The sequence below is a fragment of the Streptomyces sp. NPDC101118 genome (genome assembly GCF_044759445.1).
Taxonomy (GTDB): Bacteria; Actinomycetota; Actinomycetes; order Streptomycetales; family Streptomycetaceae; genus Streptomyces.
This window is the reverse complement of the sequence record NZ_JBIVZG010000023.1, coordinates 63,868-120,699: the sequence shown is the minus strand read 5'-3', so window position 1 is coordinate 120,699 and position 56,832 is coordinate 63,868. Positions and strand designations below refer to the sequence as shown.

The window sequence follows — 56,832 nt, the reverse complement described above, 5'->3', positions numbered from 1 at the left end:
ACGGCCGCGAGCCGATCTCCCTGCACACCCCGCTGGGTGAGGAGGGCGACAGCGAGTTCGGTGACCTCATCGAGGACTCCGAGGCCGTGGTCCCGGCCGACGCGGTCTCCTTCACCTTCCTCCAGGAGCAGCTGCAGTCGATCCTGGGCACGCTCTCCGAGCGTGAGGCGGGTGTCGTGTCCATGCGGTACGGCCTGAACGACGGCCAGCCGAAGACGCTGGACGAGATCGGCCGCGTCTACGGCGTCACCCGTGAGCGGATCCGGCAGATCGAGTCCAAGACGATGTCGAAGCTGCGCCACCCGTCCCGCTCCCAGGTCCTGCGCGACTACCTCGACTAGTCGCACCGGCGGTACGTACGGCGGCCCGGCCCCCTTTCGAGGGGGCCGGGCCGCCGTACGTACGGGATCCTGCCGTGCCGGCCTCCCCCGCTCAGGCCAGCCGGAAGACCGGCCCGCGCGGCGTGAACGGCAGCGACGCCCCCTGCGGCACCAGGAAGGCGTGCTCGCGCCGGATGCGCAGCACGTCGCACCACCCGTCGGTGATCACCAGCACCGGCGCGGCCGCCGGGAAGTCCGGGGCCCGGGCCAGCAGGTCGATCCCCGGCTGCAGGGTCGTGCCGCCGCGCCCCCGCACCCGTACCCGGCCCGCGATGTCGGCGGGCTGGAGGTACCCGGCGTCGTGGGCGGCGGCGTCGCAGAACACCACCCGGGCCGCCGGCACGTCCCGGGCCGCCGCGTACGAGGCGATGGCCCCGAGCGCCTTGCCGAGCAGTACCCGGTCCATGGACCCGGAGGTGTCCAGCACCACCCCGAAGGTGCAGCGGGGGGTCTCCTCGGGCGGGAAGTACCGGCCGGCCCGCGGGATGTCCGGGGTGGCGGCCTGGCGGCGGGCGGGGCGGGCGTAGCTGCGCACCGGCTCGGGCCGCGGCACGTACGCGTCGAACCAGCGGGCCAGCCGCGCGTCCCAGGGCACCGGCGGGTGGGCCAGCGCCCGGATCTCCTCGACCAGCCCGGCGGGCAGCAGCCCCCGGTCCTGGTGGCGGTGCAGGTCCAGGCCCTGGACCAGGCCGCGCCGGTAGAAGGCGTCGAGGTCGGTGTACGGGCGGCCGCCCGCGTGCGCCGGCGGCTCGGCCAGCATGTCGCCCCGGCCCTTGCCGCGCAGGGTGGCGAGCCGGCGGCGGCGACGCAGGTCGCCGGCGATCCGGTCGTAGACCTCCTCGACGGACAGGTCCCGCAGCTCCGGGTCGTACAGCAGGCCCTCGGGCATGTCGCCCACCGCCATCTCCACCAGCCAGCCGTTGACCACGTAGTCGGCGGCGACGTTGAAGAGGTACGGGTCGCGCGCCCCGCAGCGCTCGCCGTGCCGCAGCGCGGCGTGCAGCATCTCGTGGGCCAGGATGAACCGCCACTCGGGGTCGGTGAAGGTGCGCAGCGGATTGACGTAGATCTCGCCCGCGGCGGCGCTGACGGCGGCCACGGCGATGTCGTGGGCGCGGGCCAGCTCGGCGTCGGCGACCACGGTCAGGCCGGCCGCGAGGCCGCCGAGCAGCGGGTAGGAGGAGACGAACCAGTTCAGGGCGCGGTCCCAGGGGCGCTGCGGCACCAGCTCGCCGGTGCTCCGGTCGCGGCGCCCGCCGGCGGTGTCCATCGCCTCCGAGATGCTGCGGGTCAGGGCCCGGGCGAAGGCGGCCCCCCAGTCCGGGGGGCCGAGGCCCTCGTAGGGCCACTTCCGCAGGATCTGGTCGGGCTCGCCCGGTGCGGAGCCGCACTCCTCGTAGCCGGCCGGGATGCCGTCGCGGCGCCAGCGGGCGGCCAGCTCCTCCTCGTCGCCGCCGGGGTACGTCCCGGGGAGGCCGTCGGGGGCGCGGCCGGCGGGGAAGGTGAGCAGGAAGCGGTTGACCACGGCGCAGCGGGCCGCGAGGAGGGGGCCGTCCGGCTCGGGGCGGTCGTCCTCGCGGCTCGCCGGCAGGTGGCCGAAGCCGAGGTGGAGCAGGCTGTGGGCGATCGACCAGGCCCACTCGGCGGGCTCGGCGATACGGGTGGGGTGGACGTGCACGTAGCCGTTGGAGTCCACCCGGGTCAGGCCCCTGCGGGGGCCGAGGGTGCAGCCGGCGCTCCGGCAGAACTCGGCGTCCACGGCGGCGAAGGCCGGGTTCCGCTTGATCAGGGCGAGTCCGGCGGCGAAGGCCTGGGCCGCCGGGTCGGGGCGGTCGGCAGGTTTGCGCGCGGTACGGCTCACCGGCGGGCCTCGACCAGGCGCGGCATGTCGCGGGCGGCCTCGATGAGGAACCAGGCGGGCAGCACCGGCTGTCCGTCGGCGTCGTCGGCGATGACCGTCTGGGCGACCTCCACCGAGATCTCGGCCAGCTGGACCAGCAGCGACTTGGCCCGGTGCGCGGTCTGGCGGACGGCCGGCGAGACGTGCTCCTTGCGGGCGGGCAGCTCCTTGACCAGGCGGCCCCGGAAGGCCTCCGCCAGGTAGTAGAGGAGGTCCCGGTCCTGCGGCCGGCCCGGCCAGGACGCGTCGCCCTTGATGATCGCCTCGATGCCGAACGTGTGGCGGACGATCTTCGCGTACCCGCAGAAGGACACGGCGTGCGCGGGCGTGAGGGTGCCGTGCGCGATGACCTTGAGGGTGTCCTCGTCGAGGCCGGCACCGAAGGAGTGCAGCGCGTCCGAGAGCATGTGCCAGGAGCGGGGCGTGGAGAAGGGCTCCTCGGTCTTCGGCGGGGCGGACCACAGGTGGTCGGGGCGGTCGGTCAGGTAGTCGGTCACCCAGGGGTGGATGCCGTGCTCGCCCGCCCAGACCAGCCAGTCCGCGGCGGAGGCGCTCAGGTGCACGTGGGTGAGGCGGTTGACCAGCGCCGAGGCGATGGGCCGGGCCAAGGCGTTGTCGGTGGCGCGGTTGCCGGCGCCGATCACGATGGAGCCGGCGGGCAGTTCGTAGTTGCCGATGCGGCGGTCGAGGATCAGCGAGTAGAACGCCTTCTGGACGTCCGGGGTGGCCGCGTTCAGTTCGTCGAGGAAGAGGCAGTACGGCTCGTCGCGGGCGATCGCCTCGGGCGGGCAGAAGACCGACCGGCCGTCCCGGATCTGGGGGACGCCGATCAGGTCCTCGGGCGCGAGCTGGGTGCCGAGCAGACTCACGCACTCCAGGCCCAGTGATTCGGCGAACTTCCTGACCAGCGACGACTTCCCGATGCCGGGCGCACCCCACAGGAACACCGGCCGCACGGTCGCGAGGCCGAGGAGGAGTTCGGGAACCTGGGCGGGGGTGACGGCGACGGCGGCCTGCACGGCGGGGGTCCCTCCGGGAGTCTGGGTGCCCGGTCCGGGCGGATCCGGTGCGCCCACAGTCTGGGCGCCCCGGATCCGCGGCGCAGCCGAATTACCGCCCGGCGGGCTCGCGTACGGGGTCGGGGTCCGGTACGGGGTTGGGGTCCGGTACGGGGCCGGAGGCCGGTACGGGCTCATGGGCCGGTACCGGCTCGCCTCCCGGTGCGGGCACGGCCGCCGGCTGCCCCGTCGCCGTACGCCGCCTCCGCGCGGCCATCACGGCGTACACCGGCACGCCCGCGAAGAGGAACAGCACGCCCTGGTAGACCGCGGCGTACCCGGAGCCGGCGACCAGCCACATCGAGAAGGCGAAGGCCGCTCCGGCGAGCAGCGCGTCGCGGAACAGCCGCCCGCGGCGGACCCGGTCGTGCTGCCCGGAGGCCAGGAAGTACAGCTGGGCGGCGGCGGACAGCAGGTAGGGCACGGTGGCCGTGAAGGTGGTGACCAGCACCAGCACCTCGAAGACCCCGGCCGGCCCGGCGGTGAAGTTGTAGACGGTGAGGGCCGAGGCCAGGACCACGGTGACCAGCACGCCGGCCACGGGCACCCCGCGCCGTTTCACCGCGAAGACCTGCGGGAACAGCCCGTCGCGGGCTGCCGCGTACGGGGTCTGCGCGCTCAGCAGGGTCCAGCCGTTCAGCGCGCCGGTCATCGACACCAGGGCCGCGCAGGCCACGGCGGCCCCGCCCCAGGTGCCGCCGAACATGGCGTCGACCGCAGCGGAGAACGGCGCCTGGGAGGTGACCAGTTCGTCGTGGGCGACCAGGCCGAAGACGGCGAGCGTGGCCAGCAGGTAGACCACGGCTGCGCCGAGGGTGCCGAGGACGGTGGCCCGGCCCACGTTGCGCCGCGGGTCGCGGACCTCGCCGGCGCTGACGGCGGCGGATTCGACGCCCAGGTAGCTGAAGAGCAGGATCGCGGCGGCGGCCGAGACCGCGCCGAGCGGGCTCTCGCCCTCGGCCAGGAAGGGCCCGAGGTTGGCCGGGTCGAAGAAGAACAGGCCGCCGACGGCCACGAGCAGCAGCGGCGCGAACTTCAGCACGGTGGCGACCAGTTGCACGGCGCCCACGTACCGGGTGCCGGCGAGGTTGGCGAGCGCGGGCAGCCACTGGATCAGCAGGGCGGCCAGGCACGCGGACCAGGCCGAGCCCAGCGGGAGGAGGATGTCCAGGTAGCCGACGGCGGCGACGGCGAGGGCCGCGTTGGAGACCCAGGTGGTGATCCAGTAGCTCCAGGCCGCCAGGAAGCCGGCGAAGTCGCCAAAGGCGGCGCGGGCGTACACGTAGGGGCCGCCGGTCTGCGGGTGGCGTCCGGCCAGCCGGCCGAAGACCAGCGCCAGGGCGATCGCGCCGAGGGTGAGGACCCCGAAGGCGGCCAGGCTGATGGTGCCGAAGGGGGCCACGGAGGCGGGCAGCAGGAAGATGCCGCCTCCGATGATGTTGCCCATGACCAGTGCGGTCGCGACGGGCAGTCCGAATCGCCGGGAGTAGCGGCTTGTGGCCCCGTCCGCGGCTATGGGGGTGGTCATGTGCGGTTGTACAGCCTTCGACTCGTTGCGTTGCCAAAAACGCGACCATGGTCGGGTACGGCCGGGGCGCGGCAAAATCAGCGTGTTTCGTCCCGTACGACGGCACCGCCGGGCGGAAGTGTTGCGTCCGGAACGCCCCCGGGCCGGTGATCCTGCACCGCGTCCGGCGCCACCACGTGCCCGTCCGGCGCCACCGCCTGCCCGTCCGGCGCCACCACGTGCCCGTCCGGTCCGGCCTCCGTCCGCGCGTCCGGCCCCACCCCCCGCCCGTCCGGTCCGGCCTCCGGGGGCGTGTCCGGCACCGCCTCCCCGGACGCCGCCGCCCCCGCGCCCACCGGCACCTCAGGGCCCGCGCCCTCGCGCAGCCAGCGGCGCAGCACCCGGTGCACCCGCTCCGCGCCGACCGGTTCCCCGGGCGCCGACAGCTCGACCGGCCAGAGCAGGAAGGGCCGGCTTTGCTCGCCGCCGAGCCCGCCGTGGGAGCCGATCTGCTCCTCGAAGGCGTGCACCTCCCCGGTCTCCGGGTGGTACGCGGAGTTGACCATGACGTCCGCGACGTGCGGGAAGGTGTCGGTGCGCCGTACGGCCTCGGCCGCGCCCGGCCCGAAGTCCGCGAGCAGGGTCTCCACCGCCCCCGGTTCGTCCAGCCGGGCCTCGGCCCCGCCGCCGGCCAGCACCACCGAGGCGCCGCTCTCCTCGCGCACCAGCAGGAAGCCGATGCCCGGATGGGCGGCGAGGGTGGCCAGCAGCGCCGGGTGCCGGCGCTCGATCCGCTGCCGGGTCACCCGGCCGGGCAGGCCGGGGAACGAGACCAGGCCCAGGTTGCCCGAGGCCAGCACCACCGGCTCGGAGCGGCGGGCCGGGGGCGCCTCCTCCCCCTCCTCTTCCTCGACCGGCCGGTGCAGGGCGGCGCGTACGGCGGCCCGCGCCTCGGCGCCGCTGCGGGTGCGGCCGGCCCGGCGGGAGACCGGCAGCCCGCAGCCGGCCCGGACCAGGTCCTTCAGCGTCAGCCCGTACCGGCCGAGGAACGTCTCGCCGGGGCTCTGGCCGTGGTCGGAGAGCAGCACGATCCGGTAGGGGCGGGGGGCGTGCTCCGCCGCCTTGGCGATCAGGGCGATGCTGCGGTCCAGGCGTTCGAGGACCTTGCCGGCGTCCCGGCTGCGGGGGCCGGAGTGGTGGGCCACTTCGTCGTACGCGACGAGGTCGGCGTACACGGCGGCGCGCCCGGCGAGCAGGTCGCCCATCACGGCGGCCACCACGACGTCGCGCTCGACGACGGTCGCGAAGGCGCGGATGAAGGGGTAGGCGCCGCCGCGGGAGACGCGCGGGCGGTCGCCCCGCAGCCGGGCGGAGAGCGACTGGGCGACCTCGCGGACCACCTCGGCCGCCAGGGAGAGGGCGGTGCGCACGGCGTTGGCGGGGTCGGAGAAGTACGCGAAGTAGCCGGCCCGGGACCGGTTGGCGCGGCCCCGGCGGGCGGACAGGGACAGCACCAGGGCGAGCTGGTCGGCGCCGCCGCTGAAGAGATTGCCGCGGCTGGCGCCGTCGAGGGTGAGGAGGCCGCCGTCCTTGGTGCGGGCGACGGCGCGGCGCTGGAGTTCGGCGGCGCTGGTGGGCCGGTTGCAGACGACGACCTCGCCGGTGTCCTTCTCGTACCAGCGGAAGGCGGGCACGTCGAAGTTGCTGCCGTGGAGGATGCCGAGCTGGCTGGCGCCGGTCTGACTGGACCAGTCGGTGTGCCAGGGCGTCAGCCGGTGGCCGCCGGAGTCGAGCCAGCCGGCGACGGTGGGCATCAGGCCCTCGGCCAGTGCCTGCCGCAGCACGTCGTGGCCGACGCCGTCGAGCTGGAGGAAGAGCAGGCCGGGGGCGCCGTCCGGGGTGCCGGGCGCGCGGCCTCGGTCGCGGCGCCGGCGGTTGCGGTCGGCGAGCCGGGAGAGGCGGCGCCGGTAGGCGTCGTCGTCGCGGACGGCGAGGGCGGTGGCGGTGGCGGAGGCGACGGCCGACATGACGGCGGCGACCACGACGGCGGTCTCCGGGTCGGCCTCGCCGCGGCCGTCGGGGATCAGGTCGAGGGCGATCAGCAGCAGCGAGCCGTTGAGGAAGAACACCAACAGGCCGAGGACCAGGGCTGGGACGAGCAGCAGGGCGCGCACCAGCACCGGCCAGACCAGGGCGTTGAGCACGCCGAAGGCTCCGGCGCCCCAGGCGGCGGTGAGTGCGATCCGGGTGATGCTGTCGCCGTCGTCGGACTGGAGCTGGAACTCGGGCAGCAGGCCGGCCAGGGCGAGCATCGTGAGGGTGGAGACCGCCCAGACCACGAGGACGCGCAGCAGCGCCCCGCCCGCGGTCCGCCATCGCCCTCGCAGCACCCCGCCACCCGCCTTCGGCTCCCGGCCCGCGGCTCGCGGGTCCCCCGCCCCAGCGTCGCACGAATGGTGTGCTTTACGGCGTATTCGGGCGCACGTACGCCCCGGGCGCCGGGTGCACCCCGGGCGCCGGGCACGCCCCGGGCGCGGGTACGTCCCGGGCGCGGGTACGTCCCGAGTGGCCACCTCCCGGGCGCGGTTGCGTGCGGCACGTGCCGGGCGCGGAGGGTGCGCGACGTGCCCGGCACGAGGGGTTCGCGACGCACCGGGCGCGGAGTGTGCTCGACGGACGCCGGGCGGCCCGTAGGCGCCGGGGCGGCGGCGGCCGGAGCGTCGGCAGCGGCCGGAGCGTCGGCAGCGGCCGGAGCGTCGGCACCCGGCGGCTCAGGCCGGCCGCGCGGCCCGGCGGCTCACGCCGGCGGCGCTCCCGGATCCGGCCCGGGCCTCGGCCGGCCAAGCCCGGCCGGCCCCGGCTCAGGTCCCGTCGTAGCCCGCGGTCGGCATCGAGAGCCTGCGGTGGACCTCGGCCTTCATGGCCGGGGTGTACGTGGGTTCGTCGGCGCCCACCGTCTCCAGCCGCACCCCGCGCCGCGCGCACTCGGCGGTGAACTCGGCCACGGAGCTCAGCGCGCGTTCCAGGACGCGCCGGTTGGGGGCGACGAACAGGTCCACCTGCCCGGCGTCGATGTCGGACCAGAGCCCGAAGTGGTCCGAGCGCAGCCCGTAGAAGAAGAGCTGCCGCGTCACCACGTACCCCTGGTCGGCGGCCCAGCGTGCGCACATGGCGTGCTGGCTGCGGGTGTCGACGACGAACGGGTCGGCGTCGAGCTGTTCGAGCGGGGCCAGACTGGCGATCGCGGCCACGCGCACCTCATCCATGGCGCCCGACCATACTCCGATCGGCGGTCCGCGAGGAGGGGGTGGCGGGGGGCGAAAACGTCGGGCGGGACCCCGGCCGCCCCTGGTACGGAAGAGGTTTCGTACGCTCCTCCAACGCCCTGGCCAGCCGCGCAGAAACGGGAATATCCGGCAATGAGCACGTACCTTCCCAGCCCACCCCCGCAGCCCGAGCGCGAACCGGACATTTCCGTGGTGATCGCGGTCTACAACGCGATGCCGTACCTCACCGAGTGCCTGGACTCGGTGGTCGGCCAGTCGCTGGGGGTCGACCGGATCGAGGTGATCGCGGTCGACGACGGCTCGACGGACGGCAGCGGGGCCGAGCTGGACCGCTACGCCGCCCGGTACCCGCAGGTGCGGGTGGTGCACCAGGCCAACTCCGGCGGTCCGAGCCGGCCGCGCAACCGGGCGCTGGACCTGGCCAGGGGCCGGTACGTGTACGTCGTGGACGCCGACGACCTGCTGGGTCCCGAGACCCTGGAGCGGCTGATGCGGATGGCCGACACGCAGGGCAGCGACGTGGTGCTGGGCCGGCTGGTGGGCCTGGGCCGCACCGTGTCGGACAAGGCGCACAAGCACGCCGAGGTGGCCGACCTGTACACCTCGGAGGTGTACCGGGCGCTGCACAGCGCGAAGCTGATCCGCCGGCGGATCCTGGAGCGGGAGCGCATCCGCTACCCCGAGGACCTGTGGTTCGGCGAGGACCAGCTGTTCGTGACGGAGGCCTACCTGGCCGCCGGGAAGATCTCCGTGGTCGGCGACTACGACTGCTACTACCTGCGGCGCCGCGAGGACGGCCAGAACATCACGCAGCGCAGCCGCACCGCCCACGAGACGGTGGAGCACATCGAGCGCGTGATGGCCATGGTGGCCGGGCGCGTCCAGGACCCGGTCGGGCGGCGCCGGATGCTGGGCCGGCACTTCCGCGCGCTGCTGGCCAAGGCGCTGCGGCCGGCGGCCTGGGCGCGGCGGGACTACCCGGAGTTCTCTGCGGAGGTCTTCCGGCGCGGCCGGCTGCTGTGCGACGCGTACTGGTCGCCGGAGATGGCGAGCGAGCTGACGCAGCTCGACTCGATCCGCCTGTACTGCTTCCTGGGCGGGGCGATGGACGCCTTCGAGGTGCTGGCCGGGTACGACCCGGCGAAGAACCCGCCGGAGCTGGTGGCCGACGGCGGGCGCCTGTACAAGGCCTTCCCGGGCTTCCGGGACCCCGCCGCGGGGCTGCCGGACGAACTGTTCGACGTGACGGACACGGTGAAGGCGCAGCACCACCTCCGGTCGGTGGGCTGGAAGGAGAGCCTCGTCCGGCTGACCGGGCACGCGTACCTGGAGTCGTACGGCGCGGGGCCCGAGCCGTCCGAGCTGGTGCTGCGGGAACGGGCGACCGGCCGCGAACTGACGGTGCCGGTGACCCCGCGGCCGACGCCGGAGCTCGCCGAGGAGGGCACCCGGCGCGGCGTGGACCTGGGCACGGCCGGCTTCCGGGTGGACGTCGAGCTCTCCGCCGTGGACGGCGGCGGGCCGATCGGCCCGGGCGTCTGGGACTGCTTCCTGACGGTACGGGCGGACGCCGTGGCCCGTACGGTCCGGCTGGGCCGGGCCCACGCGGCGGACCTGGACAAGACGGCGCGCCGGTCGCGCGTGGTGGCCCGCGACGCGGCCTCGGGCACGGAACTGGCGGTGTCGCCGTTCTTCACCGCCAACTACGACAACCTGAGCTTCGAGGTGGTCCGCCGCTTCACGCTGCCGACCGGGTGAACCGGGCGTTCCGGGCGCGGGCGGCCTAGGCTCGGGGGACGGCCTCCGGGGCGAGGCCGCTGCGGTCGAGGAGGGGTGCGCGTGCCGGTGGAGATCACCTGGTGGGGTCATGCCACCTGTACGGTCGAGGACTCCGGGGTGCGGGTGCTCACCGATCCGCTGTTCGCCGGGCGGCTGGCCCATCTGCGCCGGCGCCGCGGTGCACCGCCGCCGGCCGCGGCGGCCGTGGCCGAGGCGGTGCTGGTCTCGCACCTGCACGCCGACCACCTGCACGTGCCCTCCCTGGCCCGGCTGGCGCCCGGCACCCGGGTGCTGGTGCCGCGCGGCGCGCCGCGGGCGGTGCCTTCGCTGGCGCGGCTGCCCGGGCTGGCGCTGACGGAGGTGGCGCCCGGTGACGAGGTGCGGGTGGCGGACCTGACGGTACGGGTGGTCAGCGCCCGGCACGACGGGCGGCGGCTGCCGTTCGGGCCCCGGGTCGCGCCCGCGCTGGGGTACGTGGTGGAGGGCGAGGACCGGACGTACTTCGCCGGCGACACCGGGCTGTTCGACTCGATGGCCGAGGAAGTGGGGCCGGTGGACGTGGCGCTGCTGCCGGTCGGCGGCTGGGGTCCGTTCCTGGGCCCCGGCCACCTGGACGCGCGCCGGGCGGCGCGCGCGCTGGCCGAGCTGGTGCGGGTGGGCCCGCCGCGGCGGGCGGTGCCGGTGCACTTCGGCACGTACTGGCCGATCGGGATGGACGCGGTGCGGCCGCACGAGTTCCACGCCCCGGGGGACGAGTTCGTCCGGCACGCCGCCGCGCTGGCGCCGGGGGTGGCGGCGGAGCCGCTGGGGCACGGCGAGAGCGTGGTGGCGTGATGCTGCTGGAGGTGGCGCGGGAGGTGCCGCCGGAGTCGACGCAGCAGGCGGTGGGCTATCCGGCGCTGTTCCTGCTGGTGGCTCTGGGGGCGCTGATGCCGGTCATCCCCACGGGTGCGCTGGTGAGTTCGGCCGCCGTGGTCGCGCTGCACCACGAGACGCTGCCGTGGGGCCTGGCGCTGGTGTTCGTGGTGGCGGCGCTGGGCGCGTTCACCGGGGACCTGGCGCTGTACTGGCTCGGGCAGCGCGGGGTGCGGTCGCGCAACGGCTCGCGCTGGCTGGCCGCGCTCCGGGACCGTGCGGCGCCGGAGAAGCTGGCAGCCGCGCAGGAGCGGCTCACCGAGCACGGGGTGGCGGTGCTGGTGGTCTCGCGGCTGGTGCCTGCCGGGCGGATCCCGGTGATGCTGGCCTGCCTGCTGGCGGAGATGCCGCTGCGCACGTTCGCCCGCGGGGACCTGCCGGCCTGCCTGGCGTGGGCGGCCACGTACCAGCTGATCGGGATCCTGGGCGGCTCGCTGTTCGACGAGCCGTGGAAGGGCCTGGTCCTGGCCGTGGCCCTGGCCCTGCTGCTCAGCGCGGCCCCGGCGGTCTGGCGCCGCCTGCGCCGCCGGGCGGCGTAGCCCCTCCCGGGGGGCCGCGTGGGACCGTCCGCCGACGCGCCGCGGCGGGTGCGGGCCGCATGGCCCCGTCGCGTGCGCCGGCCGGCTCCGGGTCCGGGCAGGGCCGGACGGGCCGGGCGGGCGGGCCGGGCGGGGCGGGCGGACGCGGTGACTGCCTGCCCGGTGGCCGTGCGCCGTTGCCCGTCCGCTGCCCGCCCGGTGGGCACGTGGCCCGGATGTGCCGGCCCCGCCCCGCCCGAGGGCAGCACGGCACGCCCGTAGGCCCGGCCGGCCCCCGCCGAGTGCGCGGCGGGGGCCGGCCGGGCCCGTCTCGGGGACGGCCGGGCGTCAGGCCTTCAGGTGGGCCAGTACGGCGGCCATCGAGCGGCGGATCGCGTCGCGGGACTCGTCGGTCGGGTCGAGGGTCTCGAACCCGTGGTGGCCGTTCGGCACCTCGACCACCTCCACACGGGCCCCGCACTCCTCCGCGGCGGCCAGGAACGCGTCGACCGTCTCCAGGATCACCGGCTGTTCGAGGCCCGCCCGGGTCAGCACCACCGGCAGGTCGCCGGCGGCGGGCAGGGCCCGCGCCGGGTGGAACCGGCTGTCCGCCAGGCCCCAGTTCGGCAGCGGGTCCATCACCGGGTACGTGGCGGCCAGGCAGCGCAGCCAGGCCGGCGGCGCCCCGAGCCAGTCGGCGCTCATCGGCGAGCCGCCCGAGAAGAACCACAGGGCGATCCGGTCGCCGTCGACCCGCGGGTCGGCCCGTACGCGTTCCACCGCGGCGGCGACGTCCCCGGCGGCACGCTCGAAGTCGGCGAGGTCGTGCAGCCGGTGGTCGAGCGTCACGCCGACGACCCCGTGCTCGGCGGCGAGTCGGGCGTAACCGCCGATCGTCGGCCAGTCGCGCGGCGTGGGCTGCACCTCCGCGGGCACCGGCCCGCCGTGGACGATCACCACCGCGGGGAGCGGTGCGGCCTGGCCGTCGGCCGTGTCGGGCAGGTAGAGGTCGACGTTGCCGCTCCGCTCGCGCGGCCGCTCCGGTACGTCCAGGGCGAAGGGCCGCAGGTGTCCGGGGACCTCGGCGGCCGCCGGGGCGAGCCGGTGACCCTCGTCGGCGGCGGCCGCCAGCAGGACGCCGGCCACCTCGTCGGGGCAGGAGAGCATCGGCCAGTGGCCGGTCGGCAGCTCGAAGAACGTCACGCGCGGGTCGACGAGGGCCTGCAGGGCGGGCTCGCCGAAGCCCACCAGGGCCTCCAGCATCGCGATGTCCGGCCCGTTGAGCGTGCAGAGGACTCCGGTGGTCGGCACCGCCTTCACCGCGCCGGTCAGGACGAGCGGCTGGAGGAGGGTGCCCGCCGGCTGCGGCGCGGCCAGGGCGGTGAGCCGGTCGAGGGCCGCCGCGGGGACGCCCGCGGTGCTGCCCCAGCGCTGCCACTCCTCGGGGTCCGCGGGAGGGGCCAGCGGTCCGGCGGTCCCCTCGCCGGCCCGGCGTACGAGCGCGTCGCGCACCCCCTGGTCCGGAATCGCCGCCAGGGCGGGGACGCCGTCCATCGGCATGCCGGAGTCGAGGTACACGACCCGGCGGACGCGGTCGGCGCGCCGGTCGGCGGCGCCGACCGCCGGGTGGATGCCGTAGTCGTGGCCGACCAGCACGATCCCGTCGCCCGCCGCGTCCGCGGGGACCGCGTCGATGGCCCGGACCACGTCGGCGACGTGCGTCTCCAGGTCCGTGTCCCGCGCGTCCCGGGCCGGAGCCACCCCCGTGGGCTCCGGGCCGGTCATGCCGGTGAGCGTCACCGCGTGGGCCGTCGCACCCGCCGCGGTGAGCCGCCCGGCGGTCCGCTCCCAGACGTGCCCGCCGGTGAACACGCCGGACACCAGGATGAATACGGTCATGGCCCTCTCCTCACGTACGTCTCGTCCGCGCGGACCGGATCGACCGTCAGTTCGCCCGTCCGCGCTCGCCGGTACGGTAATAACTCCCCCAGAGGGAGGTTCAAGTGTTCTCGTCCCACGACGGCCTGTGCAGCATCGGAGAGCTCGCCGAACGGGCCGGCACCACCGTCAAGTCCGTCCGCTTCTACTCCGACAACGGCCTGCTCCCGGAGGCCGCCCGCAGTGCGGGAGGACACCGCAGGTACGGCCCCGAGGCGGTGGACCGGCTGCAGCTGATCCGCTCGCTGCGCGCGCTGGACCTGCCCGTGCCCGAGGTGCGCCGGGTGCTGGAGGAGGAGGACGAGGGCGCGGGTGCGGCGGGCGCGACCGGCGGAGTCCTGGAGGACGCGGTCGCCGGCCACCTGCGTGAACTCGGCTCGCAGCTCGCGGCGTTGCGCTGGCGGGAGGCGGCGCTGCGGCTGGTGCACGAGAGCCCGCGGGGGGAGCGGGCCGAACGGCTGCGGCTGGTGGGCGCCGTGAGCACCCCGCCGAACACGGCACCGCTGGCCCGCTTCTGGCGCGCCTGGCTGCCGCCGCGCATGCCGGCCCCGGCGGCCTCCGCGTTCCTCGAACGGGCCGTGCCCCGGCCGCCGGACGACCCGGCGCCGGCCCAGGTGCTCGCCTTCGCCCGGCTGTACGCCTTCGCGTCGGACCCCTGCACCGGGGGCCGGGCCTGCCAGCCCGAGGCGCACCGGTCCGCCGGGGCGAGCGAGGTCGCGGTGCTGTACGGGGGTCTGGCCGAGGCGTACGAGCTCGCGGGCGCCCAGCTGCTCGGGGAGCGGGAGCCGCGGCCCGGCGAGGCGCTGGACTGCTTCGTGGCCGCGTACGCGAGCGCGTACGGCGCCCGCGACACGCCCGGCTTCCGGCAGCTGCTGGCCGGCCGGCTGGCCACCGACCCGCGGCTCGACGGCTACTGGGAGCTGGTCTCCGGAGTGCTCACCCCGCCCGGCGACCGCCCGGCGCCCACGCCCGGGGGGTGCCACGACTGGCTGCTGGCGGCCCTCGGTGCGGAGCAGGGCCCGGAAGGCGCCCTGGCACCGGGGCCTTGACGGCAGCCGGGCCCGTGGCGGGTTACGAACAGGTCGCGGGTGCCGAACCCGTCGCGGGTGCCGAACCCGTCGCGGGAGCAGCTCCCTCGCGGGAGCAGCTCCCTCGCGGGCACGGGCCCGCCGCAAGACGCCGGCCCTCGCCTGACCCGGCCTGCCCCGGCCTGATCGCGCCCTCCCCCGCCGCCCGCCCCGGCCTCAGCCGGCCAGCACCCGGGAGCCGCCGATCGGGAGGTCCCAGAGGGCGTCCGGGGGCAGCTCCGCGCGGGCCCAGGCGGCGCGGAGCCGGATGAGCGGTTCCAGTACGGGCTCGGCCGACAGCACGAAGGTGGCCCAGTGCATCGGCGCCATCCGGGCCGCGCCCAGGTCGAGGTGGGCCTGTACGGCCTCCTCCGGATCGGCGTGCACGTCGCGCAGCCACCACCGCGGGGCGTACGCGCCGATCGGCAGCAGGGCCAGGTCGATGCCGGGGAAGCGGCGGCCGATCTCCGCGAACCAGTGGCCGTAGCCGGTGTCCCCCGCGAAGTGGACCCGGTGGCCGGTGCGCGTGTCGGTGAGCACCCAGCCGCCCCACAGGGTGCGGCAGGTGTCGAACAGGGTGCGTTTGGACCAGTGGTGCGCCGGTACGAAGTCGAAGCGCACGCCGTCGAGTTCGACGGCCTCCCACCAGTCCAGCTCGGTGACCCGGGTGAACCCTCGGCGCCGGCACCAGCGGGCGAGGCCGGCCGGGACGAACAGGTGGGTGTCGCGCGGCAGCCGGCGCAGGGTGGGGACGTCGAGGTGGTCGTAGTGGTTGTGGCTGATCACCACCGCGTCCACCGGCGGCAGGTCCTCCCAGCGGACGCCGACGGGGGTCATCCGGGCGGGGGTGCCGAGGATGCGGCGGGACCACACCGGGTCGGTGAGCACGGTCAGGCCGCCGGTCCTGATCACCCAGCTCGCGTGGCCGGCCCAGGTGACGGTGACCGTGCCGGTGCCGGCGGGGGGCAGCGGCTCCGGGGCGAAGGGCAGGTCGGGGATGCCGCTGAGGGCCTCGGCGGTGGGCCGGAACGCGCCCTCGCGGGCCAGCCGGGCGAAGCCCCGCACGCCGGGCAGGGGTGCGGTGAGGCGGTCGGCGAAGGACCGGGGCCAGGTGCGGGGTTCGCCGAGCGGGCGGACTCCGGGCGCCGGGCGGACGGGCTGCGCCGGGCGCGCGGGCGGGGTGGCCCGCACGGTCCGTTCCGTCTGTTCCGTCATCGGTGCGACTCCATTCGCGGGCGGTTCCTGGCGAGTCACGGGGCGCTGCGCCGCCGGTCCGTGCCGTCACTCCAGTTCGGCGAGCACCGATCCGAAGGTGCTCAGGGCGCGTGCCACATGGGGCACGGCCAGCGGGTCGGGGGCGGCGAGGGCGGCGAGCCGCTCCTCCTCGGTGGCGCCGAGCAGCGGGCCGGTGGCCAGCCGGACGCGGGGGGCGCCGAGGTCGTCGCCGAAGCGCTGGCCGCCGGGGGTGGGGGTGCCGAGGCGGGTGCCGAGGTGGTCCTCCAGTTCCATGGCGTCGCCGATGCCGTGCCGGGCGAGTCCCGGCCGTAGCGGGGTGAGGTCGGCGTAGAGGTGGCGGCCCGCCTGCGGGGGCCGGGCGAGGGCGCCGGCCCGCAGCAGGGCGGCGTGCAGGGCGGTGGCGACGTGGCCGTGCAGGGTGGCCGCCCGGCGGGCGCGGGAGGCGACGGCCTCGGGTTCGGTGAGGGCGTGGGCGGCGGCCGCGGCGACGGGTGCGGCGAGGAAGGCGCCGGTGGCCGTGAGCCGGTCGAGGGTGCGGGCCCGCAGCCGGGCGCCCTGGGGGGTGCCGGGGAAGCGGGCGAGGGCGGCGGGCCAGCCGGGCGGCAGCAGGGATCCGCCGAGGTCGGTCAGTACGGTGACCTGCTCGGGGCACATCTCGGCGGGGCTGAACAGCACGGTCTCCTGCGGGCGGTGCAGGGTGTCGCGCCAGGTCTCGTCGCTGAGCAGGTGGAGCCCTTCGGAGACGGCCGCCTCGCAGGCCTCGCGGAGCACCTCGGGCGGGGCGACGGTGGCGGTGGGGTCGTCGGCCACGGACAGCATCACCAGCCGGGGGTCGCCGCCCTCGGCGCGGACCCGGCGTACGGTCTCCAGCAGCGCATACGGGTCGGGGACTCCCCCGCATTCGGCGGGGGTGGGCACGTGGTACGCCCGCCGTCCCAGCAGCCGGACCTGCGGGGTCCACCAGGCGGGACAGGGGCGGGGCATCAGCACGTCGCCGCCGTACGCCCCGAGCAGCGCGAGCAGCAGTGCGGGCGCGCCGGGCGCGGCGGCCACCCGGTCCGGGCCCGCGGAGAGGCCGCGGCGCTCCCAGTACCCGCGCGCGGCCTCCCGTACGGGCTCGCCGCCGCCCGGCGGTTCGGGCGCGGAGCGGTCCGCGGCGGCGGCCAGGACCGCGGTCAGCTCGGGGAGGGCCGGCAGGCCGGGTTCGGGGGCGGGCGGCCCGTACCGGACGGGGCCTCGGCCTTCCGCCGCCGTCCGCCGCATGACCGTCACCGCCCCTTCCGCGTCGTCGCGCCTGGTCTCCACGCCTGGTCCTCGCGCCTCGTCCTCCGCCCACCTTTATACGGAGGTTTGCCCGGTTCTGCCCCTTTATTCGAGAAACCGGGTCAGGCGCGGGGACGCGGGGCGGCGCCGGGGGCCGGGACGCCTCAGGCCTTGCGGCCCAGCAGCGCCAGCAGCCGGGTCTGCGCGTCGGCGCCCGGGGGGATGTCCACGGGCGGGGCGTACATCCCGCTGTCGGCGAGGGTGCCGGCGTACGGCATGACCTCCTTGAGGGAGAACTCGACCAGGTCGACCGGGAGCCGGTCGTCGGCCCCGATGCCCCGGGCGAGGTCCCAGGCGTGCACCACGGTGTCCGCGGTCAGCTCGGAGCAGTAGGCGGCCCCCTTGGCCGGCCCGTACGACAGTTGCACGGTGCGCTCCAGGGCGCCGGGTTCGGCGAGGGCGGCGGAGGCGCCCTCGGCGGCGCGGTCCCAGGCGGCGGCCGGGTCGTCGCCGAGCAGGTCGCCGGAGAGGGCGTCGCCGACGTCGGCGACGGTACGGCCCTCGGAGACCAGCGGCGGGATCCACAGTTGCTCGCCGGTGACGTGGTTGACCAGGTCGCGCACGGTCCACTCGGTGCAGGGCGTGGACGCGTCCCACTGATCGGGACGCACGGCGTGCACGAGTCCGCCGAAGAGCTCCAGGGCATCGGCGTGCCGGTCCAGCAGGGGTTCGGCCATCACGGCCACCGTCCTCTCCCGTCCCTCTCCCTTGCGCCCCCTCCTTCGCCCACTGTCCTCGGCCCGCCAGAACCCTGCCACCGGTCCCGCCAAGCCCCTTGCCCTGCTTGACTCGTGTCCACATGGCAAAACACATATCTCAGAGTGCGACATGATCCTCTACGGTGGTGAGCGACCGGGAAAGCACGGAGGAACAAGGGAGTTGCCGCCATGCCCGCCAGCACGCCGCATCGGGGCGCCGCAGAGTCCGCCACCTACACGCACGGCCACCACGAGTCGGTGCTGCGCTCGCACCGCTGGCGCACCGCCGCCAATTCGGCCGCCTATCTGATCGGGGAGCTGCGGCCGGGCCTGGCCGTGCTGGACGTCGGCTGCGGGCCGGGCACGATCACCGCGGACCTGGCGGAGCTGGTGGCGCCGGGACGGGTCACGGCGGTGGACGCCGCTGAGGGCGTACTGGACTCCGCCCGGGCGTTCGCGGCCGAACGGGGCCTGACGAACGTGGAGTTCGCGACGGCCGACGTGCACGCGCTGGACTTCCCGGACGACAGCTTCGACGTGGTCCACGCCCACCAGGTGCTGCAGCACGTGTCCGACCCGGTGGGGGCGCTGCGGGAGATGCGCCGGGTCTGCCGCCCAGGCGGGGTCGTCGCGGCACGGGACGCGGACTACGCGGCCATGACCTGGTTCCCCGAGGTGCCGGGGCTGGTGGGGTGGCAGCGGCTGTACGACCGGGTGGCGCGGGCCAACGGCGGCGAGCCCGACGCCGGGCGGCGGCTGCTGGGGTGGGCGCGGGCGGCCGGCTTCGCGGACGCGGACATCAGGGCCTCGGCCACCGCGTGGTGCTACGCCACGCCGGAGGAGCGGGCCTGGTGGAGCGGGCTGTGGGCGGACCGGACGACCGCCTCGTCGTACGCGGAACTGGCGGTCGCCGGCGGCCACACCACCCGGGAGGGCCTGGAGGAGGTCGCCGCCGCGTGGCACGAGTGGACCGCGTCGCCCGACGCCTGGTTCTCGGTCCTGAACGGCGAGGTCCTCTGCCGGGTGTGACCCGGGGCCCGGCGCGGGCGGCCGCCGCACCGCCCCCTCAGGGGCGCATCCGGAAGTCGTAACGGGCCGGGACCGGGGCGTCGGTGAGCCGGGACCACTGGTCGGACACGGCGGTGTCGCCCTCGCGCAGGTCGGCCACCTCGAAGCCCGCGTCGAAGACGGCGCGGGCGCCCTCGATGTCGCCCTCCGCCAGCAGCAGCCGGGACTCCAGCAGCCGGAACCGCCCGCGGGCACGGATCGCGGGCGGCAGCCGCTCCCACACGGCCCGCGCCCCCTCCGGCCGCGCGGCGGCGAGCAGGGCCGCCAGCGCCTCCCGGCCCAGCGCCGTCAGCGCCGCGGTCCACGCCTCGCCGCCCCGGCACTCCTCGCACAGGTCCTCGAAGGCCTCGGCGTACCGGTCGGCGGCCCGCTCCGCGTCCCCGGCCAGTTCGTCGGCCACCGCCAGGCAGCGCAGCAGCGGCCAGCGGGAGGGCGCCAGCTCCAGCCCGCGCTCCCAGCTGCGCACCGCCTGCGCCACGTCCCCGGCGTGCCACTGGGCCACCCCGAGGTGGTACTCGGTGAGCGGGTCGGCCGGGGCGGTCTCCAGCATGTCCCGCCAGTGCGGGGCGACCAGGCTCGGGCCGGGCGGCACCACCCGCCGCGGCGCCGGGAAGGCGCCGGTGCGCAGCAGTTCCAGCCAGGGCGTCTGCTGCTCGCCCAGGCCGGTCTCCTCGAAGGGCGTGCCGGGCAGTTTCAGGCCGCCGCGCACCACCTCCAGCGCGCCCCAGCCGGAGCCGGTCACCCAGCGCTCCCCCGGCTCGTGGTCGGCGTACGGGCGCCAGGCCTCGTACGCCGCGTCGACCGCCGCCCGGGGCAGCGCCGCGGCCAGCCGGGCGCCGGCCTCCTCGCGGGCCAGGGCCCAGTCGTCGCCGTGCACCGCGCCCGGGTCGGCGGCGAGCGGCCCGTACGCCTCCAGCCAGCTGAACTCGCCCCCGGCGGCCAGCTTCACGTGCTCCAGCTGGGTACGGGCCAGGCCGGCCTGGATCTCGGCGTAGCCGCCCGTGCCGGGCTCGGTGAGCCATTCCTGCCAGCGCCGGCCGCCCGTGCCCGAGCCCCAGACGAACAGCTTGCGGCCGCGCAGCGCGGCGGTGGAGGTCTGCACCAGGCCCCGGCCGTCCTCGCCGAGGGCCGCGATCCAGGGGCGGGTGCCGTCGGGGAGCTCGTAGAAGTAGTCGGCGGGGTACTCGCCGCGCAGCGGGTACGTGCGGTCCGCGCCCTCCCACTCCGGGACGGGGGTGCGGCTCAGGGTGCGCTCGTAGCCGAACCGCCAGGCCTCGTCGGCGGGGGCGAGGACGCGGGTGCCCTCGTGCTCGGGCACGGCGATGTTGGACCACCAGTACACGGGGGCCGGGTGCTCGTGCGGGTTGCGCACCCGGACCCCGGCGTAGAGGAAGGCGGAGTCCTCGGGGAGCCAGAGGTCCACCTGGAAGGGCAGGTCGCGCAGCCGCTCCCACTCCCACATGCGGAGCATCGTGCCGCCGTCGGGGGCCGGGACCAGCGCGGTGTGGAGGGTCGCGCAGGACAGCGTGGTGTGGCCGGTGGCGCCGATGTTCCACTCGATGCCGCCGGAGAACCAGGCCCCGTTGAGCGCGAAGGCGGCGGGCTGGAACACCGGGTTGCGGTACAGCAGTTCCCGTTCGGCGCCGTCGGGGGTCTTCTCGGTCAGGGAGTGGACGCGCCCGCCGAGTTCGGGCAGCACGGTGGCCCGCAGCCGGGAGTTCTCGATGACGACCGCCTCGAACTCCCGCTCCGACCGCTCGCGTCCGTACCCGTCGAGGATGCGCGCCGGCAGGACACCGCGCAGCGGGGCGTACCCGATCTGGCGGGCCATGTCGCGCGGCAGCCCGTCGCGGGAGCGCTCGTCGAGGACGTGCGCCTCGTCGAGGGTCCGCAGCGCGGGCAGCGGGTTCTCCGGCCCCAGCGGGGCCGCGGGCAGCGTCAGTACGGCACGTCGGACGGTCGTGGCCAAGGAAACCCCACCTTCGTGTGCGGCACGCCACACGCCGGCGCACCCCCCGGAGTTCATCGAACACGCCCCGTGGCGACGCCACCAGGGGATCATCACGCAAGGATTGGGCAAAACCGGGCACAGGTACGGACCAGCGGCGGCGGGCCGGCGCCGGCGGAGTGCGGGCGGGACCGGGCGGGGTGCCGGCAGCGACCGGGCGGGGTGCAGGCAGGGACCGGTCCGGACGCCGGCCGCTCACCCCGCTCCGGTCATCTCCCGGGTGAGGGCCCAGCGTTCGTGGTCGCGCCACTCGCCGTCGATGCGCAGGAAATCGGGCGAGAACCCCTCCAGCCGGAAGCCGCGGCCGCGCACCAGGGCGATCGAAGGGGCGTTGCCGGGCTGGATGTTGGCCTCCAGCCGGTGCAGCCCGAGCGGCCCGAAGGCGTAGCCGACGACGAGGTCCATGGCTTCTGCGAACAGCCCCCGGCCGGCGGCGTGCGCGAAGGCGCCGTAGCCGAGCGCACCGCACTGGAAGCCGCCGCGCACGATGTTGTTGACGTTGACGAAGCCGGCGATGGGGCCGGCGGCCGCGGCGCCGTCCGTCCCGGCCACCCGGTCGCACACGAGGAACCCGGCCCGGGTGTCGTCCTCGATCATCCGGGTGGCGTACGGCTCGTACGCCTCCGGGGTCTCCGGCGGGAAGAGCCACGGGCGGTGCAGGTCCCGGCTCTCGCGCACCCGCGCGGTGAACTCGGGCCCGTCGTCGAGCCGGTAGGGGCGGAGCACCACGCGCGGCCCTTCGGCGAGGACCTTGGCGCCGTCATTCCCGCCGTCGACCCCGCCGTTGGCCCCGCCGTCGGTCCAACGGCCGTCCTCCTGATCGCCCCTGCGGTCGTTCCCACCGCTCACGTGCCGAGCTCCAGCGGGGGGACGTCGTCCCGGTCGATGCCGAAGACCTGCGCGTACAGGGAGAGTTCGGCCTCCAGGGCGCGCACCATGGTCTCGGCCCGCCGGAAGCCGTGGCCCTCCCCCTCGAAGGCGAGGTAGGCGTGCGGCACCTGCCGGCCGTGCATCCGGGCGAGGAAGCGCTCGGCCTGTACGGGCGGGCAGACGGCGTCGTCGAGTCCCTGGAGCAGCAGGAAGGGCACCCGGATGCGGTCGGCGCGGGCCAGCGGGGAGCGTTCCCGGCAGCGCACGGCGAGGGTCTCGGGCGGTCCGGCGAGCCCGGTGAGGTACTGGGACTCCAGGTCGTGGGTCTCGTCGGCGATGCCGACGAGGTCGAGCACCGGGTACTTGATCGTGCCGCAGGCGTACACGTCGGTGGCGGCCAGGGAGGCGGCGGCGGTCCAGCCGCCGGCGCTGCCGCCGCGGATGGCGAGCCGGGCCGGGTCGGCGGTGCCCTCGGCGGCCAGCGCGCGGGCGACGGCGGCGCAGTCCTCCACGTCGACCACGCCCCACTGCTCGCGCAGCCGTTCGCGGTAGGCCCGCCCGTAGCCGGTGGAGCCGCCGTAGTTGACCTCGGCCACGCCGATGCCGCGCGAGGTGAAGTAGGCGATGTGCAGGTCGAGTACGGGCTCGACATGGTCGGTCGGGCCGCCGTGCGCCCACACCACGTAGGGCGGCAGTTCGTCGGCGGGCGCGGCTCGGCCGGGGTTGTGGGGCGGGTAGACGTGGGCGTGGATCTCGCGGTTGTCGGGCCCGGTGAAGGTGCGGCTCTGCGGTTCCGGGTAGTAGGCGGGGTCGACGGGGTCGGTGGCGCGGGCGCCGATCACGCGGGTGCGGCCGGTGGAGGTGTCGAGCTCGACCACTTCGTAGCCGCTGCGCGGGCTGGCGGCGACGCCGACGACCCGGGTGCCGTGCGCGGCGAGGGTGGGGCACCAGGAGGTCCAGGGGCCGGCGGCGTCGACGAGGTCCCCGGTCTCGGGGTCGAGGACGCCGAGCACGGAGGAGCCCCGGCCGTGCAGGACGGCGATCAGGCCGCCCCCGAGCGGGGCGAACCAGCGCAGCCCCGTCTTCCACAGCGCCCCGCCGAACTCCTCGTCCCGCGGGCAGAGGTTGACGGCCTTGCCGCCCGAGCCCTCGGGGGCGTCGGGGTCCACCCGGTAGGGGTTCCACCAGCCGCCGCGGTCGCTGACGGCGAGGAGGGTGCCGTCGGCGGCCCAGTCGGCCTGTGCCACGGACTCCTCGGGGCCGCCGAGCACGGTGCGCACGCGGGTCAGCGCGCCGGTCCCGGTGACCTCGGCGACCTGCAGCTCGCTGCCGTCCCAGGGCATCCGGGGGTGGTCCCAGACCAGCCAGGCGGCCCGTCGCCCGTCCGGCGCGATCCGGGGCCCGGTGGTGAACCGGTGCCTGCCGTCGGTGAGTTCGCGTACGGCGGTGCGGTCGGCCGCGGCGGAGCCGTCCACCGGTACGGCCGCGAGCACCCGGCGCACCTCGGTGGGCCCGGGTCCGGTGAACTCCTCCAGCACGCACCACACCTCGCCGTGCTCCGGCCGGAGCACCGGGTCGGCCCAGCGCAGCCCGCGGCCGACGGACGAGAGGGGGGTCAGCGGGCGGGGCGGGGCGCCGCCGGGGGCGTCGGGCTCGTACGCGTACAGCCGCTGGTCGGCGAAGTGGACGAAGACCACGAGGGGGCCGCCGGCCGGGCGGGGCACGGCGGCCCAGGGGGACCCGCCGTACTCGACGACCCGGCTGCGGACGTTCCACGGCGGCGGGAGCACCGACTCCTCGACGGCGGTGCCGAGGGGGCCGACGCGGCGGCGCACCAGGGCGCGGCGGCCCTGCTCGGCGGGCCTGGGCGCCGTCCACCACACCTCGTCGCCGACCGTCCCGAGGTATTCGGGGCGGCCGTCGTGGGAGGCGGCGAGTGCGGCGTCGATGGGCGAGGGCCAGCCGCCGTACGGTCCGGTGGGCACCATGTCGTGTACGTCTCTCTCCAGCCGGGCGGGGGCGTTACAGCGAGCGCAGCGCGTGGTCGAGGACCCGGACGCCGAAGTGCAGGGCCTCCACGGGGACGCGCTCGTCGACGCCGTGGAAGAGCGACCAGTAGTCGAAGCCGGGCGGCAGCTTCAGCGGGGAGAAGCCGTAGCCGGTGATGCCCAGACGGGAGAACTGCTTGGCGTCGGTGCCGCCGGCCATGCAGAAGGGCACGACGCGGGCGTCCGGGTCGAAGCGCTCGACGGCGGCGCGCAGGGCGGCGTACGTGGGCGAGTCGACGGGCGCTTCGAGGGGCACCTCGCGGTGGTGGAACTCCCAGTCCACGTCGGGGCCGGTGAGCCGGTCGAGGGTGGTGCGGAACTCGTCCTCGCCGCCGGGCAGGACGCGGCCGTCGACGTAGGCGGTGGCGGTGCCGGGGATGACGTTGAGCTTGTAGCCGGCCTGGAGCATGGTCGGGTTGGCGCTGTTGCGGAGGGTGGCGGACACCAGGGCGGCGGCCTCGGGGCCGAGCTTGCCGAGGAGGGTTTCGGGGTCGAAGCCGGGGGCGTGCGGGTCGGCGTCCACGCCGTACAGCGCGGCGAGTTCGGCGAGGGCGGCGCGTACGGTGGCGGTCGGCCGGACCGGCCACTCGTGGTCGCCGATGCGGGTGACGGCGGCCGCGAGGCGGCTGACGGCGTTGGCGCGGTTGGGCTTGGAGCCGTGGCCCGCGGTGCCGTGCGCGGTGAGCTTCAGCCAGGCGGTGCCGCGCTCGCCGGCGGCGATCGGGTAGAGGGACAGGCCGTCGCCGGTGTGCAGGGTGAAGGCGCCCGACTCGCTGAGGCCCTCCGTACAGCCCTCGAAGAGGCCGGGGTGGTGGTCGGCGAGGAAGCCGGAGCCGTCGACGGCGCTGTCCTCCTCGTCGGCGGTGAAGGCGATGACGAGGTCGCGGCGGGGCCGGACCCCGGCCCGCGCCCAGGCCCGGACGACGGCCAGGACCATCGCGTCCATGTTCTTCATGTCGACGGCGCCGCGGCCCCAGACCACCCCGTCCCTGACCTCGCCGGAGAACGGGTCCACGGCCCAGTCGGCGGCCTCGGCCGGTACGACGTCCAGGTGGCCGTGGACGAGCAGGGCGGGGGCGTCCGGGTCGGTGCCGGCGAGGCGGGCGACCACGTTGGTGCGGCCCGGGGTGCGCTCCAGCAGGACCGGTTCGAGGCCGGCGCCGGCGAGGCGCTCGGCGGCGTACTCGGCGGCCGGGCGCTCGCGGCAGTCGCCGCCGCCGCGGTTGGTGGTGTCGATGCGGATGAGACCGGAGGTGAACTCGACGACTTCGGCCAGGGCACGCTCGTCGACGGGGCCGGGGTCTCCGGCGGGCCCGCCGGGCTGCTGTGCGGGGTTCATGTCAGCCATACTGCTCCTCCACCGCGGCCGAGACGATCGTCGTGACGGCCTTGAACGTGCGAATCCCCTCGTACATCGTCCCGCTGGTGTACGCGATCCGGCGCTCGCCGGCCCGCGCCACGCCGGGGACGACGGTCGCGGCGGCGGACAGGTGCTCCGCGTCGAACTCGACCTCGACGGTGAAGGGGCCGTCCGCGCGCGGGTCGTGACGCACGGCCAGGGCCGTGGCCTCCTTGGCGGCGGACCGGATGTCGGCGGCGGTGCGGGCGGGGGTGCGGCAGACGGCGGCGTACCGGGAGACGTGGTCCTTGACGGCGACGGTACGGGCGCCCGGTGCGTAGTGGAGCGCGTCGGCACAGGTGAGGTCGTCACCGGTGACCAGCACGACGGGGACCCCGTACTCGGCGACGACCAGGGAGTTGAGCCGGCCCTCGCTCGCGCGGACGCCGTCGACCCAGACGCCGGTGATGGAGTTGGCGAGGTAGGTGTGGGCGAGGACGCCCTCGGTGCCGGCGCCGGTGTGGTAGCCGACGAAGGCGATGCCGTCGACGTCGCCGTGCTGGACGCCCTCGACCATCGAGAGGGACTTGTGGCGGCCGGTGAGCATCTGGATCCGCTCGTCGAGGCGTTCGAGGAGCAGGTTGCGCATGGTCGAGTGGGCCTCGTTCACGAGGACCTCGTCGGCGCCGCCGTCGAAGAAGCCGAGGGCGGCGGCGTTCACGTCGGAGGTGAACAGGGCCCGGCAGCGTTCCCACTGCGGGGTGCCCGGGAGCACGTCGGCGGGCCAGGTGACGCCGGTGGCGCCTTCCATGTCGGCGGAGATGAGGATCTTCATCGTGCCCCCGGTGGGTCGCGGCTGGTGGCGCGGGCGGGGTCGCCGCCCGGGGCGCCCGACACGGGGGTGACCGCGCTGGGCGCCGGTCCCCCAGCGTATCCAGGGCCTTTGCGGGGGCCCAGGGAACGACGGCGGCCCGTCGGGACGAAAGGTCCCGACGGGCCGCGCCTACCACCCGATCCGGTGAGCCGGGGCGGCGTCAACGCGCCGGCGCGCGGTCACACGGCGGGGCCGGTGCGGCGCGGTCGTGGTCGCGCGGCGGGCCCGGCCCCGGGGGCGGGGTCGGGGTCGGGGTTCAGGCCTTCTCGGTCTCCTGGGCGAGGTTGGCGAGCACGGCGTCGTAGATCCGGCCCAGGCCCTTGGGGGCGAAGGTCCGCTCGAAGAAGCCGCCGATGCCGCCGGCGCCGTTCCAGACGGTGGTGACCACGGCGCGGGAGGTGCCCTCGCCGGCCGGGGTGACGGTCCAGGTGGTGACCATCGAGGAGTTGCGGTCCTTCTCGACGAGCTGGCCGTCGGTGGGCTCGGTGACCTCCAGCAGGCAGTCGCGCACGCGCTTGCTGGTGGCCTGGAGCTTCCAGTGGACCAGGGTGCCCTCGCCGTCGCCGCCCTCGCGCACCTCGTACTCGCTGAAGTGCTCCGGGAGGAGCTTGGAGCGGGTGCCGGTGTAGTCGGCCAGCGCGTCGAACACGGTGTCCGCGTCGGCCTGGATGATCCGCTCCGTGGTGGCCTCGACCTGCGCCATACCTGTTCCTCCAGCAGTCGTGCAGCAGTGGTGATCGATCGACTTCGCGTCGGCGGCAAGCCAACCACCTCGGCTGGGGGCGGCCAAATCGGGGTCGGCGGTGCCCCGTCTGGCCGGCGGGCGGTACGGGGCGCGCGTGCCCGGGGCCTGGCCGGATGCCCGCCGGGATGCGGACGCGCACGATCATGGGAACACTTGTTCTATTCTCGCCCCGAGCTACCCGAGGGAGGCGCCATGCGCTGGGACCATCTCGCGCACTCGCGCGACACGGCGGACGACCGCACCGCGGAGCCGGCGGCGCGGCCGGTCGCGCCCCCGCCGGCGGGGTCCGGGACCGCCGGGCCCGCACCCGCACCCGCACCCGCACCCGGCTCCATGCCGGCACCCGCGCCCGCACCCGGTTCCGCGCCCGCACACGGTTCCGCCCCTGCACCCGGTTCCGTACCTCCACCCGCACCCGGTTCCGCACCTGCGCCCGCACCCGCCGGCGGCCCGCCCGCCGGCCCGCCGGCCGCGCTCTTCGGGACGGCCGAGGTGGTCACCCGTACGTTCGACACCCCCGAGTTCCGCGGGATCACCTTCCACGAGGTGCGGGCCCGGTCGGTCGTCAACAGGGTGCCGGGCGCCTCGCGGATGCCGTTCGAATGGACGGTCAACCCGTACCGCGGCTGTTCCCACGCCTGCGTGTACTGCTTCGCGCGCAAGACGCACGCCTACCTCGACCTCGACACCGGCCTCGGCTTCGATTCCCAGATCGTGGTCAAGACGAACGCCCCCGAGGTGCTGCGCCGGGAGCTCGGCGCGCGCCGCTGGACCGGCGCGCACATCGCCATGGGCACCAACGTCGACTGCTACCAGCGGGCCGAGGGCCGTTACCGCCTGATGCCGGGCATCATCGAGGCCCTGCGGGACTACGCGAACCCCTTCTCGATCCTCACCAAGGGCACCCTGATCCTGCGCGACCTCCCGCTGCTGCGGCAGGCGGCCGAGGTCACGGACGTCGGGGTGTCCGTCTCGGTCGGCTTCACCGACGCGGGCCTGTGGCGCACCGTGGAGCCGGGCACGCCCTCGCCCGAGGCCCGGCTGGCCGCCGTACGCACCCTGACCGCGCACGGGATCGGCGTCGGGGTGCTGATGGCGCCGGTGATCCCCTTCCTCGGCGACTCCCCCGAGCAGCTGCGCCGCACCGTGCGGTCGATCGCCGAATCGGGCGCCGAGTCCGTGACACCCCTGGTACTCCATCTGCGGCCGGGGGCGCGGGAGTGGTTCATGTCGTGGCTCGCCGCCCACCACCCGGGCCTGGTCCGCGCGTACGAACAGCTGTACGCGGGCGGCGCCTACGCACCCACCTGGTACCAGCGCCGGATCACCCGCCAAGTGCACGAACTGGCCGCGGAATTCGGCATCGGGCCGGCCCGGCGGGGCGCCGCCCGGCGGATCGCGCCCCCGCCGCCCGCGCCCGCCCGCGAGGCGGCCGAACCCACCCAGCTCACACTCCTCTAGGGGCCGCGATCTCCATACGAATACTCTGAAGCATCATCAAATCGGGCCAATAGTCAGCACAGTCACGCCTTCCGGCCGGAATATCAGGGACGATTCCGCGACGATTCCGCCCAGACCCAGCGGCTCGGGAGGCCCCATGAAGAAGCGCGCAGCAGTCCTGATGTCCCTCGCCACCGTGCTGAGCGCCACGGTGGCGGCGGCCGTCCCGCCGGCCGGGGCCAGTCCCGTCCCCAAGGCGGAGGCCCTGGCCTGGAAGAGCTGTGCGACCGCCCGCTACCCGACCCTCCAGTGCGCCACCCTGGGCGTGCCGCTGGACCACGCGCAGCCCGCGGGCCGCCTGATCACACTCGCCCTGACCCGGGTCCCGCACACCGGCAAGACCTCCCGGGGCCCGCTGCTGGTCAACCCGGGCGGACCGGGCGGCAGCGGCCGGACCCTGGCCGGCTTCGTCGCGTCGGCGCTGCCCAAGGCCGTGGCCGAGAGCTACGACGTGATCGGCTTCGACCCGCGCGGCGTGGGCCAGAGCCAGCCCGCGCTCAACTGCGGCCAGGGGCACTTCGCGCCGGTCCGCCCGGACTCCGTACCGCTCACGGCGGCGGACGAGCGGGCCAACCTGGACCGCGCCGCCGCCTTCGCCCGCGAGTGCCAGGAGAAGCACGGCGACGTGCTGCCGCACATCGGGACGGTGAGCGCCGCCCGCGACATGGACCTGGTGCGCCGGGCGCTGGGCGCGGAGCGGATCTCGTACTTCGGCTACTCGTACGGCACCTTCCTCGGCGCGGTCTACGCCAGGCTGTTCCCGGAGCGGGTGCAGCGGCTGGTGCTGGACTCGGTGGTGGACCCGGGGGGTGTCTGGTACGAGGACAACCTGGCCCAGGACCTGGCCTTCGACGCCCGGCACAAGTCCTTCCTGGCGTGGGTGGCGAAGTACGACGACCGGTACGGCCTCGGCACGGACCCGGCGGCGGTCGAGCGGGCCTGGTACGGAATGCGGACCGCGCTGCGCACCGAGCCGGCCGGGGGCAAGGTGGGCCCGTCGGAGCTGGAGGACACCTACCTGCCGGGCGGCTACTTCAACGGCTACTGGCCGAACCTGGCGGAGGCCTTCTCCGCATACGTGCGCGACCGGGACGCCAAGCCGCTGGTGGCCGCGTACGAGCGCTTCGGCGCGGTGGACCCGGCCGCGGGCAACAGCTACAGCGTGTACAGCGCCGTGCAGTGCCGTGACTCGGCCTGGCCCCGCAAGTGGAGCGAGTGGCGGCGGGACATGTGGCGCACGCACGCCAAGGCGCCCTTCATGACCTGGAACAACGCCTGGTACAACGCCCCCTGCGCGTTCTGGAACACCGCGCCGCTGGAGCTGCCGGACGTCACGAACGCGGAGCTGCCGCCTGCCCTGCTCCTCCAGGCCACGGAGGACGCGGCGACGCCGTACTCGGGGGCGGTGGCGATGCGGCAGCGGCTGGCGGGCTCGGCACTGGTGGTGGAGGAGGGCGGCGGCAACCACGGCATCTCCCTCAGCGGCAACGCCTGCCTGGACCGCCACCTGGTCGCGTACCTGACGGACGGCACCGTGCCGAGGGCGGCGGCGGCCGGCACCCGCGAGGCGGACGCGCACTACGGTGCGCGCGAGGCGGGCCCGGCGGACGCCACGTGCCCGGCCCAGCCGGAACCGAAGCCGGCCCCGGCCACCCGCGCCGCGGCCCCCGCCGCCCACGGCACCGCGCTCCACGGCCTCCTGGGCTTCCGCGGCTGACGGTCCGCTGCGCGGCGCGTACGGACGGGGGCGGCCCCTGGGGCCTCCCCCGCAGCCGGATGATGGGATGTCACCCATGACCACGACGAGCCGCACATCCGGCGACAGCCACAGCCACATCACCCGCGTACCGGCCCCCGAGGGCATGGCCCCCGGCACCGGCTACAGCCACACCGTCTGGGGCACCGGCCGCTTCGTCGCGGTCTCGGGCCAGTGCGCGCTGGACGAGAAGGGCGAGGTGGTGGGCGCGGGCGACGCCGGCGCCCAGACCCGCCAGGTCTTCGAGAACCTCCGCCGCTGCCTCGCGGCGGCGGGGGCGACCTTCGACGACGTGGTGAAGCTGACGTACTTCGTGACGGACATCGCCCACCTCCCGGCCGTCCGCGCGGCCCGCGACGGGTTCATCGCCCCCGACCGCTACCCGGCCAGCTCGGCGGTCCAGGTCAGCGCCCTCTTCCGCCCGGAGCTCCTGGTCGAAATAGAGGCCTTCGCGGTGGTGCGGGAGGCCTGACTCCCGCAACCCGGAATGCCGGTGCCCCCGGGCGATCGCGTGTGCGATCATGCACCGCACCCGCCGCCCGCCGCCCCGCCCTTGCGCCGGCGCGCGGCCACACCAGAAACGATCCGGGGGGATCGGCATGCCACACACCGCGCGTCCGCGCGCGTACCCGACGCCGTACGCCAGACTCGTCCTCGCCCTGTCGGTCCTGCTGTCCCTGCTGCTGCCCACCGCCCCGGCCTGGGCCGCCCCGGGCGAAGAGGCCGGGGACTGTGAGGCCGTCGCGCTGGGCACCTACCGGGGCGTCTTCACCGAGACGGACAAGGCCGACTGTCTTGTCCTACCGCTGCCTGCCGGCGCCCGGTTGGCCGTACGCCAGCCGTACGACCGCCCCGCGCCGAGGCCGGAGACCGTCGTCGTCGACGCGGCCGGGACGCAGCTCTGTGACTGGCGGACCCTGAGCTCGGGCACCTGCCTGCTGACCGGTGCGGGACCTTTCCGGGCTCAGGTCACGCCGGGGACCGACGAGGGCACCGGGGCGTACGCGCTCGCCCTCCACCGCACCGACGAGCAGGACTGCCCAGCCATCCCGGCAGGCGACTTCACGTCCACCAGCCCTGCGGCCTTGTTCGCCACCGGCTCGGGCGTCTTCACCCACTGCTTCGACATTCCCGCCGATGAGCGCCCTCGTGTCGAGCAGATGCAGCTGCGGGGCCTGTCCGGCGGACTCGGCGCCCAGTTCTCGGTCATCCGTCCGGACGGCACGACCGCCTGCTCGGCCGGCGGCCAGCAGCTCCCCTCGGCCACGACCTGCAACCTGGCTGCCGGCGTCCGCCACATGGTGCTGGTCATCGGAAGCGACGCGGCCGCGACGTACAGTCTGGTCCGCCGCGACGTGACGGAGGCGGCGAAGGGCTGCACGGCCACCGCTCCCACCGCCGTCGGCGGGCCATCGAAGGGCGGCACCCTGGCCGCGGCCGGCCTCTACAAGTGCCGCCAGGTGACGGCCTCGGACGCCGCGGACGTACTCCACATCAACGTCCGCGACCCCCTGGGCACCGCGAACATGTTCGTGTTCGGTGCCGACGGGACCCCGCTCCGCTGCCCTCGGAACGCCTCGTGCGCGGTCAGCGGCTTCACCCGCTACCAGGTGCTGGTCTACGTCCCGTACTGGCTCAAGGCAGCGGAGACCTACCGTTTCGATGCTCAGCGCATCGCGACGGCGGCCGGACCGGCGGCCGAGTGCAGGAGTGTCGCGAACGTCAATTACGGCTACGGTCCGATGACCGGCTCGCTGGACGAGGAGCACACTTCCGTCTGCCTGGCCCTGCCCACGTCGTACAACGCGCATTTCGACGTGCCGGTCAGTGACACCGCGGGCGCCGCGGAGACCGGGGTCCCCGCGCTGTACGGCCCTGACCTCGGATACGGCTGCACCCTTTCCACCGGCACCGGCGGTGCCGAGTACCGCTGCTCGGTCGACAGCCCGTACTCGGACAAGGCCGTGCCTTCACTCTTCGTGCTCGGTCTGCCCGAGAAGGCCGCGAAGACGTCGTACCGTGCTGAACTCGTCTGCACGAGCATCTGTGGCGTCGAGCAGCTGCGGCTCGACTCGGCGGCGCCTGCCACAGGCATCACCGGCACCAAGGTCACCGTTACGGTCAAGGGCAACTCGCTGCACATGGACCACCAGCTCCGCATCACCCGACCGGACAAGGAGATCGTGGCCACCAACGTGTACGTCTCCGAGGACCGCAGGACGCTCACCGCGGTCCTGGACCTCAAGGGCGCCGCGACCGGGAGCTGGGGCATGCGGTTCGCGAGCTTCAGCGCGGGCTACTTCACCGTCACGTCCTCCCCGCTCGAGAACACCACCGCCCCCGCGATCACCGGGACCGCGCGGGTCGGGGCGAAGCTGACGGCTTCGCACGGGGTCTGGACGCCGGTGCCGGACTCGTACACCTACCAGTGGAAGGCCGACGGGGTCGCCATCGACGGGGCCACCGGGTCGAGCCTGGTGGTGCCCGCGTCCGCGCTCGGCAAGAAGGTCACCGTCACGGTGCGGGCGCACAGCGCGAAGTACGGGAGCCGGTCGGCGACCTCCGCGGCCACGGCCGCCGTGGGCAAGGGCGTCGCGCCGAAGGCCACGACCGCGCCGTCGGTCGGCGGCACCGCCAAGGTGGGCCGGACGCTCACCGCCGCGCGCGGGACGTGGACGCCCGTGCCGACCTCGTACCGCTACCAGTGGTACGCCGACGGCACGGCGATCGACGGCGCGACCGGCACCACCCTGGTGCTGCGCAGCGCGCAGCGCGGCAAGCGGATCACCGTCAGGGTGACCGCCCTCCGCACCGGGCACCACAGCGGGACCGCGGTCAGCGCGCCGACCGCCGTCGTCGCCTCCTGACGGACCCGGCCCGGCGCCTCCCCGGCCGTCGGTCAGGGGAGGCGGCGGAGGGCCGTCGTGGCCGCCACGGCCAGGCGGGGGTGGGACTGGGCCGCCGTGAGGGAGGGGCGGGCGCGGGGGTCGGCCAGGGTGCCGAGGCCCTCGACGCAGGCCAGGGCCACCCGCCAGTACGGGTCGTGCGGCGAGAGCAGGCGGTCCAGGGTGGCGATCAGGGCCGGTGCCGACTCGGTGGCCCGCAGCTCGGCGAGGAGCCGTACCGCGTGGGTGGCGTAGGCGGTGCGCAGCGGGTTGGTGGCCAGGGCCGCGGCGGCCCGGGCGGTGCGCGGGTCGCCCAGCCGGGCCAGGGCGTGCGCGGCGGACGCGCAGCGCGGCGGGTCGCGGTGGTTGAGGAGCAGGACGAGCGACTCGAAGGCCCGCCGGTCCCCCGCGCAGCCCAGCCGGAAGGCGGCCACTTCCCGGGCCCACAGGGGCTGCTCCAGCTCGGTGAGTACGGGGGCCAGGTCCTCCGGCGGTGCGGTCAGCAGCGGCTCGCACGCCGCCCCCGCCTCGGCCCGGATCCGCTCGGCGAAGCGACGCGCCTCCGCCGGGTCGGGCCCTGTCCCTTCCGTGCCGGGCCCCGTCCGTTCCGTGCCGGACCCCGCCCCTTCCGTCCCGGGCCCCGTCCGTCCTGCGCCGGACCCCGTCCCTTCCGTCCCGGGCCCCGTCCGTCCCTCGCCGGGCCCCGACTCCTGCGTGGCGGTCCCGCGCTCCTCCGTGCCGGTCCCCGCCTCCCCCGTTCCCGTGCCCGCCACGCCCGTTCCCGTGCCCGCCCCGCCTGGTCCCGCGTCTGCCTCGGCCATGGGCAGCAGGGTAGGGGTGGCGCGGCGCAGATCACACCGGATCCGGCCGACCGCCCCACTGGCGCTCAAGCTACCGGCGAGTTAATGTCGCCTCAGCACCTCCGAACAGAGGTGCGCCGACTTGGATCGCGGCCTGGTGACGCAGCCGCCCCAAGTGTTCGGTCGGTTCGGCCGGTCCGGGGACTTCCGTGAAGCGCCCCCGCGACCGCCGGTTCCACGGCAGGGCTCCGGGACAGGGCCCGCGCCGTTCGCACCACCTCACGGGCAGCACGTACGCCCGGACATCTCTTCGAGCTCAGGCAGCAGCACCGCCCTGGCACGCCGCACCGCGCGTGCCGTGCGGCCGTTCCCCTCAGCCGGCCCCGCAACGCACCACAGCCGCACAGCCGCACGCCGCGTGCCCTCATCCACCCGCGTGCGCCGCGCCGCCCTTCCAGTCGTCACCTTCCACCTCACTGGAGTCCCGCGATGGACCGTCAGTCCACTCCGCCCAGTCAGTCCGCCTCCCCGAGTTCCGCGAACTCCCTGCAGACCGTGGCCGTCGTCGGCCTCGGCACCATGGGCACCGGCATCGCCGAGGTGCTCACCCGCGCCGGTCACGAGGTCATCGGCATCGACATCAGCGAGGCCGCCGCCCGTGGCGCCGTCGCCGCGCTGGAGGCCGCCACGGCCCGTTCGGTGGCCCGTGAGCGCATGACCGAGCAGGAGCGGTCGGACGTCCTGGCCCGCTTCCGCACCTTCGGCGACCTGCAGGCCGCCGCCCACGCCGACCTGGTGATCGAGGTCGTGCCGGAGGACTACGCGCTCAAGCAGCAGGTCTTCGCCTCGCTGGACGCCATCGTCCGCCCGGACACGATCCTGGCCACCGGCACCAACGCCCTCTCCGTGACCCGGCTCGCCGCCGAGTCGCAGCACCCCGAGCGGGTCCTGGGTCTGCACTTCTTCAACCCCGCGCCGGCCATGAAGCTGGTCGAGGTGGTCTCCTCGGTCCTCACCGCCCCGCCGGCCGTGGAGGCGGTCACCGCGCTCGCCCGCGCGCTGGGCAAGGAGCCGGTGACGGCCGGCGACCGCCCGGGCTTCGTGGCCGACGGCCTGCTCTTCGGCTACCTCAACCAGGCCGCCGCCATGTACGAGGCGAAGTACGCCTCCCGCGAGGACATCGACGCCGCGATGCGGCTGGGCTGCGGCCTGCCGATGGGCCCGCTCGCGCTGCTCGACCTGATCGGCGTGGACACCGCGCGCACCGTCCTGGAGGCCATGTACGCGGCCTCCGGCGACCGGCTGCACGCCCCGGCGCCGGTCCTGGGCCACCTCGCCGAGGCGGGCCTGACCGGCCGCAAGGCGGGCCGCGGGTTCTACACGTACGAGGCCCCGGGCAGCGCCGCCGTGGTCCGCGACGCCCAGACCCCGCTGGACGGGGCGCACCTGGGCGAGGGCCGCCCGGTGTCCTCGGTCGGCGTGGCCGGCTCGGGCACCATGGCCTGCGGCATCGCCCAGGTCTTCGCGCAGGCCGGCTTCGACGTCGTCCTGGCCGCCCGCAGCCCGGAGAAGGCGGTCGCGGCGAAGGCCGCGATCGGCAAGTCCCTGTCCCGCATGGTGGACCGCGGCCGGATGACCGCGGAGAACCGCGAGGAGATCCTGGCCCGGGTCACCGCGGCGGACTCCCTGGAGGACTTCGCCGGGGTCGACCTGGCCGTCGAGGCGGTGGCCGAGGACCTGGCGGTCAAGCAGAGCCTGTTCGAGCGCCTGGACAAGATCTGCAAGCCGGGCGCGGTGCTGGCCACCACGACCTCCTCGCTGCCGGTCGTCGCCTGTGCGAAGGCGACGTCCCGCCCGCAGGACGTGATCGGCATGCACTTCTTCAACCCGGCGCCGGCGATGAAGCTGGTCGAGGTGGTGCGTACGGTCCTGACGGCCGACGACGTCCACGCCACGGTCCGCGAGGTGTGCACGCGGATCCGCAAGCACCCGGTGGACTGCGGGGACCGTGCGGGCTTCATCGTGAACGCGCTGCTGTTCCCGTACCTGAACAACGCCATCAAGATGGTCGAGGAGCACTACGCCTCGCTCGACGAGATCGACGCCGCCATGAAGCTGGGCGGCGGCTACCCGATGGGTCCGTTCGAGCTGCTGGACGTGGTCGGCCTCGACGTCTCGCTGGCGATCGAGAAGGTGCTCCACAAGGAGTTCCGGGACCCGGGCCTGGCTCCCTCACCGCTGCTGGAGCACCTCGTGGCGGCGGGGTGCCTGGGCCGCAAGACCGGCCGCGGCTTCCGTGAGTACGCCCGGAAGTAGCGGGCCGGACGCGTGGGGAGGACTCCTCGGGCCCTCAGGGCGGGCCGTACCCTCCGGGAGCCCTCCCCCGCATCCACCCCCTCGGGCGCCCTCGGCTGCGCACATGCAGTACGTTCGCCTTATGTCCCAGCCCCCCAAGACCACACGGACCGCCCCGACCGATGCTCCGGAGAGCACGGCGGGGGCGCGCGCGGCCGCCCAGCGGCTGAAGATGCGCCGCGAGCTCGCCGCCGCGGCGATGGAGCTGTTCGCGTCCAAGGGGTACGAGGCCACGACGGTCGACGAGATCGCCGCGACCGCGGGGGTGGCCCGGCGGACCTTCTTCCGGCACTTCCGGTCCAAGGAAGAGGCGATCTTCCCCGACCACGACGACACGCTCATCCGGGCGGAGGCCGTGCTGGACGCCGCTCCCGCCCACGAGCACCCGCTCGACACGGTGTGCCGGGGGATCAAGGAGGTCATGAAGATGTACGCGGCCTCCCCCGCGGTCTCCGTGGAGCGCTACCGCCTGACCCGCGAGGTGCCGACCCTGCGCGAGCGGGAGATCGCCTCGGTGGCGCGGTACGAGCGGCTGTTCACCCGCTACCTGCTGGCCCACTTCGACGAGACCGACCACCACGACGGCAACGACGACCCGCTGCTGGCCGAGGTGGCCGCGTCGGCGGTCGTGACGGCCCACAACCACGTGCTGCGGCGCTGGCTGCGGGCCGGGGGCCAGGGGGACGTGGAGACGCAGCTGGACCACGCCTTCGCGATCGTACGGAAGACCTTCGGCACCGGCATCGGTGCCGGGCGGTCGCTCAACGGGGCGTCCGCCCCGGCCGCCGCGCCGGCCTCCGTCAGTGCGGAGGGCGAGGTGCTGGTGGCGGTGGCCCGTACCGACGCTCCGCTGGACGAGGTCATGCGGACGATCGAGGAAGCACTCAAGAACAAGTAGGACGGCCGGCAGGGGCGCCTCAGGGCGTCCGATGCCTCCGACGTGCCTGATGTGACGGCCGTCTCCCGGTATCCGGGAGGCGGCCGTTCCTGTTGTCCGGGTTGCCCCTACTCGCGGGTAAGTCTGATCGATCATCGCTCATCTGCGCAGGTCAATCGGCAATTGAGAGAAACTTTTGGCACGCAGTGCCTTGCCGAGTGACACGGGGTGCCATACGTTGAAGTCAGTCCGGACGTCCCCGCGGCCCGTGCCACCACTCGCACGGAACGCGCCCCGGACCGCCTGCGTCACCAGGCCGCACGCGCCCACCACAGCGCCACTCACGCACCACAGCACCGCCGAACCGACGGCACACCTCCAACGGACCACCCTCAGCGTTCCCTCGACGCACCCTCGCCGGAGGCACCACCGTGAAGCACATCCTGGACGCGATTCAGTCGCAGGCCGCCACAGCCGAAGACTTCGCGGCCCTGCCGCTCCCCGACTCGTACCGCGCGATCACCGTGCACAAGGACGAGACGGAGATGTTCGAAGGGCTCACCACCCGCGAGAAGGACCCGCGCAAGTCCCTCCACCTCGACCAGGTCCCGGTGCCCGAACTCGGCCCGGGCGAGGCCCTGGTGGCCGTCATGGCCTCCTCGGTCAACTACAACTCGGTCTGGACCTCGATCTTCGAGCCGCTCTCGACCTTCGGCTTCCTGGAGCGCTACGGCCGCGTCAGCGAGCTCACCAAGCGCCACGACCTGCCATACCACATCATCGGCTCCGACCTGGCCGGCGTCGTCCTGCGCACCGGCCCGGGCGTCAACGCCTGGAAGCCGGGCGACGAGGTCGTCGCGCACTGCCTCTCCGTCGAGCTGGAGTCCTCGGACGGCCACAACGACACGATGCTCGACCCCGAGCAGCGCATCTGGGGCTTCGAGACCAACTTCGGCGGCCTCGCCGAGATCGCCCTGGTCAAGTCCAACCAGCTGATGCCCAAGCCCGCCCACCTCAGCTGGGAGGAGGCGGCGAGCCCCGGCCTGGTCAACTCCACCGCGTACCGCCAGCTGGTCTCCCGCAACGGCGCCGGCATGAAGCAGGGCGACAACGTCCTGATCTGGGGCGCCAGCGGCGGCCTCGGCTCGTACGCCACCCAGTTCGCCCTGGCCGGCGGCGCCAACCCGATCTGTGTCGTCTCCTCCCCGGAGAAGGCCGAGATCTGCCACAAGATGGGCGCGGAGGCGGTCATCGACCGCAACGCCGAGGGCTACAAGTTCTGGAAGGACGAGGAGACCCAGGACCCGCGCGAGTGGAAGCGCTTCGGCTCCAAGATCCGCGAGCTGACCGGCGGCGAGGACATCGACATCGTCTTCGAGCACCCGGGCCGCGAGACCTTCGGCGCCTCGGTCTACGTCACCCGCAAGGGCGGCACGATCACCACCTGCGCCTCCACCTCCGGCTACATGCACCAGTACGACAACCGCTACCTGTGGATGTCCCTCAAGCGCATCATCGGCTCCCACTTCGCGAACTACCGCGAGGCCTGGGAGGCCAACCGCCTCATCGCCAAGGGCAAGATCCACCCCACCCTCTCGAAGGTCTACTCCCTGGAGGAGACCGGCCAGGCGGCCCACGACGTCCACCGCAACGCCCACCAGGGCAAGGTCGGCGTCCTCTGCCTCGCCCCCGAGGAGGGCCTGGGCGTGCGCAACCACGAGCTGCGCGCCAAGCACCTCGACGCCATCAACCGCTTCCGCAACGTCTGAGACGCCCAAAGGCCAAAGGGACAGCCTGAGATGACAGAGCGCCAGAAGGACCGTCCGTGGCTCATGCGGACGTACGCCGGCCACTCCACGGCCGAGGCGTCCAACGAGCTGTACCGCCGCAACCTCGCCAAGGGGCAGACCGGCCTGTCGGTCGCGTTCGACCTGCCCACCCAGACCGGGTACGACCCCGACCACATCCTCGCCCGCGGCGAGGTCGGCCGGGTCGGCGTGCCGGTCTCCCACCTGGGCGACATGCGCCGGCTGTTCCAGGACATCCCCCTGGAACAGATGAACACCTCGATGACGATCAACGCCACGGCCATGTGGCTGCTGGCGCTCTACCAGGTGGCCGCCGAGGAGCAGGGCGCGGACATCTCCCAGCTCCAGGGCACCACCCAGAACGACATCGTCAAGGAGTACCTCTCCCGCGGGACGCACGTCTTCCCGCCCGGACCGAGCCTCCGCCTGACGACGGACATGATCGCGTACACGGTCAACAACATCCCGAAGTGGAACCCGATCAACATCTGCAGCTACCACCTGCAGGAGGCGGGCGCCACCCCGGTCCAGGAGATCTCGTACGCGATGTCCACGGCCATCGCCGTGCTCGACTCGGTGCGCGACTCGGGCCAGGTGCCCGAGGAGCGTTTCGGCGAGGTGGTCGCCCGCATCTCGTTCTTCGTGAACGCGGGCGTCCGCTTCATCGAGGAGATGTGCAAGATGCGCGCCTTCGGCCGCATCTGGGACCAGATCACCCGCGAGCGGTACGGCATCGAGAACGCCAAGCAGCGCCGCTTCCGGTACGGCGTCCAGGTCAACTCCCTGGGCCTGACCGAGGCGCAGCCGGAGAACAACGTCCAGCGCATCGTCCTGGAGATGCTGGCCGTCACCCTCTCCAAGGACGCCCGCGCCCGCGCCGTCCAGCTGCCGGCCTGGAACGAGGCACTCGGCCTGCCGCGCCCCTGGGACCAGCAGTGGTCCCTGCGCATCCAGCAGGTCCTGGCCCACGAGAGCGACCTGCTGGAGTACGACGACATCTTCGCCGGCTCGCACGTCATCGAGGCCAAGGTCGAGGCCCTGGTCGCGGACTGCCTGGCCGAGATCGACCGCATCCAGGAGATGGGCGGGGCCATGGCCGCCGTCGAGTCCGGCTACCTGAAGTCCCAGCTGGTCTCCTCGCACGCCGAGCGGCGGGCCCGGATCGAGGCCGGCGAGGACAAGATCGTCGGCGTCAACATCTTCGAGACCACCGAGGTCAACCCGCTCACCGCCGACCTGGACACCGCGATCATGACGGTGGACGGCCGGGTCGAGGCGCAGGTCCGCGAGAACATCGTCCGCTGGAAGGCCGAGCGCCAGGAGTCCACCGACCGGCAGGGCGGCGGCGACCCCTTCGTCTTCCCGACCACCCAGCAGGCGCTGGAGCGCCTGAAGGAGGCGGCGGCCGGTGACGAGAACCTGATGGAGGCCACCCTGGAGTGCGCCCGCGCGGGCGTCACGACCGGCGAGTGGGCGGAGGCGCTGCGCGAGGTCTTCGGCGAGTACCGCGCCCCCACCGGCGTCTCCTCGGCACCCGTGGCGGTCACCGCCGAGCCCGGCACCCCGCTCGCCGAGGTCCGGGAGAAGGTCGCCCGCACCGCGGAGGAGCTGGGCTCCGGCCGGCTGCGCCTGCTGGTGGGCAAGCCCGGGCTCGACGGCCACTCCAACGGCGCCGAGCAGATCGCCGTCCGCGCCCGCGACGCCGGGTTCGAGGTGGTCTACCAGGGCATCCGGCTGACGCCGGAGCAGATCGTCAGTGCCGCCCTGGCCGAGGACGTGCACTGCGTGGGACTGTCGATCCTGTCCGGCTCGCACGGCGAGCTGGTCCCCGACGTGCTCGCGCGGCTGCGCACGGCGGGGGCGCCCGACATCCCCGTCATCGTCGGCGGCATCATTCCGAATGCCGACGCGGACGAACTGCGCGCGGCCGGTGTGGCCGCCGTCTTCACCCCGAAGGACTTCGGTATCACGGAGATCATCGGCCGTATCGTCGACGAGATCCGCACAGCGAACAAGCTCAGCCCCCTCGAAATCTCGGAGGTCCCCGCATGACCACGCCTCTCTCCCCCGTGAACCGGCTGCGTCCGCGCCGTTCCTGCCTCGCGGTGCCGGGCTCCAACCCCCGGTTCCTGGAGAAGGCCCAGGGACTGCCGGCCGACCAGGTCTTCCTCGACCTCGAGGACGCCTGCGCGCCGCTCGCCAAGGAGGGCGCCCGCCACACCATCGTCGACGCGCTGAACAACGGCGACTGGTCGGGCAAGACCCGGGTCGTGCGGGTCAACGACTGGACCACCCACTGGACGTACCGCGACGTGATCACGGTCGTCGAGGGCGCGGGCCAGAACCTCGACTGCATCATGCTGCCGAAGGTCCAGGACGCCCAGCAGGTCGTGGCGCTGGACCTGCTGCTCACGCAGATCGAGAAGACCATGGGCTTCGAGGTCGGCAAGATCGGCATCGAGGCGCAGATCGAGAACGCCAAGGGCCTGGTGAACGTCGACGAGATCGCCGCCGCCTCCCCGCGCCTGGAGACGATCATCTTCGGCCCGGCCGACTTCATGGCCTCGATCAACATGAAGTCGCTGGTCGTGGGCATGCAGCCGCCCGGCTACCCGGCGGACGCGTACCACTACATCCTGATGCGCATCCTGATGGCGGCCCGTACGCACAACCTCCAGGCCATCGACGGCCCCTTCCTCCAGATCCGCGACGTGGACGCGTACCGCGAGGTGGCCGGCCGCGCCGCCGCCCTCGGCTTCGACGGCAAGTGGGTCCTGCACCCCGGCCAGGTCGAGGCGGCCAACGAGGTCTTCTCCCCCTCCCAGGAGGACTACGACCACGCCGAGCTGATCCTCGACGCGTACGACTGGTGCACCTCCGAGGCGGGCGGCAAGAAGGGCTCCGCGATGCTCGGCGACGAGATGATCGACGAGGCCAGCCGCAAGATGGCCCTGGTCATCGCGGGCAAGGGCCGCGCCGCCGGCATGACGCGCACCACCAAGTTCGAGATCCCGGAGGCCTGAGCACCATGCAGTTCGGACGCACCTACGAAGAGTTCGAGGTCGGGGCGGTCTACAAGCACTGGCCCGGGAAGACGGTCACGGAGTACGACGACCACCTCTTCTGTCTGCTCACCATGAACCACCACCCGCTCCACATGGACGTGAACTACGCGGAGAACACCACCGACTTCGGCAAGAACGTGGTGGTGGGCAACTACATCTACTCGCTGCTCCTCGGCATGTCCGTGCCGGACGTCTCCGGCAAGGCCATCGCCAACCTGGAGATCGAGTCGCTGCGGCACGTGGCGCCGACCTTCCACGGCGACACGATCTACGGCGAGACCACGGTCCTGGACAAGACCCCCTCGAAGTCGAAGAACGACCGCGGGATCGTCTACGTCGAGACCAAGGGCTACAAGCAGGACGGCACCCTCGTCTGCGTCTTCCGGCGCAAGGTGATGGTCCCGACCGAGACGTACATCAAGGAGCGCGGCGGCGAGCAGCCCGGCCGGCCCCAGCTGAAGGAACAGGGGAAGTAGCCATGGCACGACTCGCCCAGACCGCCGGGCTGACCGACGTCCAGCAGGAGATCCTCAAGACCGTCCGCGAGTTCGTGGACAAGGAGATCATCCCGGTCGCGACCGAGCTGGAGCACCGCGACGAGTACCCGCAGCAGATCGTCGACGGGCTCAAGGAGCTCGGCCTCTTCGGTCTCATGATCCCCGAGGAGTACGGCGGTCTCGGTGAGTCGCTGCTCACCTACGCGCTGTGCGTCGAGGAGATAGCCCGCGGCTGGATGTCCGTCTCGGGCATCATCAACACCCACTTCATCGTGGCGTACATGCTGAAGCAGCACGGCACCCAGGAGCAGAAGGACCACTTCCTGCCCCGCATGGCGCTGGGCGAGGTCCGCGGCGCGTTCTCGATGTCGGAGCCGGGCCTGGGCTCGGACGTGTCGGCGATCACGTCGAAGGCGGTCAAGGACGGCGACGAGTACGTCCTGAACGGCCAGAAGATGTGGCTGACGAACGGCGGCTCGTCCACTCTGGTCGCGGTTCTCGTCCGAAGTGACGAAGGACACCCCGAGGGCACCGCGCCCCACAAGTCGATGACCACCTTCCTCGTGGAGAAGGAGGCCGGCTTCGGTGAGGTCCGTCCCGGCCTGACCATCCCGGGCAAGATCGACAAGATGGGTTACAAGGGCGTCGACACGACCGAACTCATCATGGACGGACTGCGCATTCCGGCCAATCGGGTCCTTGGCGGCACCACCGGCCGAGGGTTTTACCAAATGATGGACGGAGTCGAGGTCGGCCGCGTGAACGTGGCCGCCCGTGGCTGTGGTGTCGCGCAGCGTGCCTTCGAGCTGGGCGTCGGGTATGCCCAGCAACGTCACACTTTCGGCAAGCCGATCGCCCAGCACCAGGCCATTCAGTTCAAGCTGGCCGAGATGGCTACCAAGGTCGAGGCCGCTCATGCCATGATGGTGAACGCAGCACGCAAAAAGGACTCCGGGGAACGAAACGACCTCGAAGCAGGGATGGCGAAGTACCTCGCCTCCGAATACTGCAAGGAAGTCGTGGAGGACGCCTTCCGCATCCACGGCGGCTACGGGTTCTCGAAGGAGTACGAGATCGAGCGCCTCTACCGGGAGGCCCCGATGCTGCTGATCGGTGAAGGAACCGCCGAGATCCAGAAAATGATCATCGGGCGACGCCTGCTCGAGGAGTACAAGCTCCAGGGCTGAAAGTCCCTTTTGTAGCGGAAGGTCCGCGAAAAGGGTCACACCCTGTCACTGGCTTCCGGCCATCGACTCGGCTTCTGGCTTGCCCAGTTGTTGCGCGCAACCGATAGCATTCCAGTAAAGCCGCCGTCCCGTCCCCCCGTTTGCGGCGCGGCAATCACCCGCTACGAAGGTCATCCATGCCCCACAGCCAAACCTCTGCACCTCGCGACAGCCGACTCGGCGTACGCCTCGCGCGCGGAGCATCGCCGTGGCTTCTGCCGACCGTTGCCACCGCGGCACTCAGCCTCACCCGGGCTCGCAAGTCCGGACGCTGGGCCGCGGTGGCCGTGCCCACCACCGCTCTCGCGGCGGGCATGCTGTGGTTCTTCCGCGACCCCGAGCGCGAGATCGCGCCGGGCCGCGTGATCTCGCCCGCCGACGGTGTGGTGCAGAGCATCATGCCGTGGAAGGACGGCCGGACCCGGGTCGCGATCTTCATGAGCCCGCTGAACGTCCACGTCAACCGCGCGCCCCTCGCGGGCACGGTGACGTCGGTCGAGCACGTCCCCGGCGGATTCGTCCCGGCGTTCAACAAGGAGAGCGAGAACAACGAGCGCGTTGTCTGGCACTTCGACACCGAGCTCGGCGACATCGAGATGGTGCAGATCGCGGGAGCGGTCGCGCGCCGCATCGTCCCGTACATCCCGCAGGGCACCAAGGTGGAACAGGGCGAGCGCATCGGCCTGATCCGCTTCGGCTCCCGTGTCGACATCTACCTCCCCGAGGGCGTCGAGGTCGGGGTCGAGGTCGGCCAGGCCACTACGGCAGGGGTGACTCGAATTGACCGTGACTGATCACGAGACCCCGGCCGGCTGGGTTCCCGAGGCCGAGGAAGAGGACAGCGAGGAGATGCCCCTCTCGCTGCGTCTGTCGATAGCGGACACCCTCACCCTCGGCAACGCGACCTGCGGCTTCATGGCGGTGTACTTCACCACCACGGGCATCCTGATCCCGCACCTGACCGGCAGCGACGAGTCCGGCATGGCCCGTCACAGCGCCGCCACCGCGGTGATACTGATGCTGCTGGCCGCGATCTTCGACCTGTGTGACGGCCTGGTGGCGCGCAAGCTCCGCAGCTCGCCCATGGGCGCGGAGCTGGACAACCTGTCGGACCTGATCAGCTTCGGCCTGGCCCCCGCGTACTTCGTGCTCGTCTACGGCATGGTCGCCGACGACGCGCACCAGCGGGTGTCGGCCCTCGCCGCGATCGTGGTGCTCCTCGCCGTGGTCCTCAGGCTCGCCAGATTCAGCTGCGTGACCATGAAGGACGGCATGTTCCAGGGCATGCCGAGCCCCTTCGGCGCGCTCACGGTGGTCTCCATCGTGCTGCTGGAGCTGCCGTTCGTCCCGACGCTCCTCGCGATCATCGGGGTGGCCTGGCTGATGGTGAGCCGGGTCGAGTACCCCAAGCCGCGGGGTGTCCTCGCGGTGGCGATGCTCAGCTGGATCGTCGGCGCGATGGGCATGCTGGCGGCCTGGGCGTTCGACGCCCCGGGCGGCCAGATGCTGCTCCAGACCGGCTGCGCGCTGCAGATCGTGATGGCGGCGACCATCCCGCTGTTCGCCACCACCCGCCGGGTGAACACCTTCCGCCACAACCGCCGCGAGGCCCGCGCCGGCGCGGGTGCGGCGGAGCCGGTGAAGGTCCCGCAGCCGTAACGCTGCGCTCGCTTGCAGTACCGGGAAGGGCCCGGACGCCGTTCAGGCGTCCGGGCCCTTCGCCGTGTGGGCGCCGGTGGCTACGGGCCCCCGCGCTTCTGCCGGGTGCGGCCGTAGGCGTACAGGGCGGCCGCCAGCACCGACAGGGCGCACCACACGGCCGCCCCGACGCCGACCCAGGCCCAGGCGTTCATCTGCGGCTCCCGTCGTGGCACGACACGGACAGGTGCGGGAGTGGGCACTCCCAGGGTCCGGGTGCGGGGTGGCCGCGGGCGGACCGCGCCCGCGGATCGGTCATGGTCGCCTTGATGCACGCGCCAGACGCCACGACATCAAGTGACCGACAGCTTACTGTGCGTCATGCCGCCAGAAATCTCGCGAGCCGAGCTGCGCGTACGCCAGGAGCGCGTCCGCGAGTCCGGCAGGGGTCGTGGGGCGGGTGCCGCTCACTTCGTCGAAGACGTACTCGGAGAGCGCGCCCAGGCGTCCGTCCGCGGCAGCCCGCCGGGCCAGCTCGTCAGCCGCGTATGAAAAGCGGGTACTCATGTACAGGACGGTGAGCAGCCGCGTCACCGGCCCCGGGGGCATCGCCAGGATCCGGTCCGCCAGCTCGCCGCGGTACAGCTGCGGCAGGTCACCGAAGCCGTTGCCGAAGTTCCTCGCGACGTCGGACTCACGGCCCACCGTGACGACGAGCCACAGCAGGGCGGGGGCCGCCAGCGCTTCGTTCCGCCGGGCGAGGTCGACGAGCACGCGCAGACCCCGGCCGCTCTCGACGCTGTTGCGCATCCTGGCGACCAGGACCGACTCGGCCACCTCCGGGTCGTCCAGCAGGAACAACAGCTCCGCCACGTCCGCACGTGCCTGCTCGCCCAGTGCGTGCCGCAGCATGAGGTCGGCCGTGTCGTCACCCATCAGCTCCACGCCCCGCCACCGCCGGAAGAGCCCGGCCAGCTCCGCTGACGTGCGCAGCCGGGCGGCCGTCACCACCAGCCGCTCGTGCAGATCGAACAGCTCGAACCGGCCGACCTCCCGTGCACGCGCCGCAAGGGCCGCCCCCAGGTCCGCCACGTCCTCGGGGGGCCGCAACTCGGCGACGTCCGCCACCAGCCGCTCCACCTTGGTGCCGGCCCCGGTGTCCAGGAGCCAGTCGACCACCTGCACGACGTCCTCGATCGGCCGGTCCCAGACGACGGTGTCGAGCGCCCGGGTCAGCCGGCGCGGCTCGACGATTTCGTCGAAGCCGCCGAGCCGGGCGATCAGCGCGTCGACCGGAAGCTCCGCGTCGTCGCCGTGCCCGGCCCGCAGGGTCGCCAGTTCCTCCTCCCTCACCAGGAGCTGCTGCTCCAGGTCGCGGTACCGGGACTCCGCCCGGTCCTTCAGGGCGTCCGTCGCGGCGAGGTCCGCGCGGAGTGCCTCGATCTCCAGGAGGAGCTCCTCGTATGCGGAGTTGCGGTCGGCGAGCGCCGTGCGCAGGACGAGTTCGTGCCGGCCCGCCTCCGCCCTGTCCCCGGCCCAGTCCCTGCGCATCCGGCTCATCTCGGCTTGCAGGGCGGCCTTCTCGGCCTCCCGCTTCTCCAGCAGGTCGTGCAGGGCCTCCCGGTCACGGAGCAGCCGTCCCACCGTGCGCTGCGTGCGCTCCGCTTCGCGGCGCAGGTCCTCAAGGGCGAAGCGGTCGGGGTCGGTGGCGCGCAAGGCCGCCAGGCGCACGGTGTGAATGTGCTCCCGGGCCTCCTCCTGGACCGGCGTGCCCGCCTTCCGGCCGACCTCGCGGACCAGCCGGTCGACGAAGTCCTCGGTGGCGACGCGCCGGCCCCGCAGGTAGCGGGAGACCGCCGACGCGTCCAGGCTCACGCGCACCGCGTACGCCTCCTGGGAGACGCCGAGCGTCTTGAACAGCTCCGTCAACACCTTGCCGAGCTCCACGACCTCGGGGACCTCGCCCCGCTCGACCGCGGACGAGTTCGCAGGTGAGCGGTCGATCTCCGGCATGACGCCTCCCCCGTGCCCTTGCCACCGCACCGGCAACCCTTGCGGTCTGTCGCAACGTATCCGGCGGTACCCACGCTGAGGGCGTCATTCAGCCGCTTCCCCCGGAAGGAGCGATGCCCCGTGGCCGTCGCCTGGAGTTCTCTGGTGGCCGGTGCGCGGTGGGCCGGTCGTGTGCTCATCGTCGCCCTCGCCCTCGTGCCCGTCGTGATCGTGACGCTGGCGTCCGTGCCCGCGCTCGCGGTGCTGCCGTTCTCGCGGCGGCGCGCCGCGCAGGCCGCCGGCATCGTGCGGCAGCTCGGGGGGTGGACGCGGTCGCTGCTGCTGGGCAGCCGGGAGCGGTAGGCCCGGGACGCGCGAGGGCCCCGTACCTGATCCGGTACGGGGCCCTCGCGCGTACGGGTGCCTGCCCTGGCGCGTACGGGTGCCTACAGCACGTCGGCCGCGATGTTGGACGCGACCTGCTCCAGCAGCGGGCCCGCGTTCGCGATGCACTTCGCCGTGTCCGGCTCGACCTCGGTCAGCGGGTACGCGCGGCGGATGCCGGCGGCCTGGAGGGCCTCCGGGGTGAGCAGCAGGCGGCCGCAGACCGCGACGACCTCCTTGCCGGCGGCGCGGGCCGCGGCGGCCACGCCGGCCGGGGCCTTGCCGTGCAGGGTCTGCTCGTCGAGGGAGCCCTCGCCGGTGATGACCAGGGTGGCCCGCTCCAGGGCCGGGGCGAAGCCCAGCACCTCCAGCATCAGCTCGATGCCGGGCCGGAAGCTCGCGCCGAGCAGCAGCGCGCCGTAGCCGATGCCGCCGGCGCCGCCCGCGCCCGGGGAGGCCGCCAGCTCGGTGGCCTTCGGACCGATCGCCTTCTCCAGTACCTGCGCGTAGTGCCCGAGGGCCGCGTCGAGCGTCGCCACGTCCTCCGGCGAGGCGCCCTTCTGCGGGCCGTACACGGCGGCGCAGCCCTTGGGGCCGGTCAGCGGGTTGTCCACGTCGCTGGCCAGGACGAAGTCCACGTCCGCGAAGCGCGGGTCGACGCCCGACAGGTCGGCCGAGGCGAGTTCCGCGAGGGCGCCGCCGCCGGGGCCGACCGGGTTGCCGTCCGCGTCGAGGAAGACGGCGCCCAGGGCGGCGAGCATGCCCGCGCCGCCGTCGGTGGTGGCGCTGCCGCCGACCCCGAAGACGATCGTGCGGGCGCCCGCGTCGAGGGCTGCCTTGAGCACCTCGCCGGAGCCGTAGGTGGTGGCGGTGAGCGGGGCGAAGACGCCCTTGGGGAGCAGCTGGAGGCCGGAGGCCTCGGCCATCTCGACCACCGCGGTGCCCTCGCGCAGGGCGAAGGCGGCCGTGACCTGCTCGCCGAGGGGGCCGGTGACCCGTACCTCCCGGCGTTCGAAACCGGCCGCCACGGCGGCCGCGACCGTGCCGTCGCCGCCGTCCGCGACGGGGAGGGTCTCGACCTCCACGCCGGGTACGGCCCTGCGAAGGCCCGCCGTCACCCGCTCCGCGACCTGCACGGCCGTGAGCGAGCCCTTGAATTTGTCCGCGGCGATGAGCACGCGCGCGGCCTCAGTTACTGCCCCGTCCGTCACCTTGCTTATCCCTTGCTATCGAACGTGCAGTCGCGCCACCCCGAGGGTATCCGGAGGATCCTCCTATGCCCATGGGTGGCCTGGGCCACACACGGCGCGCCACGCCAAAAAATGGTGATATTCACCCCCATAGTGGGGCCGCATGAGCACGGATTCACTGGAACAGGCACCTCCGGACACGCCGCCCGGGGACCCCGGAGGGGGCTCCCCCGACCGTACCGTCGTGACGGTGGGCGTGATCGCGGTGCTGGTGGTGGTCGCCTGGGCCGCGCTGGCCAAGGGGTCCTTCGACACCGCGACGGGCACGGCGCTGAACTGGGTGCTCTCCAATTTCGCCTGGCTGTTCGTGATCGCCGCGGACGTCTTCCTCGTGATGTGCGTGGTGCTGGCGGTCAGCCGGTTCGGCCGGGTCCGGCTCGGCGCGGACGACTCCGAGCCGGAGTTCGGCAACCTCGCCTGGATCGCGATGATGTTCAGCGCCGGCATGGGCATCGGCCTGATGTTCTACGGCGTGGGCGAGCCGCTCACCCACTACCTGGCCCCGCCGCCGGCCTCGGGCGCGGCGCCGCGCACCGGCGGGGCGGCCCTCGCCTCCCTGGAGTACTCGTTCTTCCACTGGACGCTCACCCCCTGGGCGATCTACGGCATCGCGGGCCTGGCCCTGGCGTACGCGACCTTCCGCAAGGGCCGGGGCAACCGGCTCAGCTCGGCCTTCGTGCCGCTGATGGGCGAGCGCAGGGCGAACGGCGCGCCCGGCAAGGCCGTCGACCTGCTCGCCGTCTTCGCCACCGTCTTCGGCACCGCGACCAGCCTGGGCCTGGGCGCCCTCCAGGTGGCCGAGGGGCTGAACATCACCACCGGGGTCGAGGACTCCACCGGCCTCGAACTGGTCATCATCGTGTCGCTCTCCGCCGCCTTCGTGCTGTCGGCCTTCTCCGGCCTGCACAAGGGCGTGAAGTGGCTGAGCACCATCAACATCGTGCTGGCCGCCTCGCTGATGCTGTTCGTGTTCCTGCTCGGGCCGACGGTGTACGTCCTGGACGTGATCCCGGCGAGCGTCGGCGGCTACCTGCACGAACTGCTGCCGATGGCCACCCGGACCGGGGCCTTCACCGACAGCGAGTGGCTGGGCGCGTGGACCATCTTCTACTGGGCGTGGTGGCTGTCGTGGGCGCCGTTCGTCGGCACCTTCATCGCCCGCATCTCCAAGGGCCGGACCATCAGGGAGTTCCTGGTGGGCGTGCTGCTGGTGCCCAGCGGGGCGACCGTCATCTGGTTCTGCGTGATGGGCGGCACCGCGATCCGGCTGGACTCGACGGGCGCCGCCGACCTGGGGGCCAGGGTGAAGGACGGGGCGGAGGCCTCGCTGTTCGCGATGCTGGACGCGCTGCCGCTCGGCACGCTGACCTCGTGGGTGGCGATGCTGCTGGTCATGACGTACTTCGTGACCAGCGCGGACTCGGCCTCGCTGGTGATGGGCTCGCTCACCAGCCGGGGTTCGCTGCACCCGCCGACCTGGCTGGTGGTGACCTGGGGCGTGCTGATGGCGGCGGTCGCGGCGGTGCTGCTGGTCGCGGGCGGGCTCAAGTCCCTCCAGACGGCCACGATCCTGGTGGCGCTGCCGTTCGTGGTCGTGATGCTGCTGCTGTGCTGGGCGCTGCTGAAGGAGCTTCGGGCGGACCCCGGGGCCGGACCGGCCAGGCACCACGCGCTGCACGGCCTGCGGGACGCGGTACGGGCGATGGTGGGCGACGCGATCACCGAGCAGGGCCAGGCCCGGCACCCCCGGCTGCGGCGGGTGGCCGAGTCGCGCCGGGACCGGGAGGAGTAGCGGCGTCCGGGCCGCCGCCGGGCGGGCGAAGCGCCGGGGCGCGGCCGTCCGTACGGGGTACACCTCCCGTATGAGCGAGCTCGCGGACCGGATCCACGGCGGCTGGCTCGGCCGGATCGCGGGCAACATGCTGGGCAAACCGGTCGAGCGCGGGGACCACTGGACGCGCGCACGGATCGACCGCTACCTGCGGCGGGCCGGCGCGCTCCCCCTGGAGGACTACCTCCCGCCCCCGTCCGCGCTCACCCCTCCGGGGGAGCCGGGGGAGTTCGAGCTGCGCCCGGAGTGGGGGGCCTGCGTGCGCGGCGCGATCCACGGCAGCTGCCGGGACGACGACGTGGACTACGCGCTGCTGGGGCTCGGCCTGCTGGAGCGGCACGGGACGGCCTTCACGACCGAGCAGGTCGGGGAGCGGTGGCTGCTGAGCCTGCCGTACCTGGCGACCTTCACCGCGGAGCGGGTGGCGTACCGCAACCTCGCCAACGGGCTGCGCCCGCCGCTCACCGCCACGTACGACAACCCGTACCAGGAGTGGATCGGCGCCCTGATCAGGGCGGACGTGTACGGCTGGAGCTCGCCCGGAGATCCCCGTCGGGCCGCGTCGCTGGCCCGCCGGGACGCGGTGCTGTCGCACACCGGGAACGGCGTGTACGGGGCGATGTGGGCGGCGGCGGTGATCGCGGCGGCCTTCACGGCGGACGGGCCGCGCGGGGCGGTCGAGGCGGGGCTAGCCCGGATCCCGGCGAGCAGCCGGCTGGCCCGTACCGTGCGGCGGGTGGTCGCCCTCCACGAGGCCGGCGTGGAGTGGGCGGACACCCTGACGGAGCCGGAGGCCGAGACCGGCGGGCTCGGCTGGATCCACACGGTGCCGAACGCCGCCGTGCTGACCGCCGGGCTGCTCTACGGCGGCGGCGACTTCACCCGTACCGTCGCGCTGACCGTCCGCGGCGGCCTGGACACCGACTCGAACGGCGCGACGGCGGGCTCGGTGGCCGGGGTGCTGTGCGGGGCGGCGGCCATCCCCGAACAGTGGACCGTGCCGCTGGAGGACACCGTCCGCAGCGCCGTCCAGGGGTTCGACGGGGCCTCGATCCGCGAGCTGGCGGAGCGGACGGTACGGCTGGCGGAGGGCGGGGGGTGACTCCGGAAGCGGCTGAACCCGGAGGCGGCTGGTCCCGGAGCAGCTGAACCCGGATCGGATCCCTGCGACCGGCCGGTGACCATCCGGCGACCGGTCGGCGAGCCGTCGGCGAGCTCCCGGCGACCGGCCGCTGCGGCTTCAGGAGCCCAGGCCGTGGCGGGCCGACCAGGCCGCGAGGGCCGCCGCGATCTCCTCGGGCCGGTCCTCCGGTGCCTGGTGCGAGGCGGCGCCGCAGGGCACGACCTCCAGCGCGGCGACGTTCTCGCGGCACCAGTCGGTCAGCTCGGGGCCGATCATGAGGGCCTTGGAGCCGTCGAAGGTCAGCAGCAGCTTCGGCACCTCGGTGCTGGCCGCGAGCCACTTGTCGTACGCCTCGACGCGGGCGATCACGTCCGCCGGCTCGCCGCCCACGGGCATCGAGCGCGGCCACTGGAGCAGCGGGCGGCGGCTCTCGGGGGTCGGGTAGGGGGCGCGGTAGACGTCCCAGTCCTCCTCGGCCAGGCCGGTGAGGACGGTCTGGGCGAAGGAGTCGAGGAAGACGTTGCGGTGGAGAACCAGCTCCTCCCCCTCCCCCGGCCGCTTGAAGGCCTGGAAGCGCTCGCGGGCCGCGGCCGGGTACTCGTCCCAGGTCATCGGCCGGAGGATCGTCTCCATGAACGCGACGCCCCGGACCCGCCCGGGGTGGCGGGCGGCGAAGTCGAAGGCGAGCGCACCGCCCCAGTCGAGCCCGACCAGGACGACGTCGGTCAGCCCGAGGGCGTCGAACCAGGCGTCGAGGTACCGGGAGTGGTCGTCGAAGGTGTAGCCGATGCCGGGCTTGCCGGAGCGGCCCATGCCGATCAGGTCGGGGGCGAGGAGGCGGCCGTGGCCGGCGAGGCCGGGGAGGACGTTGCGCCAGACGTGGGAGGAGGTGGGGTTGCCGTGCAGGAAGACGAACGGGACTCCGGTCCCGCGGTCCTCGTAGTGGAGGGTCGAGTCGAGCACCTGGATCTCGGGCATGGCGGCCGTCCTTCACGGAGTGGGGTGCAACGCTATCGGTAGGGCGACTAACGTTCGTCGCACTAACGAAAGTAGATGGTTAGTGGCACTAACGCAAGGGCTAGGATGGCGCGCATGACCGGCACCAGTGAGACCCCCGCCCGGCTGCGGGCCCTGCCCAGCAGGCTGCTCTCCCTCACCACCGGCCACGCCGACCGCCTGGTGGGCGAGGCCCTGGCGGGCGAGGACGCCCGCAAGTGGCACTACGCCGTCCTCGCCGCACTCTCCGAGGGCGGCCCGGCCAGCCAGGCGGAACTGAGCCGCCGCACCCGCGTGTACCGCAGCGACCTGGTCTCGGTGATCAACGAGCTGAGCGCGCGGGGACTGGTGGAACGCGCCCCCGATCCCGCCGACCGCCGGCGCAACGTCATCAGCGTCACGGCCGCGGGCACCGAGCGGCTCCGGCGCCTCGACACCCTGCTGGCCGCGGCCCAGGACGAGCTCCTGGCCCCGCTCGCGCCGGCGGAACGCACCGAACTCGTGCGGCTGCTCACGGTCCTGGCGGACCATCACGGGCAGGGGGACATGCCGTAGGACGCCGGCAGCCCGACGGGGCGGCGGACGGCGGGACGTACGGATGCGCGGACGTGCGGAGGGCGGGCCGGCGGAGGGGCAGACCCTAGGCTGTCGCCCGTGACCACGACTGACTACGCCGCGTACATCGCCTCGCTGCCCCGCGTGCTGGCGGGGGCCGCCGCGCTCTTCCGGGACGCCGAGGGGCGCGTCCTCCTCGTCGAGCCCAACTACCGGGAGGGCTGGGCGCTGCCGGGCGGCACCATCGAGTCCGACCGCGGCGAGTCACCGCGGCAGGCGGCCCGCCCCGAGACCGCCGAGGAGATCGGCCTCGACCTCCCGCTCGGCCGGCTGCTCGCCGTCGACTGGGTGCCGGGCCCCGGCCGGCCGCCGCTGGTGGCGTACGTGTACGACGGCGGGGTGCTGGACCGCGAGCAGCTGGCCGCGGTCAGGCTCCAGGAGGAGGAGCTGGTCTCCTGGAAGCTGGTGCCGCCGACCGAACTCACCACGTACCTGCCCGGCTCGCTCGGCCTGCGCATCGAGGCGGCGTACGAGGCCGCGGAGCAGGGCACGGGCCCGGTCGAGCTGGAGTACGGGCGGGCGGTGGGCTGAGGCGTGGGGGCGGCCCGCAGCGAACCGGCCGGCACCCGCCCCGATCCCGCTCAGAAGAGAGCGGTCTCCGCGCCGCTCTCGAAGGCCAGCAGCCGCTGCTTGCGGTCGATGCCGCCGCCGTAGCCGGTCATGCCGCCCGAGGCACCGATCACCCGGTGGCAGGGCACGATGATGCCGATCGGGTTCTTGCCGTTGGCCAGGCCCACCGCACGCGAGGCGTTCGGCTTGCCGAGGCGCGCCGCCAGCTCGCCGTACGACCAGGTCTCCCCGTAGGGGATCTCCTTCAGCTGGTCCCAGACGCTGCGCTGGAACTCCGTTCCCTCCATGCGCAGCGGGAGGTCGAAGGAGGTCAGCTCGCCGGCGAAGTACGCGGCCAGCTGGCGCACGACCTCGGGGAACGGCTCCTCCTCGGCGCCGGCCCGCTCGCCGAAGGCGTCCTCCGGCGGGCGGTGCCGCTGCCCGGTCATGTAGAGGCCGCTGAGCGTGTCCCCGGTGGCGACCAGGGTGAGCGGCCCGTAGGGGCTGTCGATGACGGTGTGCATGCGGTCCATGGGTGTCTTTCCTCGTTCTTCGTCCAGCGTCTCACGGGTGGCGGGGGCCTCCGCGGCCCCGGGCTCAGCGCGGCAGACGGTTGATGGCGTGGTCGTCGGTCGCCCACAGGTACTGCACGGCGTACGCCCGCCAGGGCCGCCAGCCCGCGGCGCGGGCCGTCAGGGCGGCCGGGGTCGCGGGCAGGCCCAGGCCGCTGGCCGCGCGGCGGACGCCGAGGTCGGTGGGGAGGAAGGCGTCGGGGTCGCCCAGGGCGCGCATCGCGATCACCTCGACCGTCCAGGGCCCGAAGCCGGGCAGGGCGGCCAGCCGCTCGCGGGCGCTCTGCCAGTCGCTGTCGATGCCGAGGGGCAGCGAGCCGTCGGCGAGCGCGCCGACCAGGGTGGTGAGCGTGGTGCGGCGGCTCTTCGGCAGCGCCAGGGCCTCGGGGTCGAGGGCGGCCAGCGCCTCCGGGGAGGGGAAGAGGTGGGTCAGACCGCCGTGCGGGTCCGCGACGCGCTCGCCGTGCGCGGTGACCAGGCGGGCCGCGTGGGTACGGGCCGCGGCCGTGGACACCTGCTGGCCGAGGACCGCCCGTACGGCGAACTCCGCCGCGTCGACGGTACGTGGCACCCGGCGCCCGGGGGCCTTGTCGACCACCGGCGCGATCAGCGGGTCGGTGCGCAGCTGCGCGTCGACCGCCTCGGGGTCGGCGTCGAGGTCGAGCATCCAGCGGCAGCGGCTGATGGCGATGGTCAGGTCGCGCAGGTCGGTCAGGGCCAGCCGGCAGGCGATGTGGTCGGGGCGGGGCGACAGCGCCACGACCCCGGTCCCGTACGGGAGGCGCAGGGTGCGGCGGTACGCGCCGTCGCGCCACTCCTCGACGCCGGGGACGGCGGTGGCAGCCAGGTGCCCGAAGAGGTTGTCGGGGTTGAGCGGTGCCCGGAACGGCAGCCGCAGCGAGAGCACGCCGGGGGCCGGCGGGTCACCGGCGGCCCGCCCGCCGCGCGCGGGCCGGCGGGCGGCGCGGGTGCGCAGCTCGCTCGGGGAGAGGGCGAAGACCTCGCGGACGGTGTCGTTGAAGGTGCGGATGGAGGAGAAACCGGCCGCGAAGGCCACGTCCGCCATCGGGAGCTCCGACGTCTCGATGAGCAGCCGCGCCGTCTGGGCCCGCTGGGCCCTGGCCAGGGCCAGGGGCCCTGCGCCCAGCTCGGCGTTGAGCTGGCGCTCGATCTGCCGGGTCGAGTACCCGAGCCGGGCCGCCAGGCCCGGCACGCCCTCCCGGTCGACGACACCGTCCCGGATCAGCCGCATGGCGCGCGCCACGGCGTCGGCGCGTGCGTTCCACTCGGGTGAGCCGGGGCTGGTGTCGGGCCGGCACCGCTTACAGGCCCGGAATCCGGCCTGCTGGCAGGCCGCGGCGCTGGGCAGGAAGGTCATGTTCTCGACCTTGGGGGGCACAGCCGGGCAGCTGGGGCGGCAGTAGATGCGAGTGGTCAGGACGGCGGTGAAGAACCATCCGTCGAACCGCGCGTCCTTCGACTGCACGGCGCGCACGCAGCGCTCGGTATCGGTGTGCATGCCTCAAGCTTCGGTCACCGGAGGTGGGTGGGCTGGCGATTTTCCGACATCAAGATTGAGGGGGGGGTGGGCCGAGGGCGGCTTCGGTTCCCGGGGCGTGTCTCGGGGGTGGGGGCGGTGTGGGGGGTGGTGTGGGGGGGTGGGCCGGGGGTATCCCACGCACGTGCGCGGCATGGTATGGGCCGGGGGCATCCCACACACGCACGCGGCATGGCATGAGCCGGATGCATCCGCAGGGGGCCGGTGTTGTGGGTGGGTCCTGGAGCCACCCGCCACTTGAGGGTGTTTCCGGGGCGGGGCGGCCCGTCAAGGGCGCTCCGGCCCGGAAACCCTCGGTCGGCGGACAACCCCAGATACGTCCAGATCCCTGAGACCGGCCAGGGTGGTACCGCCTTCCGTCCACCTCCCAACACCGGCCCAGTACGTACCGCCCTACGGTGCCCGCCCGAGACCGGCTCAAGGCTTCGGAAGGCTGCACGTTACGGTGGCCGAGGCGTTTGAGGCAGGACGTGAGGGAGGCAAGCGGCATGGGGCTGACCGCAGAGATCGGGGCGATGCGGAGCGGGACGGGTGATCCCGCGCGGCTTGTCGGGGAGTTCCGGCGTACGGTCCTGCTCGCGCCCGTGACCGACGGCGGGTTGATGTCCGGCGACCAGGGCGGCGTGCGCTGGATCTACGCCTTCACCTCCGAGGAGTCCTTGGCTCGCTTCGCGCGCCGGCGCGGTCTGGACCCCGCTGCCGAACTGGAGTTCCTGTCCGTGCTGGGCGCCCGGCTCGTGGACGCAGTGATCCCCTCCCTCGACGGTCCGACGGGGGTGGCGGTGGACGTGGCCGACGATGACGGCTCCATGCTGTTCCCGCCGGTGGCGGGAATCGTGCCCGACCCCGTTGCCGTGGACGTGGCCACGGAAGTGGGCCCCGCCCGGGGCCCCCCACGGTAGACCGGCAAGATTACAAACGCTGGCGCCCCGGCGACGGCCCCGGCCCCCCCCCCCCGCGCCCCCCCCCACCCCCAACACCCCCCCTGATCGGCGGC

At 74.0% G+C, this 56,832-nt stretch carries 46 protein-coding genes (1 of these 46 only partly in view); 25 read left to right on the top strand and 21 right to left on the bottom strand.

The features are described from left to right. Positions 1–341 carry the 3' end of an RNA polymerase sigma factor gene (locus ACIQUQ_RS29675; RefSeq protein ID WP_403981964.1) on the top strand. 1,243 nt of this gene lie to the left of the window's left edge, so the window shows 341 of its 1,584 coding nt (coding positions 1,244–1,584); its start codon lies beyond the left edge, outside the window; the stop codon is at positions 339–341. Between the two features lie 91 nt (positions 342–432). On the opposite strand, the gene ACIQUQ_RS29670 is transcribed toward ACIQUQ_RS29675, so the two are convergent. The 5 genes from ACIQUQ_RS29670 to ACIQUQ_RS29650 form a co-directional block, all read right to left on the bottom strand. Then, positions 433–2,241 carry a hypothetical protein gene (locus ACIQUQ_RS29670; protein WP_403981961.1) on the bottom strand — a complete coding sequence of 603 codons (1,809 nt, stop codon included), beginning with the start codon at positions 2,239–2,241 and terminating at the stop codon, positions 433–435. Then, the gene (locus tag ACIQUQ_RS29665; protein ID WP_403981958.1) at positions 2,238–3,299 is read right to left on the bottom strand and encodes an ATP-binding protein; all 1,062 of its coding nucleotides are present in this window, start codon (positions 3,297–3,299) and stop codon (positions 2,238–2,240) included. The genes ACIQUQ_RS29670 and ACIQUQ_RS29665 overlap by 4 nt, the downstream gene beginning before the upstream one ends. Positions 3,300–3,390: 91 nt before the next feature. Then, the gene (locus tag ACIQUQ_RS29660; protein ID WP_403981955.1) at positions 3,391–4,866 is read right to left on the bottom strand and encodes an amino acid permease; all 1,476 of its coding nucleotides are present in this window, start codon (positions 4,864–4,866) and stop codon (positions 3,391–3,393) included. 77 nt (positions 4,867–4,943) lie between these two features. After that, on the bottom strand, positions 4,944–7,235 hold the full coding sequence (locus tag ACIQUQ_RS29655; protein ID WP_403981952.1) for a phage holin family protein: 2,292 nt from the start codon (positions 7,233–7,235) through the stop codon (positions 4,944–4,946). Positions 7,236–7,706: 471 nt separating this feature from the next. Beyond that, positions 7,707–8,111, bottom strand: coding sequence for a hypothetical protein (locus ACIQUQ_RS29650; protein ID WP_403981949.1), 405 nt, complete (start codon positions 8,109–8,111; stop codon positions 7,707–7,709). A gap of 153 nt (positions 8,112–8,264) precedes the next feature. Here ACIQUQ_RS29650 and ACIQUQ_RS29645 point away from each other — a divergent pair, with 153 nt between their 5' ends. The 3 genes from ACIQUQ_RS29645 (at position 8,265) to ACIQUQ_RS29635 (ending at position 11,365) form a co-directional block, all read left to right on the top strand. Then, positions 8,265–9,890: a glycosyltransferase gene (locus tag ACIQUQ_RS29645; protein ID WP_403981946.1), complete on the top strand. Its 1,626-nt coding sequence runs from the start codon at positions 8,265–8,267 to the stop codon at positions 9,888–9,890. An 81-nt stretch (positions 9,891–9,971) separates the two neighbouring features. Next, positions 9,972–10,745: an MBL fold metallo-hydrolase gene (locus tag ACIQUQ_RS29640; RefSeq protein WP_399941111.1), complete on the top strand. Its 774-nt coding sequence runs from the start codon at positions 9,972–9,974 to the stop codon at positions 10,743–10,745. Beyond that, complete coding sequence (locus ACIQUQ_RS29635) at positions 10,745–11,365, top strand: DedA family protein (RefSeq protein WP_403982007.1); 621 nt, start codon at positions 10,745–10,747, stop codon at positions 11,363–11,365. The genes ACIQUQ_RS29640 and ACIQUQ_RS29635 overlap by 1 nt, the downstream gene beginning before the upstream one ends. Before the next feature lie 327 nt (positions 11,366–11,692). Here the strand turns inward: ACIQUQ_RS29635 and ACIQUQ_RS29630 are convergent, their stop codons facing one another. Beyond that, complete coding sequence (locus ACIQUQ_RS29630; protein ID WP_403981943.1) at positions 11,693–13,243, bottom strand: alpha/beta hydrolase; 1,551 nt, start codon at positions 13,241–13,243, stop codon at positions 11,693–11,695. 104 nt (positions 13,244–13,347) lie between these two features. Between ACIQUQ_RS29630 and ACIQUQ_RS29625 the strand changes: the two genes are divergently transcribed. Further along, complete coding sequence (locus ACIQUQ_RS29625) at positions 13,348–14,331, top strand: MerR family transcriptional regulator (RefSeq protein ID WP_403981941.1); 984 nt, start codon at positions 13,348–13,350, stop codon at positions 14,329–14,331. Between the two features lie 195 nt (positions 14,332–14,526). Here the strand turns inward: ACIQUQ_RS29625 and ACIQUQ_RS29620 are convergent, their stop codons facing one another. The 3 genes from ACIQUQ_RS29620 to ACIQUQ_RS29610 all read right to left on the bottom strand — a co-directional run bounded on the left by ACIQUQ_RS29620 (position 14,527) and on the right by ACIQUQ_RS29610 (position 17,585). After that, complete coding sequence (locus tag ACIQUQ_RS29620) at positions 14,527–15,564, bottom strand: MBL fold metallo-hydrolase (RefSeq protein ID WP_403981938.1); 1,038 nt, start codon at positions 15,562–15,564, stop codon at positions 14,527–14,529. A gap of 66 nt (positions 15,565–15,630) precedes the next feature. Further along, on the bottom strand, positions 15,631–16,848 hold the full coding sequence (locus ACIQUQ_RS29615) for an aminotransferase class I/II-fold pyridoxal phosphate-dependent enzyme (protein WP_403982004.1): 1,218 nt from the start codon (positions 16,846–16,848) through the stop codon (positions 15,631–15,633). Between the two features lie 164 nt (positions 16,849–17,012). Beyond that, positions 17,013–17,585 carry a TIGR03086 family metal-binding protein gene (locus ACIQUQ_RS29610; RefSeq protein WP_403981936.1) on the bottom strand — a complete coding sequence of 191 codons (573 nt, stop codon included), beginning with the start codon at positions 17,583–17,585 and terminating at the stop codon, positions 17,013–17,015. A 210-nt stretch (positions 17,586–17,795) separates the two neighbouring features. Between ACIQUQ_RS29610 and ACIQUQ_RS29605 the strand changes: the two genes are divergently transcribed. Continuing rightward, a complete protein-coding gene (locus tag ACIQUQ_RS29605; protein ID WP_403981933.1) occupies positions 17,796–18,635 on the top strand; it encodes a methyltransferase domain-containing protein in 840 nt (279 codons plus the stop codon). 37 nt (positions 18,636–18,672) lie between these two features. On the opposite strand, the gene ACIQUQ_RS29600 is transcribed toward ACIQUQ_RS29605, so the two are convergent. The 6 genes from ACIQUQ_RS29600 to ACIQUQ_RS29575 form a co-directional block, all read right to left on the bottom strand. Continuing rightward, positions 18,673–20,643 carry a DUF5107 domain-containing protein gene (locus ACIQUQ_RS29600; protein WP_403981931.1) on the bottom strand — a complete coding sequence of 657 codons (1,971 nt, stop codon included), beginning with the start codon at positions 20,641–20,643 and terminating at the stop codon, positions 18,673–18,675. Between the two features lie 234 nt (positions 20,644–20,877). Continuing rightward, positions 20,878–21,411 (bottom strand): GNAT family N-acetyltransferase, encoded by a 534-nt coding sequence (locus ACIQUQ_RS29595; RefSeq protein WP_403982002.1) that lies wholly within the window; start codon positions 21,409–21,411, stop codon positions 20,878–20,880. Positions 21,412–21,527: 116 nt separating this feature from the next. Beyond that, positions 21,528–23,540 (bottom strand): prolyl oligopeptidase family serine peptidase, encoded by a 2,013-nt coding sequence (locus tag ACIQUQ_RS29590; protein WP_403981930.1) that lies wholly within the window; start codon positions 23,538–23,540, stop codon positions 21,528–21,530. Positions 23,541–23,574: 34 nt separating this feature from the next. Then, a complete protein-coding gene (locus ACIQUQ_RS29585; protein ID WP_403981927.1) occupies positions 23,575–24,948 on the bottom strand; it encodes a M20/M25/M40 family metallo-hydrolase in 1,374 nt (457 codons plus the stop codon). Next, positions 24,941–25,774 carry a M55 family metallopeptidase gene (locus ACIQUQ_RS29580; RefSeq protein ID WP_403981925.1) on the bottom strand — a complete coding sequence of 278 codons (834 nt, stop codon included), beginning with the start codon at positions 25,772–25,774 and terminating at the stop codon, positions 24,941–24,943. The genes ACIQUQ_RS29585 and ACIQUQ_RS29580 overlap by 8 nt, the downstream gene beginning before the upstream one ends. Positions 25,775–26,069: 295 nt before the next feature. After that, complete coding sequence (locus ACIQUQ_RS29575) at positions 26,070–26,516, bottom strand: SRPBCC family protein (RefSeq protein WP_403981922.1); 447 nt, start codon at positions 26,514–26,516, stop codon at positions 26,070–26,072. Between the two features lie 234 nt (positions 26,517–26,750). Between ACIQUQ_RS29575 and ACIQUQ_RS29570 the strand changes: the two genes are divergently transcribed. The 4 genes from ACIQUQ_RS29570 to ACIQUQ_RS29555 all read left to right on the top strand — a co-directional run bounded on the left by ACIQUQ_RS29570 (position 26,751) and on the right by ACIQUQ_RS29555 (position 32,681). Then, positions 26,751–28,019 (top strand): Rv2578c family radical SAM protein, encoded by a 1,269-nt coding sequence (locus ACIQUQ_RS29570; protein ID WP_403981920.1) that lies wholly within the window; start codon positions 26,751–26,753, stop codon positions 28,017–28,019. A gap of 136 nt (positions 28,020–28,155) precedes the next feature. Beyond that, on the top strand, positions 28,156–29,775 hold the full coding sequence (locus tag ACIQUQ_RS29565; RefSeq protein ID WP_403981918.1) for an alpha/beta hydrolase: 1,620 nt from the start codon (positions 28,156–28,158) through the stop codon (positions 29,773–29,775). A gap of 76 nt (positions 29,776–29,851) precedes the next feature. Continuing rightward, positions 29,852–30,286 (top strand): RidA family protein, encoded by a 435-nt coding sequence (locus ACIQUQ_RS29560; RefSeq protein WP_403981915.1) that lies wholly within the window; start codon positions 29,852–29,854, stop codon positions 30,284–30,286. A gap of 127 nt (positions 30,287–30,413) precedes the next feature. After that, positions 30,414–32,681, top strand: coding sequence for a hypothetical protein (locus ACIQUQ_RS29555; protein ID WP_403981912.1), 2,268 nt, complete (start codon positions 30,414–30,416; stop codon positions 32,679–32,681). 32 nt (positions 32,682–32,713) lie between these two features. Here the strand turns inward: ACIQUQ_RS29555 and ACIQUQ_RS29550 are convergent, their stop codons facing one another. After that, positions 32,714–33,238, bottom strand: a complete 525-nt coding sequence (locus ACIQUQ_RS29550; protein ID WP_403982000.1) for a HEAT repeat domain-containing protein — start codon at positions 33,236–33,238, stop codon at positions 32,714–32,716. A gap of 750 nt (positions 33,239–33,988) precedes the next feature. Here ACIQUQ_RS29550 and ACIQUQ_RS29545 point away from each other — a divergent pair. The 9 genes from ACIQUQ_RS29545 to pssA all read left to right on the top strand — a co-directional run bounded on the left by ACIQUQ_RS29545 (position 33,989) and on the right by pssA (position 44,986). Then, positions 33,989–35,815: a 3-hydroxyacyl-CoA dehydrogenase family protein gene (locus tag ACIQUQ_RS29545; protein ID WP_403981909.1), complete on the top strand. Its 1,827-nt coding sequence runs from the start codon at positions 33,989–33,991 to the stop codon at positions 35,813–35,815. 121 nt (positions 35,816–35,936) lie between these two features. After that, positions 35,937–36,752 (top strand): TetR family transcriptional regulator, encoded by an 816-nt coding sequence (locus ACIQUQ_RS29540; protein WP_403981907.1) that lies wholly within the window; start codon positions 35,937–35,939, stop codon positions 36,750–36,752. 410 nt (positions 36,753–37,162) lie between these two features. Next, complete coding sequence (ccrA, locus tag ACIQUQ_RS29535; RefSeq protein ID WP_403981905.1) at positions 37,163–38,500, top strand: crotonyl-CoA carboxylase/reductase; 1,338 nt, start codon at positions 37,163–37,165, stop codon at positions 38,498–38,500. 30 nt (positions 38,501–38,530) lie between these two features. Continuing rightward, positions 38,531–40,591, top strand: a complete 2,061-nt coding sequence (locus tag ACIQUQ_RS29530) for a protein meaA (protein WP_403981903.1) — start codon at positions 38,531–38,533, stop codon at positions 40,589–40,591. Further along, on the top strand, positions 40,588–41,562 hold the full coding sequence (locus ACIQUQ_RS29525; RefSeq protein ID WP_399941055.1) for an HpcH/HpaI aldolase/citrate lyase family protein: 975 nt from the start codon (positions 40,588–40,590) through the stop codon (positions 41,560–41,562). The genes ACIQUQ_RS29530 and ACIQUQ_RS29525 overlap by 4 nt, the downstream gene beginning before the upstream one ends. Before the next feature lie 5 nt (positions 41,563–41,567). Beyond that, entirely contained in the window at positions 41,568–42,080 is a 513-nt protein-coding gene (locus tag ACIQUQ_RS29520; RefSeq protein ID WP_226738650.1) for a MaoC family dehydratase, read from the top strand. A 2-nt stretch (positions 42,081–42,082) separates the two neighbouring features. Further along, positions 42,083–43,288, top strand: a complete 1,206-nt coding sequence (locus ACIQUQ_RS29515; protein ID WP_399941052.1) for an acyl-CoA dehydrogenase family protein — start codon at positions 42,083–42,085, stop codon at positions 43,286–43,288. A 176-nt stretch (positions 43,289–43,464) separates the two neighbouring features. Next, complete coding sequence (locus tag ACIQUQ_RS29510) at positions 43,465–44,121, top strand: phosphatidylserine decarboxylase (RefSeq protein WP_399941050.1); 657 nt, start codon at positions 43,465–43,467, stop codon at positions 44,119–44,121. Positions 44,122–44,176: 55 nt separating this feature from the next. Continuing rightward, the gene (pssA, locus tag ACIQUQ_RS29505; protein WP_399942128.1) at positions 44,177–44,986 is read left to right on the top strand and encodes a CDP-diacylglycerol--serine O-phosphatidyltransferase; all 810 of its coding nucleotides are present in this window, start codon (positions 44,177–44,179) and stop codon (positions 44,984–44,986) included. 348 nt (positions 44,987–45,334) lie between these two features. Here pssA and ACIQUQ_RS29500 read toward each other — a convergent pair whose 3' ends face one another. Continuing rightward, complete coding sequence (locus tag ACIQUQ_RS29500) at positions 45,335–46,978, bottom strand: helix-turn-helix domain-containing protein (RefSeq protein ID WP_403981900.1); 1,644 nt, start codon at positions 46,976–46,978, stop codon at positions 45,335–45,337. 120 nt (positions 46,979–47,098) lie between these two features. Between ACIQUQ_RS29500 and ACIQUQ_RS29495 the strand changes: the two genes are divergently transcribed. Continuing rightward, entirely contained in the window at positions 47,099–47,320 is a 222-nt protein-coding gene (locus ACIQUQ_RS29495; protein WP_403981898.1) for a hypothetical protein, read from the top strand. Between the two features lie 83 nt (positions 47,321–47,403). Here the strand turns inward: ACIQUQ_RS29495 and ACIQUQ_RS29490 are convergent, their stop codons facing one another. Beyond that, positions 47,404–48,552 (bottom strand): glycerate kinase, encoded by a 1,149-nt coding sequence (locus ACIQUQ_RS29490; RefSeq protein ID WP_403981896.1) that lies wholly within the window; start codon positions 48,550–48,552, stop codon positions 47,404–47,406. A gap of 142 nt (positions 48,553–48,694) precedes the next feature. Here ACIQUQ_RS29490 and ACIQUQ_RS29485 point away from each other — a divergent pair, with 142 nt between their 5' ends. Together ACIQUQ_RS29485 and ACIQUQ_RS29480 are read left to right on the top strand one after the other, a co-directional pair. Further along, complete coding sequence (locus tag ACIQUQ_RS29485) at positions 48,695–50,383, top strand: BCCT family transporter (RefSeq protein ID WP_403981894.1); 1,689 nt, start codon at positions 48,695–48,697, stop codon at positions 50,381–50,383. Positions 50,384–50,453: 70 nt separating this feature from the next. Continuing rightward, positions 50,454–51,524, top strand: coding sequence for an ADP-ribosylglycohydrolase family protein (locus ACIQUQ_RS29480; protein WP_403981891.1), 1,071 nt, complete (start codon positions 50,454–50,456; stop codon positions 51,522–51,524). 138 nt (positions 51,525–51,662) lie between these two features. Here ACIQUQ_RS29480 and ACIQUQ_RS29475 read toward each other — a convergent pair whose 3' ends face one another. Continuing rightward, a complete protein-coding gene (locus ACIQUQ_RS29475) occupies positions 51,663–52,523 on the bottom strand; it encodes a haloalkane dehalogenase (protein ID WP_403981888.1) in 861 nt (286 codons plus the stop codon). A 114-nt stretch (positions 52,524–52,637) separates the two neighbouring features. On the opposite strand from ACIQUQ_RS29475, the gene ACIQUQ_RS29470 reads away from it, so the two are divergent. Together ACIQUQ_RS29470 and ACIQUQ_RS29465 are read left to right on the top strand one after the other, a co-directional pair. Continuing rightward, positions 52,638–53,096 (top strand): MarR family winged helix-turn-helix transcriptional regulator, encoded by a 459-nt coding sequence (locus tag ACIQUQ_RS29470; protein ID WP_403981886.1) that lies wholly within the window; start codon positions 52,638–52,640, stop codon positions 53,094–53,096. A gap of 99 nt (positions 53,097–53,195) precedes the next feature. Then, positions 53,196–53,687: an NUDIX domain-containing protein gene (locus ACIQUQ_RS29465; RefSeq protein WP_403981884.1), complete on the top strand. Its 492-nt coding sequence runs from the start codon at positions 53,196–53,198 to the stop codon at positions 53,685–53,687. Between the two features lie 50 nt (positions 53,688–53,737). On the opposite strand, the gene ACIQUQ_RS29460 is transcribed toward ACIQUQ_RS29465, so the two are convergent. Both ACIQUQ_RS29460 and ACIQUQ_RS29455 read right to left on the bottom strand, forming a co-directional pair. Continuing rightward, positions 53,738–54,238: a methylated-DNA--[protein]-cysteine S-methyltransferase gene (locus ACIQUQ_RS29460; protein WP_403981881.1), complete on the bottom strand. Its 501-nt coding sequence runs from the start codon at positions 54,236–54,238 to the stop codon at positions 53,738–53,740. Between the two features lie 64 nt (positions 54,239–54,302). Continuing rightward, positions 54,303–55,796: an AlkA N-terminal domain-containing protein gene (locus tag ACIQUQ_RS29455; protein WP_403981878.1), complete on the bottom strand. Its 1,494-nt coding sequence runs from the start codon at positions 55,794–55,796 to the stop codon at positions 54,303–54,305. A gap of 527 nt (positions 55,797–56,323) precedes the next feature. Here ACIQUQ_RS29455 and ACIQUQ_RS29450 point away from each other — a divergent pair. Beyond that, the gene (locus tag ACIQUQ_RS29450) at positions 56,324–56,737 is read left to right on the top strand and encodes a hypothetical protein (RefSeq protein ID WP_403981876.1); all 414 of its coding nucleotides are present in this window, start codon (positions 56,324–56,326) and stop codon (positions 56,735–56,737) included. Positions 56,738–56,832 lie beyond the last annotated feature (95 nt).

Bases quoted from the DNA above. Each gene is read 5' to 3' on its own strand.
- ACIQUQ_RS29660 (WP_403981955.1), bottom strand. From the start codon at position 4,866: ATGACCACCCCCATAGCCGCGGACGGGGCCACAAGCCGCTACTCCCGG.
- ACIQUQ_RS29650 (WP_403981949.1), bottom strand. From the start codon at position 8,111: ATGGATGAGGTGCGCGTGGCCGCGATCGCCAGTCTGGCCCCGCTCGAA.
- ACIQUQ_RS29645 (WP_403981946.1), top strand. From the start codon at position 8,265: ATGAGCACGTACCTTCCCAGCCCACCCCCGCAGCCCGAGCGCGAACCG.
- ACIQUQ_RS29635 (WP_403982007.1), top strand. From the start codon at position 10,745: ATGCTGCTGGAGGTGGCGCGGGAGGTGCCGCCGGAGTCGACGCAGCAG.
- ACIQUQ_RS29630 (WP_403981943.1), bottom strand. From the start codon at position 13,243: ATGACCGTATTCATCCTGGTGTCCGGCGTGTTCACCGGCGGGCACGTC.
- ACIQUQ_RS29620 (WP_403981938.1), bottom strand. From the start codon at position 15,564: ATGACGGAACAGACGGAACGGACCGTGCGGGCCACCCCGCCCGCGCGC.
- ACIQUQ_RS29615 (WP_403982004.1), bottom strand. From the start codon at position 16,848: ATGCGGCGGACGGCGGCGGAAGGCCGAGGCCCCGTCCGGTACGGGCCG.
- ACIQUQ_RS29610 (WP_403981936.1), bottom strand. From the start codon at position 17,585: ATGGCCGAACCCCTGCTGGACCGGCACGCCGATGCCCTGGAGCTCTTC.
- ACIQUQ_RS29605 (WP_403981933.1), top strand. From the start codon at position 17,796: ATGCCCGCCAGCACGCCGCATCGGGGCGCCGCAGAGTCCGCCACCTAC.
- ACIQUQ_RS29590 (WP_403981930.1), bottom strand. From the start codon at position 23,540: ATGGTGCCCACCGGACCGTACGGCGGCTGGCCCTCGCCCATCGACGCC.
- ACIQUQ_RS29585 (WP_403981927.1), bottom strand. From the start codon at position 24,948: ATGGCTGACATGAACCCCGCACAGCAGCCCGGCGGGCCCGCCGGAGAC.
- ACIQUQ_RS29580 (WP_403981925.1), bottom strand. From the start codon at position 25,774: ATGAAGATCCTCATCTCCGCCGACATGGAAGGCGCCACCGGCGTCACC.
- ACIQUQ_RS29575 (WP_403981922.1), bottom strand. From the start codon at position 26,516: ATGGCGCAGGTCGAGGCCACCACGGAGCGGATCATCCAGGCCGACGCG.
- ACIQUQ_RS29570 (WP_403981920.1), top strand. From the start codon at position 26,751: ATGCGCTGGGACCATCTCGCGCACTCGCGCGACACGGCGGACGACCGC.
- ACIQUQ_RS29565 (WP_403981918.1), top strand. From the start codon at position 28,156: ATGAAGAAGCGCGCAGCAGTCCTGATGTCCCTCGCCACCGTGCTGAGC.
- ACIQUQ_RS29560 (WP_403981915.1), top strand. From the start codon at position 29,852: ATGACCACGACGAGCCGCACATCCGGCGACAGCCACAGCCACATCACC.
- ACIQUQ_RS29555 (WP_403981912.1), top strand. From the start codon at position 30,414: ATGCCACACACCGCGCGTCCGCGCGCGTACCCGACGCCGTACGCCAGA.
- ACIQUQ_RS29545 (WP_403981909.1), top strand. From the start codon at position 33,989: ATGGACCGTCAGTCCACTCCGCCCAGTCAGTCCGCCTCCCCGAGTTCC.
- ACIQUQ_RS29540 (WP_403981907.1), top strand. From the start codon at position 35,937: ATGTCCCAGCCCCCCAAGACCACACGGACCGCCCCGACCGATGCTCCG.
- ACIQUQ_RS29530 (WP_403981903.1), top strand. From the start codon at position 38,531: ATGACAGAGCGCCAGAAGGACCGTCCGTGGCTCATGCGGACGTACGCC.
- ACIQUQ_RS29525 (WP_399941055.1), top strand. From the start codon at position 40,588: ATGACCACGCCTCTCTCCCCCGTGAACCGGCTGCGTCCGCGCCGTTCC.
- ACIQUQ_RS29520 (WP_226738650.1), top strand. From the start codon at position 41,568: ATGCAGTTCGGACGCACCTACGAAGAGTTCGAGGTCGGGGCGGTCTAC.
- ACIQUQ_RS29515 (WP_399941052.1), top strand. From the start codon at position 42,083: ATGGCACGACTCGCCCAGACCGCCGGGCTGACCGACGTCCAGCAGGAG.
- ACIQUQ_RS29510 (WP_399941050.1), top strand. From the start codon at position 43,465: ATGCCCCACAGCCAAACCTCTGCACCTCGCGACAGCCGACTCGGCGTA.
- pssA (WP_399942128.1), top strand. From the start codon at position 44,177: ATGCCCCTCTCGCTGCGTCTGTCGATAGCGGACACCCTCACCCTCGGC.
- ACIQUQ_RS29500 (WP_403981900.1), bottom strand. From the start codon at position 46,978: ATGCCGGAGATCGACCGCTCACCTGCGAACTCGTCCGCGGTCGAGCGG.
- ACIQUQ_RS29485 (WP_403981894.1), top strand. From the start codon at position 48,695: ATGAGCACGGATTCACTGGAACAGGCACCTCCGGACACGCCGCCCGGG.
- ACIQUQ_RS29480 (WP_403981891.1), top strand. From the start codon at position 50,454: ATGAGCGAGCTCGCGGACCGGATCCACGGCGGCTGGCTCGGCCGGATC.
- ACIQUQ_RS29475 (WP_403981888.1), bottom strand. From the start codon at position 52,523: ATGCCCGAGATCCAGGTGCTCGACTCGACCCTCCACTACGAGGACCGC.
- ACIQUQ_RS29470 (WP_403981886.1), top strand. From the start codon at position 52,638: ATGACCGGCACCAGTGAGACCCCCGCCCGGCTGCGGGCCCTGCCCAGC.
- ACIQUQ_RS29460 (WP_403981881.1), bottom strand. From the start codon at position 54,238: ATGGACCGCATGCACACCGTCATCGACAGCCCCTACGGGCCGCTCACC.
- ACIQUQ_RS29455 (WP_403981878.1), bottom strand. From the start codon at position 55,796: ATGCACACCGATACCGAGCGCTGCGTGCGCGCCGTGCAGTCGAAGGAC.
- ACIQUQ_RS29450 (WP_403981876.1), top strand. From the start codon at position 56,324: ATGGGGCTGACCGCAGAGATCGGGGCGATGCGGAGCGGGACGGGTGAT.